34 protein-coding genes are annotated in these 44,064 nt (G+C 73.2%); 15 read left to right on the plus strand and 19 right to left on the minus strand.

Annotated elements, in window-relative coordinates; genetic code table 11:
- Window positions 1-348 precede the first annotated feature (348 nt).
- On the minus strand, window positions 349-1,356 hold the full coding sequence (locus ACIGXE_RS34995; protein ID WP_399754002.1) for a stage II sporulation protein M: 1,008 nt from the start codon (window positions 1,354-1,356) through the stop codon (window positions 349-351).
- A 120-nt stretch (window positions 1,357-1,476) separates the two neighbouring features.
- Between ACIGXE_RS34995 and ACIGXE_RS35000 the strand changes: the two genes are divergently transcribed.
- Window positions 1,477-2,520, plus strand: coding sequence for an RDD family protein (locus ACIGXE_RS35000; protein ID WP_399754004.1), 1,044 nt, complete (start codon window positions 1,477-1,479; stop codon window positions 2,518-2,520).
- A gap of 18 nt (window positions 2,521-2,538) precedes the next feature.
- Here the strand turns inward: ACIGXE_RS35000 and ACIGXE_RS35005 are convergent, their stop codons facing one another.
- A complete protein-coding gene (locus ACIGXE_RS35005; protein WP_399754006.1) occupies window positions 2,539-3,150 on the minus strand; it encodes a hypothetical protein in 612 nt (203 codons plus the stop codon).
- Between the two features lie 139 nt (window positions 3,151-3,289).
- Complete coding sequence (ahcY, locus tag ACIGXE_RS35010) at window positions 3,290-4,744, minus strand: adenosylhomocysteinase (RefSeq protein ID WP_399754008.1); 1,455 nt, start codon at window positions 4,742-4,744, stop codon at window positions 3,290-3,292.
- Between the two features lie 311 nt (window positions 4,745-5,055).
- Here ahcY and lepB point away from each other — a divergent pair, with 311 nt between their 5' ends.
- Window positions 5,056-5,745 (plus strand): signal peptidase I, encoded by a 690-nt coding sequence (gene lepB, locus ACIGXE_RS35015; protein WP_399754010.1) that lies wholly within the window; start codon window positions 5,056-5,058, stop codon window positions 5,743-5,745.
- A 255-nt stretch (window positions 5,746-6,000) separates the two neighbouring features.
- Here the strand turns inward: lepB and ACIGXE_RS35020 are convergent, their stop codons facing one another.
- The 6 genes from ACIGXE_RS35020 to ACIGXE_RS35045 all read right to left on the minus strand — a co-directional run bounded on the left by ACIGXE_RS35020 (window position 6,001) and on the right by ACIGXE_RS35045 (window position 13,216).
- Window positions 6,001-6,936, minus strand: coding sequence for a cation diffusion facilitator family transporter (locus ACIGXE_RS35020; protein ID WP_399754012.1), 936 nt, complete (start codon window positions 6,934-6,936; stop codon window positions 6,001-6,003).
- 107 nt (window positions 6,937-7,043) lie between these two features.
- Complete coding sequence (gene manA, locus ACIGXE_RS35025; protein ID WP_399754013.1) at window positions 7,044-8,195, minus strand: mannose-6-phosphate isomerase, class I; 1,152 nt, start codon at window positions 8,193-8,195, stop codon at window positions 7,044-7,046.
- A 431-nt stretch (window positions 8,196-8,626) separates the two neighbouring features.
- A complete protein-coding gene (locus ACIGXE_RS35030; RefSeq protein WP_399754014.1) occupies window positions 8,627-9,781 on the minus strand; it encodes an SIS domain-containing protein in 1,155 nt (384 codons plus the stop codon).
- 111 nt (window positions 9,782-9,892) lie between these two features.
- Window positions 9,893-10,075, minus strand: a complete 183-nt coding sequence (locus ACIGXE_RS35035) for a Trm112 family protein (protein ID WP_365350596.1) — start codon at window positions 10,073-10,075, stop codon at window positions 9,893-9,895.
- A 1,247-nt stretch (window positions 10,076-11,322) separates the two neighbouring features.
- On the minus strand, window positions 11,323-12,687 hold the full coding sequence (locus ACIGXE_RS35040) for a phosphomannomutase/phosphoglucomutase (RefSeq protein ID WP_399754016.1): 1,365 nt from the start codon (window positions 12,685-12,687) through the stop codon (window positions 11,323-11,325).
- A 97-nt stretch (window positions 12,688-12,784) separates the two neighbouring features.
- Window positions 12,785-13,216: a DUF3499 domain-containing protein gene (locus ACIGXE_RS35045; protein WP_132919336.1), complete on the minus strand. Its 432-nt coding sequence runs from the start codon at window positions 13,214-13,216 to the stop codon at window positions 12,785-12,787.
- A 305-nt stretch (window positions 13,217-13,521) separates the two neighbouring features.
- Between ACIGXE_RS35045 and ACIGXE_RS35050 the strand changes: the two genes are divergently transcribed.
- Entirely contained in the window at window positions 13,522-13,938 is a 417-nt protein-coding gene (locus ACIGXE_RS35050; protein WP_399754055.1) for a metallopeptidase family protein, read from the plus strand.
- 502 nt (window positions 13,939-14,440) lie between these two features.
- Here ACIGXE_RS35050 and ACIGXE_RS35055 read toward each other — a convergent pair.
- From ACIGXE_RS35055 to ACIGXE_RS35065, 3 genes are all read right to left on the minus strand, one after another.
- Window positions 14,441-15,973 carry a DUF5719 family protein gene (locus ACIGXE_RS35055; protein WP_399754018.1) on the minus strand — a complete coding sequence of 511 codons (1,533 nt, stop codon included), beginning with the start codon at window positions 15,971-15,973 and terminating at the stop codon, window positions 14,441-14,443.
- On the minus strand, window positions 15,970-19,686 hold the full coding sequence (locus ACIGXE_RS35060; RefSeq protein ID WP_399754020.1) for a glycosyltransferase: 3,717 nt from the start codon (window positions 19,684-19,686) through the stop codon (window positions 15,970-15,972). Before ACIGXE_RS35060 ends, ACIGXE_RS35055 begins: the two co-directional genes overlap by 4 nt.
- A gap of 264 nt (window positions 19,687-19,950) precedes the next feature.
- Complete coding sequence (locus tag ACIGXE_RS35065) at window positions 19,951-20,214, minus strand: WhiB family transcriptional regulator (protein WP_345487777.1); 264 nt, start codon at window positions 20,212-20,214, stop codon at window positions 19,951-19,953.
- A gap of 677 nt (window positions 20,215-20,891) precedes the next feature.
- Here ACIGXE_RS35065 and ACIGXE_RS35070 point away from each other — a divergent pair.
- From ACIGXE_RS35070 to ACIGXE_RS35080, 3 genes are read left to right on the plus strand one after another with little or no spacing between them, the layout of a single operon-like run.
- Window positions 20,892-21,425: a cysteine dioxygenase gene (locus ACIGXE_RS35070; protein WP_399754022.1), complete on the plus strand. Its 534-nt coding sequence runs from the start codon at window positions 20,892-20,894 to the stop codon at window positions 21,423-21,425.
- Window positions 21,426-21,438: 13 nt separating this feature from the next.
- A complete protein-coding gene (cofD, locus tag ACIGXE_RS35075) occupies window positions 21,439-22,395 on the plus strand; it encodes a 2-phospho-L-lactate transferase (RefSeq protein ID WP_399754024.1) in 957 nt (318 codons plus the stop codon).
- Complete coding sequence (locus ACIGXE_RS35080; protein ID WP_399754027.1) at window positions 22,392-23,861, plus strand: coenzyme F420-0:L-glutamate ligase; 1,470 nt, start codon at window positions 22,392-22,394, stop codon at window positions 23,859-23,861. Before cofD ends, ACIGXE_RS35080 begins: the two co-directional genes overlap by 4 nt.
- Window positions 23,862-24,103: 242 nt before the next feature.
- Here ACIGXE_RS35080 and ACIGXE_RS35085 read toward each other — a convergent pair whose 3' ends face one another.
- The 3 genes from ACIGXE_RS35085 to ACIGXE_RS35095 all read right to left on the minus strand — a co-directional run bounded on the left by ACIGXE_RS35085 (window position 24,104) and on the right by ACIGXE_RS35095 (window position 28,345).
- The gene (locus ACIGXE_RS35085) at window positions 24,104-25,282 is read right to left on the minus strand and encodes a DNA-3-methyladenine glycosylase family protein (protein WP_399754029.1); all 1,179 of its coding nucleotides are present in this window, start codon (window positions 25,280-25,282) and stop codon (window positions 24,104-24,106) included.
- A 391-nt stretch (window positions 25,283-25,673) separates the two neighbouring features.
- Window positions 25,674-26,756: a sugar phosphate nucleotidyltransferase gene (locus tag ACIGXE_RS35090; protein ID WP_399754031.1), complete on the minus strand. Its 1,083-nt coding sequence runs from the start codon at window positions 26,754-26,756 to the stop codon at window positions 25,674-25,676.
- 113 nt (window positions 26,757-26,869) lie between these two features.
- Window positions 26,870-28,345 (minus strand): peptidoglycan recognition protein, encoded by a 1,476-nt coding sequence (locus ACIGXE_RS35095; RefSeq protein ID WP_399754033.1) that lies wholly within the window; start codon window positions 28,343-28,345, stop codon window positions 26,870-26,872.
- A gap of 137 nt (window positions 28,346-28,482) precedes the next feature.
- Here ACIGXE_RS35095 and ACIGXE_RS35100 point away from each other — a divergent pair, with 137 nt between their 5' ends.
- The 4 genes from ACIGXE_RS35100 to ACIGXE_RS35115 all read left to right on the plus strand — a co-directional run bounded on the left by ACIGXE_RS35100 (window position 28,483) and on the right by ACIGXE_RS35115 (window position 34,466).
- On the plus strand, window positions 28,483-29,238 hold the full coding sequence (locus ACIGXE_RS35100; RefSeq protein ID WP_399754035.1) for a TIGR03089 family protein: 756 nt from the start codon (window positions 28,483-28,485) through the stop codon (window positions 29,236-29,238).
- Window positions 29,239-29,513: 275 nt separating this feature from the next.
- A complete protein-coding gene (locus ACIGXE_RS35105) occupies window positions 29,514-30,659 on the plus strand; it encodes an LCP family protein (protein ID WP_399754036.1) in 1,146 nt (381 codons plus the stop codon).
- A gap of 229 nt (window positions 30,660-30,888) precedes the next feature.
- Complete coding sequence (locus ACIGXE_RS35110) at window positions 30,889-32,664, plus strand: LCP family protein (protein ID WP_399754039.1); 1,776 nt, start codon at window positions 30,889-30,891, stop codon at window positions 32,662-32,664.
- Window positions 32,665-32,714: 50 nt separating this feature from the next.
- The gene (locus tag ACIGXE_RS35115; protein WP_399754041.1) at window positions 32,715-34,466 is read left to right on the plus strand and encodes an LCP family protein; all 1,752 of its coding nucleotides are present in this window, start codon (window positions 32,715-32,717) and stop codon (window positions 34,464-34,466) included.
- Between the two features lie 78 nt (window positions 34,467-34,544).
- Here the strand turns inward: ACIGXE_RS35115 and ACIGXE_RS35120 are convergent, their stop codons facing one another.
- On the minus strand, window positions 34,545-35,573 hold the full coding sequence (locus ACIGXE_RS35120) for a glycosyltransferase family 2 protein (protein ID WP_399754043.1): 1,029 nt from the start codon (window positions 35,571-35,573) through the stop codon (window positions 34,545-34,547).
- Between the two features lie 220 nt (window positions 35,574-35,793).
- Between ACIGXE_RS35120 and ACIGXE_RS35125 the strand changes: the two genes are divergently transcribed.
- Window positions 35,794-37,167, plus strand: a complete 1,374-nt coding sequence (locus ACIGXE_RS35125) for an LCP family protein (protein ID WP_399754044.1) — start codon at window positions 35,794-35,796, stop codon at window positions 37,165-37,167.
- Between the two features lie 113 nt (window positions 37,168-37,280).
- Here ACIGXE_RS35125 and ACIGXE_RS35130 read toward each other — a convergent pair whose 3' ends face one another.
- Window positions 37,281-37,814 carry an acyl-CoA thioesterase gene (locus ACIGXE_RS35130; RefSeq protein ID WP_399754045.1) on the minus strand — a complete coding sequence of 178 codons (534 nt, stop codon included), beginning with the start codon at window positions 37,812-37,814 and terminating at the stop codon, window positions 37,281-37,283.
- Between the two features lie 131 nt (window positions 37,815-37,945).
- Between ACIGXE_RS35130 and ACIGXE_RS35135 the strand changes: the two genes are divergently transcribed.
- Window positions 37,946-39,226 (plus strand): LCP family protein, encoded by a 1,281-nt coding sequence (locus tag ACIGXE_RS35135; RefSeq protein ID WP_399754047.1) that lies wholly within the window; start codon window positions 37,946-37,948, stop codon window positions 39,224-39,226.
- Window positions 39,227-39,359: 133 nt separating this feature from the next.
- Here ACIGXE_RS35135 and ACIGXE_RS35140 read toward each other — a convergent pair whose 3' ends face one another.
- The gene (locus tag ACIGXE_RS35140) at window positions 39,360-40,910 is read right to left on the minus strand and encodes a hypothetical protein (protein WP_399754049.1); all 1,551 of its coding nucleotides are present in this window, start codon (window positions 40,908-40,910) and stop codon (window positions 39,360-39,362) included.
- 215 nt (window positions 40,911-41,125) lie between these two features.
- Here ACIGXE_RS35140 and ACIGXE_RS35145 point away from each other — a divergent pair, with 215 nt between their 5' ends.
- Genes ACIGXE_RS35145 through ACIGXE_RS35155 form a run of 3 tightly spaced genes read left to right on the plus strand, consistent with a single transcriptional unit; the run spans window position 41,126 to window position 43,923 of the window.
- The gene (locus ACIGXE_RS35145) at window positions 41,126-41,575 is read left to right on the plus strand and encodes a hypothetical protein (protein ID WP_399754050.1); all 450 of its coding nucleotides are present in this window, start codon (window positions 41,126-41,128) and stop codon (window positions 41,573-41,575) included.
- 8 nt (window positions 41,576-41,583) lie between these two features.
- Complete coding sequence (locus ACIGXE_RS35150) at window positions 41,584-43,395, plus strand: alpha/beta hydrolase (protein ID WP_399754057.1); 1,812 nt, start codon at window positions 41,584-41,586, stop codon at window positions 43,393-43,395.
- A complete protein-coding gene (locus ACIGXE_RS35155) occupies window positions 43,396-43,923 on the plus strand; it encodes a hypothetical protein (protein ID WP_399754052.1) in 528 nt (175 codons plus the stop codon). It abuts the gene before it with no gap.
- A gap of 52 nt (window positions 43,924-43,975) precedes the next feature.
- Here ACIGXE_RS35155 and ACIGXE_RS35160 read toward each other — a convergent pair.
- Window positions 43,976-44,064 (minus strand): acyl-CoA dehydrogenase family protein (locus ACIGXE_RS35160; protein ID WP_157846636.1); only part of this gene is annotated, 89 nt, incomplete at its 5' end.

Below are 44,064 nucleotides of genomic sequence, written 5' to 3' on the forward strand. Positions count from 1 at the left end.
CTTTCCTCCGGGCGCTTCCTTCGTTTCCGACTCTATCAGATCTTTCCGATCCGATTTCCTCGGTGCTTTCCGGTCCCTTTTCGACTTTCGTCTTTTCGGGCCCTTCCGGCGGTTCCGACTTTATCAGATTCAATTCCGTCGGCCTAATCGGCGACTTCGTGATTCGGATAAGGAATCGGAGTGGCTCCCTGGTCGTCATTCCGACCGGAGCGAGGAAGAGTCTAACTTGTCCGCCGGGCGCTTGTCCAGCTCCCAGGCAACCGTTTGAATCTACCTCCCCACGCCACCCGTGTCAACGGGTTTTGCGGGCGAAGAGGAGACTAGCAGGTCAGCGGGGTGCTCTGCACATCAGGCCGCGGTGGGGAGCTCGGCCGTCCGGTCGGCCTCCTCGACGTCGCCCGTGTCGCCCGCCCGGGCCGCACGGCCGCCCAGGACATAGACGTACGCGAGGAATGCCAGTTCAGCCGCGATGCCGATGGTGATGCGGGCCCAGGTCGGGAGGCCGGAAGGGGTCACGAAGCCTTCGATCAGGCCGGAGACGAAGAGGACCAGGGCGAGGCCGATGGCCATGCCGATCGCCGAGCGGCCCTGCTGGGCGAGGGCCGCACGGCGGGTCATGGGACCCGGTTCGATGACCGTCCAGCCGAGGCGGAGGCCGGTTCCGGCGGCGACGAAGACGGCGGTCAGTTCCAGGAGGCCGTGCGGCAGGACCAGCCCGAGGAAGACGTCGAGGCGCCCTGCGGACGCCATGAGGCCGATGCCGACGCCGAGGTTCAGCATGTTCGCGAAGAGGACGAGCAGCACCGGGAGCCCGAGGAAGGCGCCGAGGACCAGGCACATGGCGGCGGCCTGGGCGTTGTTCGTCCACACCTGGGCCGCGAAGGAGGCCGCCGGGTGGCTGGAGTAGTAGGTCTCGTACTGGCCGCCGGGGCGGGTCATCTCGCGGAGCTCGGCCGGGGCCCCCATCGCCGACTGCACCTCGGGGTGCGTGCCGATCCACCAGCCGATGAGGGCCGCGAGGAGCGTGGAGAGGACGGCGGTCGGTATCCACCAGTGGCGCGAGCGGTAGACGGCGGCCGGGAAGCCGGCGGTCAGGAAGGCCACCGCGTCGCGCCAGGAGGCACGGCGGGTGCCGGTGACCGTGGCGCGGGCGCGGGCGACGAGCTGGGTCAGCCGGGCCGTGAGCATCGGGTCCGGGGCGCTCGACTGCAGAAGGGAGAGGTGGGTGGCCGTGCGCTGGTAGAGAGCGACGAGTTCGTCGGCCTCGGCGCCGGTGCGGCTCCGACCGCGGCGCAGCAGGTGGTCGAGGCGGTCCCACTCGGATCGGTGGGCGGTGACGAAGACGTCGAGGTCCATGATCGGCTGCTGCTCCAGGCACTGGGTGCGTACGGGTCCGTACTACTGCGGCGCGCTGCGGGTCAGCTTGGCAGACTGACGTTCGGACGGGGATCGGCAGGCCGACGAAGGGTGGGCGCGGTGAGCGGGGTCGTGACGGGGGATGCCGTCTATCTGGGACTGCAGCCGGCCCGGCTGCCGAGCCGGGCGCTCGCCGTGCTGATCGATCTCGTCGTGGTGTGGGCCGCGTATCTCCTGATCAGTCTGGGGATCGCGCTTGCCACGGCGTCGTTGGACGAGGCGGCGGTGATGGCGCTGTCCATCACGTCCTTCCTGCTGGTCCTGGTCGGTGGGCCGATAGCCGTGGAGACGCTGTCGCACGGGCGGTCGCTCGGGAAGATGGCGTGCGGCCTGCGGGTGGTGCGGGAGGACGGCGGGCCGATCCGGTTCCGGCACGCGTTGATGCGCGGGGCGATGGGGGTGGTGGAGATCCTCATGACGTTCGGCGTCGTCGCGTGCCTCGCCTCGCTGGTGTCGGAGCGGGGGCGGCGGATCGGGGACGTGTTCGCGGGGACCCTGGTCGTACGGGAGCGGGTGGCCTCGGCGTCCGTGATGGTGGTGCCGCCTCCGCCGCCGTGGCTCGTGGGGCGCTTCTCCGGTCTCGACCTGTCGGCCGTGCCCGACGCGCTGTGGCTGGAGGTACGGCAGTACCTGACACGGATGGGTCAGCTGGATCCGGCGATCGGGCGGCGGCTCGCGGAGCGCCTGGCCGACGAGCTGGTGACCAGGACCGGGACGCCTCCGCCGCCGGGCGTGCCCGCTGCCGCGTACCTCGCGGGTGTCGTGGCCGAGCGGCAGGCTCGGGATGCCCGGCGGGCGTTCGCCCCGGCGCCGACAGCGGCGGCGTGGGGTGGGACGCCGGCTCCGGCGACGGTTCCGGCACCCGGTCCGGCGGTCCCGGCACCCGGTCCGGCGGTTCCGGCGCCCGGGGCGTCGGCTTCTCCCTCTGCTCCGTTCGCGCCCGCCTCTTCCCCTTCCCTTTCCTCTCCCCCGTCGGCTCCCCTCGCGTCTGCCCCGTCTCCCGCGCCCGTCCATCGAACGGGGCCGGGCTCGGGGTCGGGGCCGGGCTCGGGGTCGGCGGAGGGTGAAGGACCGCGCGCGACCGGGTTCGCTCCTCCGGCCTGAGGGCCGCCCGGGCCCGGGTCAGAAGACGTTCGGCGGGGTGTCGAGCTCTTCGAGTTCGATGCCGGGGGCCGCGAGGACCACGTCGCCGGTGATGTGGACGGTGTGCCGCTCCCCCGTGTCGAGGGCGCTGACCTGGTACTCGTCCACGATCAGGGGGCCGTTGTCAGTGGCGTGCGCTTCACTCTTCACCAGGGCCCAGGACTGGTCGACCGTCAGGGGGGCGAGCACGGGATCCGTGAAGGCGACGAGCCGGACGCGGGTCTCCGGGGAATCGGGGGTGAGGCGCAGGAGTCGGGAGATCGCGACGAGGAACGCCGGGGACGTGCCGGTGAAGGCGTGGGCGCGCACATTGCCTTCGGTGGCGTGGGTTCCGGTGGGGTCGGTACGGACCCAGGTGACGCCGTCGAGGGCGGCGCCGCGGACCTGCCAGTCGGCGGCGTGCAGTTCGAGGCGGATGGGGCGGCCCAGGTCGTCGACGGCCAGGTCGACGGAGCCGCTCGGGTCGCCGGACGGGGTGGTGGTCCGTGCGACGTAGCGCCAGCCGGAGGGGCCGGGCGCGCAGTGGAAGTGCTCTTCGCCGAGGGGGGTGTGATCGTGCGGATCGTAGAGCGAATAGCGGCCGCGGGGCATGGGTCCTCGGGGTGCGTCCTGGGGCGGTAGTCGGGACGGGGCAGGCCCCCGGCACGGGGGTGCGGGGGCCTGCCTGTTCCGCTCCGGGTTTCCGTGACGGGCGGGTGCCGGTGTGTGCCGTCACCCGCCGGTCGTGGGATCAGTAGCGGTAGTGGTCCGGCTTGAACGGGCCCTCGACCTTGACGCCGATGTACTCGGCCTGCTCCGGGCGGAGGGTCGTCAGCTTGACGCCCAGGGAGTCGAGGTGGAGGCGGGCGACCTTCTCGTCGAGGTGCTTGGGGAGCACGTAGACGTCGGTCGGGTACTCCTCCGGCTTGGTGAAGAGCTCGATCTGGGCCAGGGTCTGGTCGGCGAAGGAGTTCGACATCACGAAGGACGGGTGGCCGGTGGCGTTGCCGAGGTTCAGCAGACGGCCCTCGGACAGGACGATGAGGACCTTGCCGTCCGGGAACGTCCAGGTGTGGACCTGCGGCTTGACCTCGTCCTTGACGATGCCCGGGATCTTCGCCAGGCCGGCCATGTCGATCTCGTTGTCGAAGTGGCCGATGTTGCCGACGATCGCCTGGTGCTTCATCTTGGCCATGTCGGCGGCCATGATGATGTCCTTGTTGCCGGTCGTGGTGATGAAGATGTCGGCCGTCTCGACGACCTCGTCGAGGGTCGTGACCTGGTAGCCGTCCATCGCCGCCTGCAGGGCGCAGATCGGGTCGATCTCCGTCACGATGACGCGGGCGCCCTGGCCGCGCAGGGACTCGGCGCAGCCCTTGCCGACGTCGCCGTAGCCGCAGACGACGGCGGTCTTGCCGCCGATGAGGACGTCGGTGGCGCGGTTGATGCCGTCGATGAGGGAGTGGCGGCAGCCGTACTTGTTGTCGAACTTCGACTTCGTCACGGCGTCGTTCACGTTGATCGCCGGGAACAGCAGCGTGCCGGCCTGCATCATCTCGTAGAGGCGGTGGACACCGGTGGTGGTCTCCTCCGTCACGCCGCGGATCTCGGACGCCAGCTGGGTCCACTTCTGCGGGCTCTCGGCGAGGGTCCGGTTGAGGAGCTGGAGGATGTAGCCGTACTCCTCGCTGTCCGCGGTGGACGGGTCCGGAGCGGAGCCGGCCTTCTCGAACTCGACGCCCTTGTGGACGAGGAGGGTGGCGTCACCACCGTCGTCGAGGATCATGTTCGGGCCACCGGTGGGGGTGTTCGGCCAGGTCAGCGCCTGCTCGGTGCACCACCAGTACTCCTCCAGGGTCTCGCCCTTCCAGGCGAAGACCGGGACGCCCTGCGGGTTCTCCGGGGTGCCGTTCGGGCCCACGGCGATGGCCGCGGCGGCGTGGTCCTGGGTGGAGAAGATGTTGCAGGAGGCCCAGCGGACCTCGGCGCCGAGGGCGACGAGCGTCTCGATGAGGACCGCGGTCTGCACGGTCATGTGCAGCGAGCCGGTGATCCGGGCGCCGGCCAGCGGCTGCGTCTCGGCGTACTCGCGGCGGATCGACATGAGGCCGGGCATCTCGTGCTCGGCGAGGGTGATCTCCTTGCGGCCGAACGCGGCCAGGGACAGGTCGGCGACCTTGAAGTCCTGCTTGGCGACAGTCGTCATGACTGGAGCTGCTCCTCGTGGATCGGTATCGAGGGTCGAGTGGGCACCTGGCACCGCGGCTGTGGGCGACGCGGGCATACGAATGCCCGAGTGCTCCCGCGTTGAATGCGCGGTGCAGTCGTCGGAGGCCCTCTCTCCCTCGGTCGGTCCATGCGCAGACCGCCCGACCGCCATCAGCAGCGACGTCTGGCTGGTCACGAATCTACACCGATCGGCGCAGCGACCCACAGTCCGCCCGGCGCCCCGGCCGACCGGCACGCCTATAGGGTGCGGGCCGAGATCGTGTCGGGAGGGGCTGAAGGATGAGTTCGGTGAGTACGGGTGGACCGGGGCGAAGACTGCGGATCGCGGGGTGGATCCTGCTGCCGCTGGGCGTGCTGATCATGGTCGGTGCCGTGGTGGTGGGTGACCGTTTCTTCGGCGGGCACAGGCTCGGCTCCGACGGCATGGAGCCGACGTACCGCCAGGGGGACACCGTCTTCACGAGGAAGATCGGGGGCGACGAGGTCCGGCGCGGGGACGTGGTCTTCTCCTACCTCCCTGGCCGTTACTCGGACACGGACCTCGCCGTGCAGCGCGTCATCGGCGTCGGCGGCGACCGGGTGAGCAGCCACGGGCGGCAGGTCTACCTGAACGGGAAGCCGCTGGCGGAGGACTACCTCGCGGGCGGCGATCCCGTGGCCGGCAACGGTGGGGACTTCGACGTGAAGGTGCCGGAGGGCCGGCTCTTCGTCATGGGTGACAACCGGGCCGTGTCCCGGGACTCCCGCTTCTTCGTCGAGGACGGGTTCGGCGGGACGATCCCCGCGGACGCCGTCCGTGAGCGGGCGGAGGGGAACGCCCTTCCCCTCCTCATCGCCGTCGGGGGCCTGGGCGGCGGCTTCCTCGTCGCGCTGGCCGGCTTCGGCTGCGGGCTGGCCGGGTGGCTCGTCGGGCGCGCGGCACGGCGGTCCGCGAGGCGGCCCGCGGGCTCGCCGCACGAGGCGTACGTGCCGCGGTGACGTGACGCGCGGGAAGCCGTACGCGAAGGCGCGTGAGGAGCGGTACGCCAGGGCACGCGCCGGTCACCAGGGAACTGGCCGGGGACGCCCGGAACATGCGCTGGTGGCGTGTGAGCCGTGCCTTCGGCGGTGACGTGACGCGCGGGAGTACATGAGGCGGGCGGGAGTACGCGAGGGCGCGTGCGACGTCGCGCGGAGACGGCGAAGGCCCCGGACCTGGGGAGCAGGTGCGGGGCCTTCGGCGTACGGGTGGTCTCAGGCGTTGTTCGCCCGGGCCGCCTTCTCGCTGTAGATGTCGGGCTCCAGGTAGATGACCCGGGCGATCGGGACCGCGTCGCGGATGCGGGCCTCGGCGGCGTCGATGGCGGTGGCGACCTCGGCGGCGGTGTCGTCGTGCCGGACGGCGATCTTGGCGGCGACGAGCAGCTCCTCCGGGCCGAGGTGGAGCGTGCGCATGTGGATGAGGCGGGTGACGGTCTCGCCGTCGACGATCGCCTCCTCGATCTTCTTCACCTGCTCGATGCCGGCGGCCTCGCCGAGCAGCAGCGACTTGGTCTCGGCGGCGAGCACGATCGCGATGACGATGAGCAGGACACCGATGCAGACGGTGCCGATGCCGTCCCAGACGCCGTCGCCGGTCAGCAGGGCCAGGCCGACGCCGCCGAGCGCGAGGACGAGACCGACGAGGGCGCCGAAGTCCTCCAGGAGGACGACCGGCAGCTCGGGGGCCTTCGCCCGGCGCACGAACTCCTTCCAGGACAGGCTGCCGCGCAGCTCGTTCGACTCCTTGATCGCGGTGCGGAAGGAGAAGCCCTCCGCGATGATCGCGAAGACGAGGACGCCGACCGGCCAGTACCAGGCCTCGATCTCGTGCGGGTGCTTGATCTTCTCGTAGCCCTCGTAGACGGCGAACATGCCGCCGACCGAGAAGAGGACGATCGAGACGAGGAAGGCGTAGATGTACCGCTCGCGGCCGTAGCCGAAGGGGTGCTGCGGGGTGGCCTCGCGCTGGGCCCGCTTGCCGCCGAGGAGGAGCAGGCCCTGGTTGCCGGAGTCGGCGAGGGAGTGCACGGCCTCCGCGAGCATCGAGGACGAACCGCTGAAGACGAACGCCACGAACTTGGCTGCGGCAATCGCGAGATTGGCGGCCAGCGCCGCCACGATCGCCTTGGTTCCGCCTGACGCGCTCATGGGTGTGTCTGTTCCCTTCGTCGGTGTCCGGCCCGTGCTCTGCTCCGGCCCTGTCGACGGCAGCTTATTGCCGTTCCTTTGCCGTCGTTCGGCCGGTCATTCTCGCATCAGGCGACGACCGTGGCGCGGAAGACCGTTCCCGTACCGGACAGTTCGGCCTTTTCGCCCGCCGGTACGAACACGGACTCGCCGGGTGCGAGGGTCTCGCCGCCCGTGCCGAGGCGGCCGGCGACGGCGAGCAGGATCTGCGGCGTGGCGGCGGTGACGTCGGTCGGGGCGGCGCCCTCGGGGCGGACGAGACGGGAGAGCCGGAACTCGTCGATCGGGGTGTCGTAGACCTCCTCGCCCGACGGCGAGGCCTCGGGGCGCAGCACGCCCGGCTCCCTCGGCTCGAAGCGGACGACCCGCAGGAGTTCGGGAACGTCGACGTGCTTGGGGGTGAGGCCGCAGCGCAGCACGTTGTCGGAGTTGGCCATGATCTCGACGCCGAGACCGTCGAGGTAGGCGTGCGGGACGCCGGCCCCGAGGAAGAGGGCCTCGCCGGGCTGCAGCGTGACCGGGTTGAGCAGTATGGCGGCGAGCACGCCGGGGTCGGTCGGGTAGTGGTGGGCGATCTGCGCGTACGGGGCGTGGGCACCGCCCAGGCGGGCGGCGGCGTGCGCGGCCTCGGCGACGGTGTGCGCCATCTCCGTGCGGTCGGCGGTGAGCAGCGCGGTCAGGACCTCGCGCAGGGCGTCCTCTTCGGGATGGGCGTGGAGGAGGTCGACGTACGGCTTGAGGGAGTTCACGCCGAGCGCGTCCATCGTGTCGGCGGCCTCGACGGGGTCGCGGAACCCGCACAGGCCGTGGAACGGGGTGACGGCGCAGATCAGTTCGGGCTTGTGGTTGGCGTCCTTGTAGTTGCGCCGCGGATCGTCGAGCGGGATGCCGGCGGCCTCCTCGGCGGCGAACCCGGCGCGCGCCTGGGCGAGATCGGGGTGGACCTGGAGCGAGAGCGGGGCGCCGGCGGCGAGCAGCTTGAGCAGGAAGGGCAGCCGGGGCCCGAACTTGTCCACGGCGGCCGCGCCGAGTTCGCGTACGGGGTCGGCGGCGACGACCTCGTTGAGGGGACCGCGGGCGGTACGGGACGGGGCGCCGGGGTGGGCGCCCATCCACATCTCGGCCTGCGGCTCGCCGGTGGGGGCGACGCCGAGCAGCTCCGGGATGGCCGTCGTGGATCCCCAGGCGTAGGGGCGGACGGTGTTGACGAGGCGGTCCATGGGGGCTTCCAGCTCTTTTCAGTGCGGTGGGTGCGGTGATGGACGTGGGGGCGGCGGTGGGGGCGTCGGGGTCGGGGCTTCGTCCGGGGTCGGCCGGGGGGCGGCGGGGGCGGTCCCGGGGGACCCGGGGCCGTGGGCCGGTCCCTGGGGCATTCCTGGGGGGGCAGTCCCCGGGGCAGGGCCCGGGGTCGGGCCTGGGCCGCCGTTCCGGGGGGCCGGTCCCGGGGGGGGCGGCCCTGGAGTGGCCGCCGGTCCGGGGGGCGGGCCGAGGGCCGGTCCCGGGGTCGGTTCTCGGGAAGCTTGGTCGGGGCGGGGTCGGTCGGGGGGCGGCCCGAGTGCGTGCGGTGGGAGCGTCGGCGGGCCGGGTGGGGGCTGGGGCTGGGGACGGGGACGGGGGCTGTACGGGCGGCGCCCCCTGAGGGGGCGGGTGGTCAGGCGGTCGTCCGGCCGGCGGAGGCCAGTGCGAGGTACACGGCGGCGAAGTCGGTGACGGCGATGAGCTCCGCGAGGTTCTCGAGCGCCGTGCCCTCCTCCGGCTCCAGTTCGCTGATGGCCGTGCCGTGGCCGAGGGCGAGTTCGCGGGCGGACGGGGCGGCGCTCAGGTGGTTGTCCTCGGCGGGGCGGTCGCGGAGGAGGACGACCCGGGCGCGCAGTGCCTGCTGCTCCTCGACCCGGTCGCGGAAGAAGTTGTCGGGGTCGGCGCCGGCCGCGTAGTCCCCGGCGAGCAGCATGCCGTGGGCGGGCAGCGCCTCCGGGAGTTCGGCGGCGAGCGCGGGGAGCCCGGCCAGTTCGGCGAGGACCGCGGCGAAGCGACGGCCGGCCGGGCCGGCCGCCTCGCCCTCGGTCCACACGAGCGGCAGGGAGTCGGCGAGCTCGGCGGCGAGGGTCTTGGCCGGGTTGCTGTACGTGGCGATGGCCGGGCCGCAGCGTTCCGCCGTATGGTCCAGGCGGTCGGCGACCTGCTCCAGCGCCTCCGGCGGGGCCTCGACCAGGCCGACGCGGTCCAGGAGGGCGAGCAGCGGCGTGAACAGCGCCCACAGCGCGCCCGGGCTCGCGGCCAGGGTCTCCTCGTACTCCTCGGCGGTCTCGTGCGGAGCCATCGCCATCGGTACGAGCAGCCCGTGCGCGCTGCTCACCGACTCGAACAGCGGGGAGGCCTTCGGGGCGACGGCGACCACGGTGACACCGCGGCGGTACGCCTGCTGCGCGAGGAGCGCGAGGCCCGGCTCGGAGCCGTCCGTCGTCGGGATGAGCAGCAGGTCCACCGAGCCGGCCCAGCCGGGCAGCGCCCAGCGGAGCGCGCCCGCGGCGGGGGCCACGCCGGTGGGCTGCAGGCGGATCACCGGGGACGACGCCCCCGCGAGGGCGCCGACCAGGTCGGCGACGCCGGCGGCGGCGGTGCCGGGACCCGCGACGAGGACGGCGCGGGGGCGGCCGTCGGGGCTGAGCTCCGCGATGCCGGCCTCGGCGGCGTGCCGGGCGGCGGTCCGTACCCGGGCCCCCGCCTCGGCGGCGCCGCGGAGCAGGCCGCGGTGGTCGGCGAGGGCGAGGGCGTCCGGTGCGTCGAGGAGCGTCTCGTCGAGCATGTGGCGGGCCTCCGGTCGTCGGAGCGGGGCCGGCCGTCGCGGGCGTCGCGGGCCGGCGGGGTCATCCTCCGGGGGCCGCCCCCGGAGGGCCTCCCCCCTGGGTCGGTCGGGCTACTCGGGGCGGCGCGCCTCGTCGACCAGCAGGACCGGGATGCCGTCGCGGACCGGGTAGGCGAGGCCGCAGTCGGCGGAGGTGCAGACGAGCTCCGGGGTGTCGTCCGCCGTCCGGTCGTTCAGCGGGGCGTGACAGGCCGGGCAGGCCAGGATCTCCAGGAGGCCGGCTTCGAGCGGCATGGGCGGTCCCTTCGGGCGGGGCGGACGGTCTCGGGCCAGGTCAGCCTACCGCCGGGGCGCGGGTGGCGCGCCCGGCGTGGGGTGGGGCGGGGGTTACGTTGCGGGGTGGGGGTGGCGGGTGGGGGAACGGGGGGTGGTGGTGGGGTGACGGGGGTGGGGCGGCCGGGTCGGACGGGCCGTGCTTCTGCCCGGGGCCGACGCGGCCGGGCTTCTGTCCCGGGCCTGCGGGCCCGTGCCCGGGCCCGGGCCTCGGCTCTGGACCCGGCCTCGGCTGGGCGGCCCGTCTTGTGCTCTAGGCCCGGTGGAGCAGGTCCGCGGGGTTCACGGTCCCGGGGGTGCGGCGTCCGTGGGGCGTGGCGTACGTAAAGGGAGCCTGGGCCCGGCAAGGGGCTGCGTCCCGTGTGCCCACCCGTCCCGCCCCAGCGGGACGAATGCCCACACGGAGTGCCACTAGGCCCTCGCTGGCGGGCGCGAGCAGGGCGGCGGCCCCCTCCCGAGGCGGCAGAACGCTCAGGTCCCAGGGATGGGGGCGAGCGAGGTAGGCGCTTCGCGCCCCGCAAAGCAGGCACGCGCGGTGGGCGGGTGCGGGCGGCGACCCGCGCCTGCCGCGCCTGCCGTGGCGGCCAGAAGCAAGCGGGCGGCACCGCAGGGGCGGGCAGCGCGGTGGGGGCGTGGGGGTGGAGTCCCGCGCCCCGCAAAGCAGGCACGCGCGGTGGGCGGGTGCGGGCGGCGACCCGCGCCTGCCGCGCCTGCCCGTGGCGGCCAGAAGCAAGCGGGCGGCACCGCAGGGGCGGGCAGCGCGGTGGGGGCGTGCGGGTGGAGTCCCACGCCCCGCAAAGCAGGCACGCGCGGTGGGCGAGGGCGGGCGAAGACCGCGCCCGCACGTGACGCACAGGGCGCGCAGGGCCCGGCGGGGCGGCACCGCGCAGGGGCAGGCGCACGGAGCGGGCGCCTGCGGGAAGGGCCCCGCATGGCGGGCAGGAGGGCAGGCTCTTCGGGCAAGCGCGGCAGGCGGGGCGCTTGCCCGTATCCACCGGTGACGGGCAGCGCGGCGGGTCCGCCGCCGCGAGGCGGGCAGGGGTGGGCACTTCCTGGGGGCAAGCGCGGTAGACCCGGGCAGGGGCCCTTCCCCGCACGTGACGGGCAAGGCGGGCCGCAGCGGCCGCCGTGGGGCGGGCGGGAAAGACCGGCGCCCCCGCGCGGGCCCGGGGTGGGCGGGGCGGGGGCGGGCGGTTGGGTGGTGGGGGTCAGGCGCGGATGAGGGTGAGGACCTCGTCGCGGAGGGTCTGCATGGTGGGTTCGTCGCGGGCTTCGACGTTCAGGCGGAGGAGCGGCTCCGTGTTGGAGGCGCGGAGGTTGAACCACCAGTCGGGAGAGGTGACCGTCAGGCCGTCGAGGGTGTCCAGGGTGACGTTCTCGCGCGACTCGTACGCGGCCCTCACGGCGGCCAGGCGGGCGTTCTGGTCGGCGACCGTGGAGTTGATCTCGCCGGAGGACGCGTAGCGGTCGTAGGAGGCGACCAGGGAGGACAGCGGGCCGTCCTGGCCGCCCAGCGCCGCGAGGACGTGGAGCGCGGCGAGCATGCCGGTGTCCGCGTTCCAGAAATCCTTGAAGTAGTAGTGCGCGGAGTGCTCGCCGCCGAAGATCGCGCCGGTCCGCGCCATCTCCTCCTTGATGAAGGAGTGGCCCACGCGGGTGCGCACGGGCGTGCCGCCGTTCTCGCGGACGACCTCGGGGACGGTCCAGGAGGTGATCAGGTTGTGGATGATCGTGCCGCTGCCGCCGTGCTTCGCCAGCTCGCGGGCCGCGACGAGCGCGGTGATCGCGGACGGGGAGACCGGGTCGCCGTTCTCGTCGACGACGAAGCAGCGGTCGGCGTCGCCGTCGAAGGCGAGGCCCAGGTCGGCGCCCTCGGCGCGGACGCGCGCCTGGAGGTCGACGATGTTCTTCGGGTCGAGCGGGTTCGCCTCGTGGTTCGGGAAGGTGCCGTCCAGTTCGAAGTACATGGGCACGACGTCCAGCGGCAGTCCCTCGAACACCGTCGGGACGGTGTGGCCGCCCATGCCGTTGCCCGCGTCCACGACGACCTTCAGCGGGCGGATCGCCGTCAGGTCCACGAGCGAGAGGAGGTGGGCCGCGTAGTCCTTCAGCGTGTCGCGCTCCGTCACCCGGCCCTGCGTCGCCGCCGCCTCCGGTGCGCCCTCCTCCGTCCAGCGCTCGACGAGCTCGCGGATCTGCGACAGGCCGGTGTCCTGGCCGACCGGGGCGGCACCCGCGCGGCACATCTTGATGCCGTTGTACTGGGCCGGGTTGTGCGAGGCGGTGAACATCGCGCCGGGCAGGCCCAGCGCCCCGGAGGCGTAGTACAGCTGGTCGGTCGAGCAGAGACCGATCAGCGTCACGTCGGCCCCGAGGCGGGCGGCGCCCCGGGCGAAGGCGGCGGCGAGGCCCGGCGAGGAGGGGCGCATGTCGTGGCCGATGACGATCGCGTCGGCGTCCACGACCCGCACGAAGGCCGCGCCGAACAGCTCGGCGAGCGCCTCGTCCCACTGATCCGGCACCACCCCGCGGACGTCGTACGCCTTCACGATCTGCGACAGATCAGCAGTCACGGATCAATCCTCCTGAGGTCCCTGAAGTCTCGGCTGCGGGTACGCGCGGCTACGGCGCGCGTACGGAACGCCCAAACTACCCGGGATGGGACCTTGATCAGTTTTCGGGGGAGCGGAGCACCCTGAGGTGTCCCCGGCGCCCGACCTCCATCGGGTCGCCGCCGCGTCCGCCGCCCTTGCCGCCGGCCTCGGCCGCGCGCTCCTGGGGGCGGGCCGCCTCCCGTACCGCGTTGGCGAGGGCTTCGAGGTCGTCGCCGCTGGGCCGGGCGGGGGCGCTTCCGTCGGAGAGCCGCACGACCTCCCAGCCGCGCGGGGCGGTCAGGCGCTCGCTGTGCTCGGCGCACAGGTCGTAGCAGTGGGGCTCGGCGTAGGTGGCGAGCGGGCCGAGGACCGCAGTCGAGTCGGCATAGACGTACGTCAGTGTCGCGACGGCAGGGCGGCCGCACGCGGTGCGCGAACAGCGACGTACAGGGCTCACGACGTTGGACGGTACCGCACTCTTGAGCGGGCCGCGACGACTCTCCCCCAGGTCACTCCACCGTGTCGCGGTGTGACGTCCGCCACGGACCGGGTCCGGTCGCCCGTTCTGACCTGCGGGAGCCGTGCGGCACGGGCGCGGGGGCGGTATGCGATCCGGACAGCGGTGGGGAGAAATCCGGTCAACGACCGCCAGATGGCCGATCCCGGAGGTCTCGGAAATCGAGCTCTTGCCTGGCCGGAACGGTCGACTTCCGACAGGCGGGTCTGCCGCGCACCGGTTCCGGCGGCATCCCGGACCGGTCCCGGACCACCGGAGAGAGTTACGCTGCGTCAGTGACCGACACCACCGAGAGCATGGAGAGTCCCGCACCGCGGGTACGGCGGCGTGACCGGCACGGCCGGGGCATGCGGGGGCCGGTCGCCCCACCGCAGGTACCGCTGTCCACGAGCCGGGCGGACACCTTCCGCGATCTCGTCCTGGACTCGGTGGAGCGCCTGGAACGGCGCTGGCCGCAGCTGGCGGACGTGGAGTTCATGGTGATGGAGGTCCCGCCGTCGGTGGCGGGCGAGCCGGTGGTGCCGCTGGGCGGCTCCACCCCGGCGGAGAAGAACGAGCCCGCCCGGGTCGTCGTCTACCGCCGGCCGGTCGAGATCCGGTCGAAGAGCCGCGACGAGCGGGCGCTGCTGGTCCACGAGGTCGTCGTCGAGCAGGTCGCCGACCTCCTCGGCCTCTCCCCCGAGTCCGTCGACCCGCGATACGGGCAGGACTGACCGACTCGGGATACGGGCCGGACTGACCGACTCCCTCCTACGCCGGCATGCCAGGCCCTGCCGGCGTACCCGCCCATCGGTGTATCGGCGTACCCGCGCTTAGCCATGCCAGCGCGTCGGCGTACCCGCACCTCGGCGCACAGGCGTACCGGCGCGTCGGCGCGTCGGCGTACCCGCACATCGGCGCATAGGCATCGGCCCGTCCGCGTACCCGCGCACCGACGTCGGCCCGTCGGCGTACCCGCACATCGGCAGACCGGCGTCGGCCCATCGACGTACCCGCGTACCGGCGCCCCGGCATCGGCCCACGGGCGCACCCCCGTACCGGCCCCTCGGCGTACCCCCGTACCGGCGCCCCCGTACCCGCGCCCCCACACCGGCGCGCCGCCAACCACCCGTACGGGCGCACCCGCCCCCCGTACGGGAAGGTACCGAGCCGCCCGGTCGGGCTTCGTGTGACGTCGGAGCCGCCCGGCCGGGCTTGTGTGACGGCGGGCCGGCGTCAGTCGTCCAGGACCGAGAGGTCCTGGCGGGCCTTCGGGACCTCGACGGTGCCCCGGTCGTCCGCCACGGTCTGGATCGTGAACATCGGGATCCCGTCCTGCGGCAGCTCCAGCATCCGTGCGACGTGCACGGGGCCGCCCGACAGGTGCTCGACGGTCAGCGCGTAGGAGCCCTTCAGGCCGCCGGGGACCGGGGCCGGGAGGGAGAGCGTCGTGCCCGCCTTCACGGTGACCGTCTTGGTGACCTGGGTGCCGCCCTGTGAGCCCGCCGAGGCCGTGACGCGCACCTCCGCGGTGGCGCCGGGCGCCGTCAGGGTGAGCGTGGAGCCCTTCGCGCGGTTGTCGGCGACGGTGCCGCGGGTCTCGACGGCGGCGGTCGCCGGGATGAACGCGACCTCCTGCTGCTCGCCCTTGCCGCGGACCACGCGCAGCCCGGCCACCACCGGCGTGGCCTTCTTCGGGTCGACCGGGGTGAGGAGCAGCGAGCCGGGCTCGCCGCGGGTGAGGTCGGGCAGGTCGACGGCGGCGGTCATGCCGGACTTCACGTGCAGGGCGCCGGCGCTGGCCGGGACGATCGTGCCGGTCGGCGTGACCAGCTGGATCTTGAGGTCGGCGTCGTCGTCGCCGGGCGCGTAGGCCACGAGCCGCACGGAGGTGGCGTCGGCGGGGATGCCGGGCAGGACGGCGGTGCCGGCCGGATCGGCGGAGGCCGGCAGCCAGTCGCTGCCCAGCTTCTCGTCGGCCGAGCCGACGACGGCGCCGACGCGGCCGCTGCGGGTGGTGACGTGGACGGTGACGTCCTGCTGGGCGGGGTCGGTGGTGAGGGTGGGGAGCAGGACCCGCGCGCTGGAGTGGGCGGGGACCGGGATGCCCTCGGTGATCTGGGTCTTGAGCGCGCCCTCCGGGCCGTACAGCTCGATGTCGGCGACGGCGGCGGTGTCGTCCGGGTTGGTGAGGTGGACGTAGTCCTGGCGCTGCTTGGCGGTGGACGCGGCCGGGAACCAGAAGTCGGTGTCCGGGGCGGAGCAGCTGAGGCCGAGCAGGCCGCGCGCCCCGCCGGCGGGGACGACGGTGGTCTGCTGGACCGTCCAGCCGGGGGCGAGCGCGCCGTTGGCCGAGCCGGCCAGGGCGGGCGCGGTGGGGCCGTTCGCCTCGGCGGTGACGGGGGTGCCGGCCTGGGTGACGGTCGCGGGGGCCTTGGGCGGCTTGGCGTTCTTGGGCGGCGTCTCACCGGGGGCGACGGCCGCCGCGGCGGGCGTCAGCTGGGCCTTCGCGTCGCCGCGGGACTCGCCGCCGGCCTTGGCGGTGCCCTGCGCGGGCGTCCCCTTCGGGGTGTACGAGGTGTACGCGGTCTCGGCGAGCTCCGAGGTGCTGGGCGCCGGGCACAGCAGGCTGGAGCGCTCGACCGGGAGCGGCACGGCGGCGCCGGTGGTCCGGGGCGTGGTGCCGTCGGGGGCGGTCAGGGCGGCGACGCCGGTGACGGCGGCGAGGGTGGTGGCGACCGCGATCAGGGAGAGGGTGGTGCGCTTCACTGGTTGCTGCTCCCGTCGGGACGCTGCTGCTGCTCGTAGCCGTACGGGTCGTAGGTCTGCTGCCCGTACCCGTCGTCGTAGCCGTTGCCTTCGTGGCCGTGGGCGGAGTAGCCGGTGACGCCCTGGCCGTTCGCGTCGTAGCCCGCGGCTTCCTGTCCGTTCGTGTCGTAGCGGGCGACTTCCTGGCCGTTCACGTCGTAGCCGGCGACTTCCTGGCCGTTCGCGTCGTAGCCGTTCGGCTCGTAGCCGTTCTGGCCGCCGTACGGGTCGTACTGCTGCTGCGCGTACTGCTGGGGGTCGTACGCGTACTGCTCCTGGTAGTAGCCCTGCTGTTGTCCGGCGTACTGGCCGTCCCACTCCGGCTGCTGCTCGTAGGCCGGCTGCTCCGGTACGGGTACGGGAGCGGGCTCGGCGGGCTGCCGCGGCTCGGGCGCCGCGGCGGCCTGCTCGGCCGCGGCCTCCGCCTCGGCGGCGGCGCGGAGCCGGCGGGCGCGGCGGCCGTCGCCCTCCATGGCCTGGGCGGGGATGGCGACCTCCTCGTCGGGCAGGTCGTCGTCGATGTCGCGGCGGCGGCCGGGCAGGGCGAGGACGAGCAGGACGACGCCGAGGAAGACCTGCGTCCAGATCCACACGGTGTGGGTGAACGGCTCCTCGAAGGTGAGGTCGAGGCGGCCGGCTTCGGCGGGCAGGGTGAAGCCCTGGGCCCAGCCGTCGACGGTGGTCGGTTCGAGCTTCCGGCCGTCGAGGGTGGCGGTCCAGCCGGCGTCGGCGCGGTCGGCGACGCGCAGCACGCGGCCGGCGGGTCCGGCCGGGATGTCGGCGTGGGCCTCGACGGGGCCGGCGGCGACGGTGACGGGCTTGCCGTCGGCGGCCGCGGTGTTCTTGCCGGCGCCCGGCACGATCGTGACGCGGGCGACCTCGCGGTCGACCCGCCACAGGGCGCTGCCGTCGAGCTGGCTGAGCCGGGAGAGGCCCGGGGTGGCGTCGAGGACGCGGCTCATCGAGCGCGGCGCGCCGTCCCGGACGAGGACGTAGCGGATCGCGAAGCCGCTGAGCTCCTGGGTCTGGTCGGCGCCGGAGCCGGCCACGAGGTGGGCGACGACCTGGTCGAGGCGGGGGTCGCTGCCGCCGGTGACGGCGAGTTCGGCGTCACCGAGGCGGCCGCCGGAGCCGCGGACCAGGGTGTAGGAGACCTCGCCGGGCGAGCTGCCGCCCAGGACGAGGGTGCGGGCCTGGTCGCGGGTGCCGCTCTCCTCGGCGACGAAGGCGGGGACCTGGACCGGGTCGCGACGGGTGACCGGGCCGTCGGCGCCGGCGATCATCCAGCTCGCGGCGGCGACGACGGGGCCGAGGGCGCAGGCGAGCGCGACGAGCGCGGCGACGGGCTGGCGCCAGCCGAAGCCGTGGGCGGCGACGCGGGTGCGGCCGCCCTCGGCGCCGATCATGCCGGCGGCGAGCAGGGCGGCGCCGTAGACGAGGGTGGCGGGGCCGGCCCAGCCGGTGCCGCCGGCGCCGTTGGTGAGGACCGCGAAGAGGAGTCCGGCGAGGGCGGCGGCCCAGGCGGCGCGGACGGCGAGGACGCGCTCCTCGCGCAGCAGGCCGGCGAGTCCGGCGAGGACGAGGCCGATCAGGACGAGCCCGCCGGCGGCGCCGGGGCCGCCGGGGCTGGTGCCGAGCAGGTCGAGCGCGGAGGCCGTGCCCGTGCGGATGTCGAGGCCGGCCTCGCGCAGCAGCGCGGAGGGGCTGGTCAGCAGGGACAGCGACCAGGGCGCCAGGACGAGCAGCGGGGTGCCGACGGCGGCGACGAAGCGCAGCCCGTACGCGGTGATGTCGTCCCGGCGCAGCGCGAGGACGCCGATGCCGAGGACCACGGCGAGCGGCCAGACGACCGGGGTGAACGCCGTCGCGAAGGTGAGCAGGAAGGTGTACGCCCAGGTGGCGCGCCAGCTGCCGCGTTCGCCGGCGGGCCGGTCGAGGCCGTGGGCGGCGACGGCCGCGCGGGCGAGGAGCGGCAGCAGGATCGCGAGGACGGCGGTGCCGAGCCGGCCGGTGGCGAGGGCGCCGGTGGCGGCGGGCAGGAAGGCGTAGGCGATGGCGGCCCAGGCGCGCAGGAGCCGGGACTCGACGATGCCGCGGGAGGCGAGGTACGCCGTGAAGCCGGCCAGCGGGACCGAGCAGACGAGCAGCAGGGTCAGCGCGAAGGAGGTCGAGCCGAGGAAGAGCGCGGAGAGCGCGGCCAGGACGGCGAGGTAGGGCGGGGCGGTCTGGGTGCCGCCGCTGCCGATGGCGTGCCAGCCGTCGGCGTACCGCGACCAGAGCTCGGAGACGGTGTCGGGGGCGGGCAGCAGGGCGCCGCCGGCGAGGGAGCCGCCGCCGAAGAGGTTGCGGCAGGCGACGACGGAGACGACGAGCAGGAGCGCGAAGAGGACGGGCCCGGGCTTGCGGGCGATCTTCTTCAGGCGCGCGAACTGCTCGATCTCCAGGTAGTCGGCGTCGTCGCCGCCGGGGCCGGACTCGACGGCGCCGTGCCGGGAGCCGGCGTCGGCGTCGGAGCCGCCGAAGTGGGAGGCGAACTGTTCGGCGGTGGCGCGGATCGTGGCGCCGGGCGCCGGGAAGAGCGGGCGGAGTTCGCTCGCGGGGACGGCCGGGTTCCGCCGCCGCCTGCGGGCGGCGAGGATCTTCTCGGGCCGCAGCAGGGTGGCGAGCAGACCCATGATCTCGTCGACGGCCTGGCCGGGCGCCTTGCCGACGAGATAGCCGAGGGTGCGCAGGACGGTGCCGACGACGAGCCGGAGGAAGACGTAGGGCAGCGCGCGGCCGCGGGTGTTGGCGAGCAGCGTGTAGACGGCGCCGGCCTTGTCGACGCGGTGCGGGTTGGCGGCGGAGCGGCCGGCGCAGTCGACGGTGCGGCGCTCGCGGGCGGAGGCCTCGGCGTGGCGCAGCACGGCGTCGGGGGCGACGAGGACGCGATGGCCGGCGGCGTGGGCGCGCCAGCACAGGTCGACGTCGTCGCGCATGAGGGGCAGCCTGCGGTCGAAGCCGCCGAGCTCCTCGAAGACGTCGCGGCGGACGAGCATGCCGGCGCTGGAGACGGAGAGCACGGAGCGGATCTGGTCGTGCTGGCCCTGGTCCTGCTCTCGGCGGTCGAGCCCGGTCCAGCGGCGGCCGCTGCGGGCGATGGAGACACCGGCTTCGAGGAGCTGCTTCCGGTCGTACCAGCCGCGCAGCTTGGGGCCGACGACGGCGGCGTACGCGTCGGAGTCGGCGACGCGCAGGAGTTCGGCGAGCGCGCCGGGCTCGGGGGCGCAGTCGTCGTGGAGCAGCCAGAGCCACTGGACGGGCTCGCCGTGCGGGAGTTCGGGCAGGTCGTAGTTCTCGTCCTGCCAGGTGCGGGTGACCGGGTCCCAGCCGCTGGGCCGCTTCAGGTACGGCAGTTCCTCGGGTCCGAGGACCGGCGCGGTGCGCGCGGCCTCCTCGACGGCGGCGCCGAATCCGGTGCGGCGGGCGAGGTGGAGGACGCGGTCGGGCCCGATCGCGTCGGCGAGCAGCCGCGCGGAGTCGTCCGCGCTGCCGGTGTCGGCGGCGACCACGTTCTGCACGGGGCGCTCCTGGGCGAGCAGCCCGGCGAGCGCGTCCGGCAGCCAGCGGGCGCCGTCGTGGGCGACGAGCACGGCGGTGACGACGTGTCGCGGAAACTCAGGAGTTGAGGACATCGAGCTACGGGCCCTCCGGCCGGGGGGTCGCCCCGCGAGGGGCGTGGGTGCGTCTCGGACGGAGGCCCACACTAACGTCAGACAAGAGGGGGCGGTGCGCAGTGCCTCGATGAGGGGCGGTGGCCGGGCGACGGGCGGGAACGCAGACGGTCCGCCGCCTGTGGATGGAGCACAGGGTGCGGACCGTTCGTCGTATGCGGGTGTGCGCGGTTCGGCGCGGGGTCGAGCGGGTGGGTCCGGCGGGTGGCCGGATTCTTTCGTCCGTCAGACGGCGGCCTTCTTGAGGCGGCGGCGCTCACGCTCGGACAGTCCGCCCCAGATTCCGAAGCGCTCGTCGTTCTGCAGCGCGTATTCGAGGCACTCGGAGCGGACCTCGCAGGCGAGGCAGACCTTTTTCGCCTCGCGGGTCGAGCCGCCCTTCTCGGGGAAGAAGGACTCGGGGTCGGTCTGGGCGCACAGTGCGCGCTCCTGCCAGCCGAGTTCCTCGCCCGCGTCCTCGACCAGCAGTTCCTGGAACAACTCGGTCATGTGCGCCCCTCGTCCGTCTTTTTTGCGTCCCCGTGGTCTGCCGTTGCCGATTCCGGATCGTCCCGGCCGAACGACACGAGTGAAATTACAAGTTCGTGCTCTGTGCGAGTCAAGCCGAGATCTGCTATTGGGCCTCGTATTCACTCTGCGGAACCAAGCGTATGCGGAAAGTGTTCAAATCACCAAAAAACGTGACACATGCCATCGGCCTGAGCGCTCCGGCACGTCCCACCAAGAAGGACGTCCGAAACATCGATCTTGTTGCGATCCAGCCACGGAAGCGATCCGGATCACAGTCTGATCACAGGGCCTCCGCCACGTTTACGACGGCGACTGCTGCGCCATGTGTCCTGGCCGACCCCTGCACAAACCTTTCTCCGCGCGCCGCAACCGGATGAGGTGAAACATTGCCCCCAAATCGGGCATTGAGTTGACAGTCGGGTGTCTCTCCCGCCACTTTGGTGGCATGCCAGCGACCGCAGCGCCCTCCGCGACCCACGCCCGTGGGCTCCGCCGCGCTGCCGAGAACCGCTGTCGCTGTTGCTGTCCCAGCTGTTGACGCGCGCCTTCCTCCCAGCGCTCCGGCACCCCCCGCGCGGCCGTCCCGCCGCCGCACCCCCTCGTTCCACCGCTTGCTCTGCGACCCCCAGCACTTCTGCCGAGGAACCACCGCACCCATGAACATGGACAGCGACCTTCAGATCGCCGGCGACATCCTTGAGGTCCCGCACCTCCTGCAGCCCGCCCGCGAGCACCCGACCACCGTGGCCGAGTTCGTCGGCCTCGCCCGCGAGATCGCGGCCGACCGCGCCCAGTGGGCCCCGTACGTCGAGTACGACGCCACCACCCGCTGGTACCACCGGCTGCGCACCGGCCCCGGCTACGAGGTCTGGCTGCTCTCCTGGCTGCCCGGACAGGGCAGCGGCCTCCACGACCACGGCCCCTCCTCCGGCGTGCTGACGCTGCTGGAAGGCGAACTGACGGAGCGTACGGAGCGCGGAGCGGGGAAGCTGCGAGCCGGTGGGCAGCGGGTCTTCGCGCCCGGGTACGCGCACGAGGTCGTCAACGACTCCCTCGAACCGGCCGTCAGCCTGCACGTCTACCACCCCGGCCTCACCGAGATGCCGATGCACGAGTCGCTGCGTGCCCAGTGCACCCCCGCTCCGCCGGCCCCTTCCGCCCCGGCGGCCCCGGGAGCCGTACCCGCCTGACAGACTGCTGTGCATGCGCATTGTGGTTCTGGCCGGTGGCATCGGTGGTGCCCGCTTCCTTCGCGGCCTCAAGCAGGCCGCGCCCGACGCGGAGATCACGGTCATCGGCAACACCGGTGACGACATCCATCTCTTCGGCCTCAAGGTCTGCCCCGACCTCGACACCGTGATGTACACCCTCGGCGGTGGCATCAACGAGGAGCAGGGCTGGGGCCGTGAGGACGAGTCCTTCACGGTCAAGGAGGAGCTCGCGGCGTACGGGGTCGGGCCCGAGTGGTTCGGCCTCGGCGACCGCGACTTCGCCACCCATATCGTCCGCACCCAGATGCTGGGGGCCGGCTATCCGCTGAGCGCGGTCACCGAGGCGCTGTGCGCCCGCTGGCAGCCCGGCGTGCGGCTGCTGCCGATGTCCGACGACCGCGTCGAGACGCACGTGGCCATCGAGGTGGACGGCGAGCAGCGGGCCGTGCACTTCCAGGAGTACTGGGTGAAGCTGCGCGCCTCCGTGGACGCCAAGGCCGTCGTGCCGGTCGGCGCCGAGCAGGCGAAGCCCGCGCCCGGCGTCCTGGAGGCCCTCGCCGAAGCGGACGTCATCCTCTTCCCGCCGTCCAACCCCGTCGTGTCCGTCGGCACCATCCTGGCCGTCCCCGGCGTCCGCGAGGCGGTCGCCACCGCGTCGGCGCCGGTGGTCGGCCTCTCCCCCATCGTCGGCGACGCGCCCGTGCGGGGCATGGCCGACAAGGTGCTCGCGGCGGTGGGCGTGGAGTCCACGGCGGCGGCCGTGGCCCGGCACTACGGCGCCGGGCTGCTCGACGGCTGGCTCGTCGACACCGTCGACGCGGACGCCGTCCCGGACGTCGAGGCGGCGGGCATCCGCTGCCGCGCGGTGCCGCTGATGATGACCGACCTGGACGCCACGGCACAGATGGCCCGCGAGGCACTGGCCCTCGCCGCGGAGGTCGCGGGATGACGGCCGAGCCGGGCGTCGGCGGGCCGGGTGGCGGCTTGCGGGGTGGTGCCGTGCCGGTCGACGCGGCGCGGAGTGACGGCGAGCCGGGCGTCGACGCGCCCGGTGACGTCGTACCGGGCGTCACCGAGCGGGGCTTCGCCGCAGCGGGCGGGGACGGGCGGGGTGGCGGCGCGGTGCGGTTCGAGGTCTGGGCGGTCGGCGGGATGCCCGAGGTCGGCCCCGGCGACGACCTCGCCGGGCTGATCGCCTCGGCGGCGCCCGACCTCGCCGACGGGGACGTGCTGCTCGTCACCTCGAAGATCGTCAGCAAGGCGGAGGGGCGGGTGATCGCCGCCGACGACCGCGAGCAGGCGATCGACGCCGAGACGGTACGGGTCGTGGCGCGGCGCGGGGCGCTGCGGATCGTGGAGAACCGGCAGGGCCTCGTCATGGCCGCCGCCGGGGTCGACGCCTCCAACACCCCCGCCGGGACCGTGCTGCTGCTGCCCGAGGACCCGGACGCCTCGGCCCGCCGGATCCGCGAGGGCCTGCGCGCGGCGCTCGGCGTCGAGGTCGGCGTCGTCCTCACCGACACCTTCGGGCGGCCCTGGCGCAACGGCCTCACCGACGTGGCCATCGGCGCGGCCGGGGTGCGGGTCCTGGACGACCTGCGGGGCGGCACCGACTCCCACGGCAACGAGCTGAACGTGACCGTCGTCGCCCACGCCGACGAACTCGCCGCCGCCGGCGACCTGGTGAAGGGCAAGGCGGCCGGCCGGCCCGTCGCCGTCGTCCGCGGCCTCGGGCATCTCGTGGGCGGCGACACGGAGCCCGGCGCCCGGGCGCTGGTGCGCGACCCGGCCGACGACATGTTCCGCCTGGGCACCTCGGAGGCCGTACGGGAGGCGGTGACGCTGCGCCGTACCGTACGGGAGTTCACCGACGACCCGGTCGACCCGGGCGCGGTGCGGCGGGCCGTCGCCGCGGCCGTCACGGCGCCCGCCCCGCACCACACGACGCCGTGGCGCTTCGTGCTCCTGGAGTCGGCGGACGCGCGGCTGAAGCTGCTGGACGCGATGCGGGACGCCTGGATCGCGGACCTGCGCACGGACGGCAGGTCCGAGGAGTCGATCGCCAGGCGGATCCGCCGCGGCGACGTGCTGCGCAACGCGCCGTACCTGATCGTGCCCTGCCTGGTCATGGACGGCTCCCACCACTACGGCGACCCGCGCCGGGACGCCGCCGAACGCGAGATGTTCGTGGTCGCGGCGGGCGCCGGGGTGCAGAACCTGCTGGTCGCGCTGGCCGGGGAGCGGCTGGGCTCGGCGTGGGTGTCGTCGACGATGTTCTGCCGTGACGTCGTACGGGAGGTCCTCGGGCTGCCCGTCGACTGGGACCCGATGGGCGCGGTGGCGGTCGGCCGGCCGGCGGGGGCGCCGAAGGAGCGGGCGGCGCGGGAGGCCGAACGGTTCATCGAGGTGCGCTGACCGCGGCCGGGGGCGGGGGCGGGGGCTGGGGCCGCCGTGGGCCTGCGGGCCCGGGAGCTGCTGCCCGCCGCGGGCCTGCGAGCTTGGGGACCCCGGGCCGCCGCGGAACGGCGGGTCCAGGGAGACCGCCGCAGAACGGCCGGTCCGGGGAGCGGGGACCGCCGCGGAACCGCGGGTCCGGGGAACCACGGCCCGCCGCCGAACCGAAGGCCCGGGAGCTGCGGGCCCGGGAGGCGTGGGTCTTACAGGCCCGTGATGTCGTTGGGTGCCAGCCGGGGCGCGCGGCGCGGTGGGACCCGGCCGCTGAGCAGGATCAGGCGGGCGGCACGGTGCCGCTGGCCCTCGTAGGGGGCGAGCAGCTCCAGCATGGCCGCGTCGTCCGCCGTGCGGTCGCCCGCGAGGGCCCAGCCGACGATCCCGGGGAGGTGGAGGTCGCCGGTGGTGACCTCGTCCGGGGCGCCGTTGCTGCGCTGAATCGTCTCCGCGGAGGTCCACGGGCCGATGCCGGGGATCAGCTCCAGGCGCTTGCGGGCCTCGGCGGGGGGCATCCGGGCGGCCTCCTCCATGCGGTGCGCGACGCGCGCGGCGCGCACGATGGTGGCGGAGCGCTTGCCGTCGACGTTCGCGCGGTGCCACTCCCAGGACGGGATCATCGCCCAGGTGCGGGCGTCGGGCATCACGTACATGCCCTCGGGGGCCGGGCCGGGGGCGGGCTCGCCGTACTTGCGTACGAGCACCCGCCAGGCGCCGTACGCCTCGTGCGTCGTGACCTTCTGCTCCAGGATCGACGGGATCAGCGACTCCATCACCAGGCCGGTGCGGGTCAGGCGCAGGCCGCGGCGGGCGCGGTGGGTGACGGCGAGCAGCTTGTGGCGGGGGACGAAGGCGGTGGGATCGTCCTCGGCGCCCAGCAGCGCGGGCAGCCCGTCGAGCAGCCAGCGCCCGCCCGGCCCCCACGCCTCCGCGCGGACCGCTCCGCCGCGGATCCGCACCCGGAGCGTGCCGGCGCCGGCCGGCGTCCGACTGGCCCGCCAGACGGAACCGTCGGGGGTGACACGGAAGGTGGGGTCGGCGGGGCCGCGGCGGAGGGGGCCGAGGGTGAGGCCGAGGTCGAGGTCGGTGAGGGCGGCGAGGTCGGGGGCGGGCTGGGGGGCGCTGTCTGGGGCGGCTTCGCGGCCCATGGCAGCGTCGACGCGGTCGGCGTCGGGGGCGGGGCGGTCGGCGGCCGGGGCGGCGTCCCGGCCAGGGTCGATCCCGAGGTCGAGGTCAAGGTCGAGGTCGTGCCCCGGGATCGCGTCCGGGTCCTGCGCCGGCTCTCCGAGCGGGGGGCGGGACTCGGTCCGGGGCTGGGGTACGGGGACCTCGCCGCCGCGCATCGTGGTGCGGGTGGTGGGGGGTCGGGGGGCGAAGCGGCCGGCCATGACACGAGCCTAACGGCGACCGGCCGCGCCACCGATCCCACAGCGCCCGCCGGCGCGCGACCGGCGCCCGCTGCATGTGCGAGGCCCACACAGGGGCCGTGGGGCGCCCACGACCCCTGTGTGGGCCTCCGCCTCTCAGCGTGGCCCGCCCCCTGCACCTACGCCCACCCCGACGGCGCCGCGCCCTGTGGCGGACGTCACAGCGCAGGGAGCCTGGGCGCGGCAAGGCGCGATGTTCCGTTGTGCCCACCCGTTCCGCCCTGGGGTCCCCCCCGGACGAAGTCTGGGGGAGGAACGACTGCCCACAACGGGGACGGCGGGCGCCGGGCGCGGCCCGCTGCGGGGCGGGTGTAGGGCGCGAGGGCGGTTGGGGGGCGGGGACGGGCGGGGGTTACTGGTCGGAGGAGAAGCGGATGGTGGAGGGGGGGAGGGTGGCGTCGCACCAGATGCGGACGCCCTCGCGGAGTTCGTTGTCCGGGCCGACGTCCGCCCCGTCCCCGATGACCGCCCCGGTGAGCACACTGCGCGCGCCGACGCGCGCGCCGGCGCCGACGAGGGAGTCGGTGACGACGGCTCCGGGTTCCACGACGGCGTTCGCGAGAACCGTGGAGCCGTTGATCCGCGCGCCGGAGCCGACGACCGCGCCGGGGCCGATGACCGTGCCTCCGGTCAGCTTCGCGTCCGGGGCGACGCTCGCCGTGTCCAGGACCAGGCGGTCCCCGCAGCGGCCCGGCACCGCCGGGGACGGGGCGCGGCCGAGGACGAGGTCGGCGGAGCCGCGGACGAAGGCCTGCGGGGTGCCGAGGTCGAGCCAGTACGTGGAGTCGACCATGCCCTGGAGGTGGGCGCCGGAGGCGAGGAGTTCGGGGAACGTCTCGCGTTCCACCGAGACCGGGCGGCCGGTGGGGATCGAGTCGATGACCGAGCGGCGGAAGACGTACGCGCCCGCGTTGATCTGGTCGGTGACGATCTCCTCGGGCGTCTGCGGCTTCTCCAGGAAGGCCGTGACGCGTCCGGTGGCGTCGGTGGGCACGAGCCCGAAGGCGCGCGGGTCCTCGACCCGGGTGAGGTGGAGGGAGACGTCCGCGCCGGACGACTCGTGGGTGGCGACGAGGGCGCGGATGTCCAGGCCGGTGAGGATGTCGCCGTTGAAGATGAGGACCGGGTCCTCGGGTCCCGAGCGGAGCCGCGAGGCGACGTTGCGGATCGCGCCGCCGGTGCCGAGCGGCTCCTCCTCGGTGACGTACTCGATGCTGAGCCCGAGCGCCGAACCGTCACCGAAGTGCGGTTCGAAGACCTCGGCGAGGTACGAGGTGGCGAGGACGATGTGGTCCACGCCGGCCGCCCGGGCCCGCGCCAGCTGATGCGTCAGGAAGGGGACGCCGGCCGCCGGGACCATCGGCTTGGGCGTGTTGACCGTCAGGGGACGCAGCCGGGTGCCTTTGCCCCCGACCAGAAGAATCGCTTCGGTCACCTGTCGTCTCTGCTTCCTGTTCGGGTCCGGTCTCATCGCCCGGGGCAGCGCCTTTCGGCCGTCCGTACGATATGACCGGTCAGTTTATGCAGATGGTTGAGTCCATGACCCCATCAGCGCCTGCCCTGGTACTTCGCGGAGGCCGAACGGGCGGTGCCGAGCTTGTTGTAGAGCCGTCCGCCCGGGCACTCGGTCGCGAAGCCGTCACGGTGCCCGGCGATCACGTTGAACCTCACCTTCCTGCCCTTCTTGTAGAGGTTTCCGCCACCTGAGGTGAGATACGTCTTGGCCTTCGGATTCACCCCGTGCAGCCCCAGCTTCCACGCGGTCAGCCGTGCGATGGCGGTCAGGGCGGCGGCCGGCGGGCTGGTGGTGCCGTAGGTGCCGAGGACGGCGATGCCCATGCTGTCGGTGTTGAAGCCGAGCGTGTGGGCGCCCATGACCGGCTTGGCCACGCCGCCGGCCCGGCCCTCGTAGATGTTTCCGCACTTGTCGACGGCGAAGTTGTAGCCGAGGTCCCGCCAGCCGCTGCTCTTCACGTGGTAGCGGTAGATGCTGCGCAGCACGGAGGGGGCCTGCTTGCAGGTGTAGCGGTTGCCGGTGGCGCTGTGGTGGACGAAGACGGCCTTGATGGTCTTCGTGTAGACGAAGCCCTTCTCGCGCATCTTCTCGTCGGCGCCCCAGCCCTTGCGGGTGATGATCTTCGGGCGCGGGCCGATGTACGGCTTCGCGGCGACGGCGCGGGTCGTGGTGGCCCCGGCGCCCGCCCGGAGCTCGGCGAGGGTCTGATCCCTGGTCAGGGCCGGGATCACGGCGGCGCCGAGGGGGGCGAGCCCGGCGTTCGCACGGGCGGCCTCGGCCTGTTCGGGGGCGGCCGGGGCCGCCTGGGCCGCCTGTGGGCTCCAGGCCACCGCGGTGGCCCGCCTTCCCGGAGCGCCCCACGCCCCCGGCGCGCCCGGCGCCGGTTCCGGGCCCGGGTCGACCAGCTCCAGGCGCAGGCCCGACGGAAGCGGGGCGTCGGTGCCCTCGTGCCGCTCGGGGCGTACGCGGACCTCGACGCCGTCGGAGTCGCCGACCCACAGCGGGGCGGTGGAGCCGTGCAGCGCGCGCGAACGGGCCTCCGCCGAACCGGGGTCGGCGCCGTGCTCGTCGTTGTGGGTCTCCACGTCCTGCCAGTCGGACCAGGCCCCGTCCGCGGCGGACCGGGTGCGGACCTCGACGGTGCCGTGCAGCGGGGCGCGGGCGTCGTCCCACACCACGCCGAGCAGCGAGAACGGTCTGACGTCCCGTCGGCCGAGGCCTTGCGCGGCCGCCGACCCGGCGGCCGCGAAGGACCGACCCCACGGGCGGTCCGGACCGAGGGGTTCGAGCGGCAGCGACTGGGTCGATCCGGCGACGGCGCTGTCGGGCACGGCCGCCGGCGCGGCGGCGGTTTCGGGCGCGGCGGCCGGTGCGGCGACGACGGCCGGCTCGGCGGCGGGTGCGGCGACGCCCGGGCCCGCACCCGCGGCCTGGGTCGCGACGGTGAGCGGCAGGGCGAGTGCCGCCGCGCAGGTGACGGCGATCGAGGAGACGAGATAGGCACGCATGGGCTGATCGTCCGCACCCCGCGCGCGTTCCGCTCGGCGGGAACGGGCACGGAAACTGACGCCCCGTCGGGCCGACCGGTGGACGGGGTCACCGGTACGGCGGACCGCGCGCGCGGCCCCCGCGTACCCTTGCCCGCGTGAACGCCAGCGACCGCACCCCCGTCGACCTGCTGCGATCCGCGCTCGCCGCGGACCCGGCCCGCCCCTTGGTCACTTTCTACGACGACGCCACCGGTGAACGCGTGGAATTGTCGGTGGCCACCTTCGCCAATTGGGTGGCCAAGACGGCCAATCTGCTCCAGGGCGAGCTGTCCGCCTCGCCGGGCGACCGGCTCGCGCTGCTGCTGCCCGCGCACTGGCAGACGGCGGTCTGGCTGCTCGCCTGTTCCTCCGTCGGGGTCACCGCGGAGCTGGGCGGCGACCCGGCCGGCGCCGACTACGTCGTCGCGGGCCCGGACGGCCTGGAGGCGGGGCTCGCCTGCTCCGGAGACCGGATCGCGCTGTCCCTCGCCCCGCTCGGGCGCCGCTTCCCCACGCCGCCCGCCGGGTACGCGGACTACGCGGTGGAAGTGCCGAGCCAGGGCGACCGGTTCGCCCCGTTCATCCCGGTCGATCCGGACGCGCCCGCTCTCGTGGTCGACGGTACGGAACTGACGGGCGCACAGCTCGTCGAGCGCGCCCGCGCGGACGCCGCCGAGCTGGGGCTCGCGGCCGGCGCGCGGTTGCTCTCCGGGCGCTCGTACGACACCTGGGCCGGGGTCTCGGCCGGGCTGTACGCGCCGCTGGCGGCCGGCGGCTCGGTCGTGCTGTGCCGTCACCTCGACCGGCTCGACGCGGAGGGCCTGGCCACGCGGGTGGACAGCGAGCGGGTCACCGTCACCCTCGCGGACTGACCCGGGGACGGGTGGGTGCGACCGCACGGCCACGCACCCACCGGGCCCCGCCCGCCCGGCGACACGCCGGTCCGCACTCCGCACGTGCGCGCTCCCACCCGTACGGCCCATCGACGCGCCGCGTAACCCGGCTCCGGACGGCGACTCCGGTACATGATCGGCCGGGGGCTACCGATGCCTTCCGCAGAACCGAGCGCCGGGATCGACCGTCTACGTCACCGAGACGACGGCCACCGGTGTCCCGCAGACGCCATCGAGGACGGACGGATCCAGCCGTGACGGACAGCTCAGACACGCCCACGGAGCCCGGAGCCGGTGGCGAGGGCGCCCGCAAGCGGCACTGGCTGCGCTGGACGGCGCTCGGCGCGGCGGTCGTGGTGCTCGCGGCCGCGGGAACCGGCTGGTGGCTCTACCGCAAGCTGGACTCCAACATCACCACGGACACGACGGCCGCGGAGGAGCTGCTCAAGTACGAGCGGGAGCGCCCGTCGCCGTCGGTCAAGGCGGCCCGGAACATCCTGCTCATCGGTTCCGACACGCGCGCGGGCGCGGGGAACCGCAAGTACGGCCACGACGGGGGCGGCCAGCGGTCCGACACGACGATCCTGCTGCACATCTCCGCCAACGGGGCGAGCGCGACGGCGGTCTCCATCCCACGCGACCTGATGGTGCGGATCCCCAGCTGCGCGAGGAAGGACCGGACGCGCACCGTCGAACAGTTCGCCCAGTTCAACTGGGCCTTCGAGTTCGGCGGTACGGCCTGCACGATCCGCACGCTGGAGAAGCTGACCGGCATCCGGATCGACCACCACATGGTGATCGACTTCCGGGGGTTCAAGAAGATGGTGGACGCCGTGGACGGGGTCGAGATCTGCCTGAAGGAGCCGATCGACGACGCCGACGCCCATCTGCGGCTGCCCGCGGGCCGGCAGGTCCTGCGCGGCGAGCAGGCGCTCGGCTTCGTACGGGCCCGCAAGTCGCTCGGCAACGGCAGCGACACCGAGCGGATGGACCGGCAGCAGCAGTTCCTCGGCGCCCTCGTCAACAAGGTGCAGAGCGACGGCGTGCTGCTCAACCCGACCAGGCTCTACCCGGTCCTGGACGCGGCCACGAAGTCCATCACGACCGACCCGGGGCTCGACTCGCTGCGCGACCTGTACGACCTGGCGCGCTCGATGCGGGCCGTGCCGACCGAGAAGGTCCAGTTCCTGACGGTGCCGCGGCGCCCGTACACCTACAACGCGAACCGGGACGAACTGGTGCAGCCCGCGGCGAATCAGCTCTTCGCGCGGCTGCGCGCCGACCAGCCGGTGATCATCCGACCCGGTGGCAACGGGGAGCCGGAGAGCACGGGGGACGGCCCGAGCTCCGCCGCGACCCCCTCCTTCGCGGGGCGCAACGCGGCGACGGCGAGCTGCTGACGGGTAAAGGCGGAGCCAAGGGGAGGACGGCACTGGATGAGGTTTGGGCAAATTGCCCAGTTGTAAGGGGCGTGGAATTTGTCACGGACGTCGCCCCACGCTGAACTGGGCGGATAGTGTGACGCGATCCGGTGCACCCGACCGCGTGGTCGCGCACTCAACGGATCGACCGACCGAGCGCCCGAGGGGGAGGCGCCTCGCGTGGCACCGACGGAGGACTCAAGGAACCGTGGACGCGCACAGCCGTGGACGGGCGGACGAGATCGACCCCGCCGACCAGTGGGTGCTCAACCCGCAGACCGGCCATTACGAACTGCGACTGGACCACTCCGCTGGGCAGTCGCAGCGGCCCGCCCCCTCCCACCAGCGCCCCCGCACCACCCCCGGTGCCACCCCGTCGGGCCGGAGAACCCAGGCTCCGTACGGAGCGGCCGAACCCGGCGGGCGTGACCGCGCCACCGAGACCGCCCCCCCCGTCCCCGGACAGCGCCGCCGGCGCGCCGCCGAGCCGGGCGACCGGCCGGGCGCCGCGGGCCGTCGCAAGCGCAGGCCGGAGAAGAAGTCCCGCAAGAAGAAGGTCCTGATGTGGACCGGCGGGACGATGGCCTTCGTCCTCGTGGGCGGCGCCGCCGGCGCGTACGCGCTCTACAAGCACTTCGACAACAACATCAGCACCATCGACGTGGCCGGCGGCAGCACCGGCGGCTTCAAGACGGACGCCGCCTTCAACATCCTGCTCATCGGCACCGACAAGCGGACCGGCGAGGGCAACGGCGGCTACGGCGACAAGAACAGCCCCGGCCACGCCGACACCACGATCCTCTTCCACGTCTCCAAGGACCGGACGAACGCCACGGCGATGTCGATCCCCCGGGACCTGGTCATCGACATCCCCGAGTGCGAGACCAAGCTGCCCGGCGGCAAGGTCAAGACGATCCCCGGCCAGACGGACACCCGGTTCAACGTGAGCCTCGGCCAGTCCGACCGCGACCCCGGCTGCACCATGCGCACGGTCAAGGAGCTCACGGGCCTGACCGTCGACCACTTCATGATGGCGGACTTCAACGCCGTCAAGGAGATGACCACGGCCGTCGGCGGCGTGAAGGTCTGCCTGGCCAAGCCGGTCAACGACTCGAAGTCCCACCTCAAGCTGCCCAAGGGCGAGTCGATCATCCAGGGCGAGCAGGCCCTCGCCTTCGTCCGCACCCGGCACAGCTTCGGCAACGAGAGCGACCTGGACCGCATCAAGGTCCAGCAGCAGTTCCTCAGCTCGATGATCCGTCAGATGAAGTCGGACGACACGCTCACGTCCCCGACCAAGCTGTACGACCTCGCCGACGCGGCCACCAAGGCGCTCACCGTCGACACGGGCATAGGGAGCATCTCCAAGCTCAAGTCCCTCGCGGGCGAGCTGGCGAAGATCGACCCCAAGAACATCACCTTCACCACGCTGCCGGTCATCGACAACCCGGCCGAGCCCCGCCCGATCACGGTCGTCCCCGACCCGGTGAAGGCGCCGCGGCTCTTCACGATGATGCAGTCCGACACCTCGCTCACCGAGGTGAAGCAGAAGGAGCAGGACGCCAAGAACGCCCAGGCGCAGGCCCAGGCGAAGCTCCTGCAGGGTGAGCGGTCCACCGCCCGCGAGGTCCGCGTCGACGTCTACAACGGCAGCGGCGTGACCGGCGCGGCGCAGAAGACGATCGACTGGCTCCAGAACGAGCACGGCGTGACGCGGTCCAGCAACAAGAGCAACGCCCCCGAGAAGGCGGCCACGACCACGCTCACCTACGCACCGAACCAGGCCGACCAGGCCCGCAAGCTCGCGGACCTGATGGGCCTGCCCGCCACGGCCCTCAGGCCGGGCACGCAGGACGCCGGGGAGCGCGAGCCCATGACGCTCGTCCTCGGCGCGGACTTCAAGGGCGCGGGGGTGCCCCTCACCGGTCCGGCGAAGGCGCCGGAGGGTGCGCAGACGGCAGACAAGCAGGTGTGCGCCAAGTGACCCGGATCGACCGGGCCCTGGGCCGCACCTGAAGGACGAGGAGACCTGGGGTGGGACAGAGCAGCGTGCGGGGGGAGGGGGCGCGGGAACGCGCCTCGCGCGCCCGTGAATTGGGTTGGGACGAGAGTCTCTACGAGGACGGGACCGGGTCCGGTTCCGTCGGTACCGACGCGCGTCCGGGCGGCACCGTGCCGCGCTCGCGGCGTGCGGGCGGCGGCTCCGGCGACGGCGGGGACGGCCCGGGACGGCAGGGCCACCGGCGGGGCGGCGCGCCGCGCCGGCGTGCCAGGAAGGCCGGCAAACGCCGGATACTGCGCTGGGTGGCCGTCACCCTGTCGTTGCTGATACTCGGCACGGCCGGCGCCGGATACCTGTACTACGAGCACCTCAACGGCAACATCCGCAGCGGTGGGCGCGCGGGCGGCGAGAGCGGCGTCAAGAAGGGCGCTCCCAACGCGCTCGGCGACACCCCGCTCAACATCCTGCTGATCGGTTCGGACGACCGCTCCGACCCCAAGAACGTGGCCCTCGGCGGCGGCAAGGACGACCGGAACCGCCCGCCGCTCGCCGATGTGCAGATGCTGCTGCACGTCTCGGCGGACCGGAAGAACGCCTCGATCGTCTCCATACCGCGCGACACGATCGTCCACATCCCCAAGTGCCGTGGCGAGGACGGCAAGGAGTACCCCGCCACCGACACCAGTCCCATCAACGAGACGCTGGCGCGCGGCGGCGCCGGCTGCACGCTCACCACCTGGGAGAGCATCACCGGGGTCTACATCGACCACTGGATGATGATCGACTTCACGGGTGTGGTGTCGATGGCCGACGAGGTCGGCGGCGTCCCGGTGTGCGTGAAGACCGGCGTGTGGGACAAGCCGACCAGGCGGGTCAAGGGCGGTTCCGGCCTCCAGCTCCCCGAGGGCACCCACGAGGTCCAGGGCGAGCAGGCCCTGCAGTGGCTGCGCACCCGGCACGCCTGGGGCAACGACCAGGGCCGCGCCAAGGCCCAGCACATGTACATGAACGGCCTGATGAAGAAGCTGCAGGGGCAGAACGCCTGGACCGACACCGGGCGCCTCCTGGGCCTCGCCGAGGTCGCGGTCAAGGCCTTTCAGGTCTCCGACGAGATCGGCACCGTGAAGAAGCTCTTCGACCTGTCGATGCAGCTGAAGAACGTGAAGCTGGACCGGCTGACCACGGCGACCGTCCCGACCGTCGAGTGGTCGCAGGACAAGGACAAGCTCGTCATGGTCCAGAAGTCCGCCGACAAGATGTGGTCGATGCTCCGCGACGACGTCGCCTTCGACAAGAACGGCGAACCCGCCAAGCCGAAGCCGGCCGCCACCGCCTCGGCGAAGCCGACCACGCCCGCCGAGGAGCCCGGCTCCTTCAAGGTCACGGTCGTCAACGGCACCGGCAGCGACGAGCAGGCCCCGGTCAAGGGCCGGGCCGGCGCCCTCGCCGAGGAGCTCCGCGGCAAGGGCTTCACGCAGGCCGATTCCTCCCGGGACGCCCAGCCGCGCAGGGACAGCGTGGTGCTCTACCCGAAGTCCGCCGGTGAGCAGGGCAAGGCGAACGCCCAGTCCGTGGCCGCCTCGCTCGGCCTGCCCGCCACGGCGGTCCGCGCGGACGCCTCGGCGGAGGACGTCACCCTCGTGGTCGGCGCCGACTGGCGCGAGGGCGCCACCTACAAGAAGCCGCAGGTGGAGGCGGGTGACCTGCCCGAGGGCGCCAACGACAAGGTGGACTGCATGGACGTCTACTCGGTCTACCGGTGGGACGGGAAGAGCACGAACTGACCATCCCCGCACGTACGGCGACGGCCGGGCCCCGTTCAGGGGGCCGGCCGTCGCCGTACGTGCAGTAGAGGGCAGACCTCAGACGGTCTCGGCCGCCTCGTCGGCCTTCACCGCCGGGCGCTTGCTGGCGATGACCTTCCTCGCAAGCGAGCGGGGGCTGGTGAGGAAGCCGAAGCCCCAGGACATGTGCATGGTGGCCAGGGCCACCGGGATCTGCAGCCGCGCCTTCAGCGACAGGCCCTTGCCGGCCGGCACGGAGCCCGCGGTGATCGCGGCCAGGTAGCCGGCCGGGATCACGAAGCCCAGCGGCGTGACGAAGGCGCCCACGACGAGGCCCGCGGCGATCGCGCAGACGGCGGTCGGCGGGGCGAGGTAGCGCAGGTTGATGGAGCCGGCGTGGTAGCGGGCCACCACGTGCCGCCACTTGCCGTAGTCCTTGTACTGCTTCGCGAGCGCGCGGACCGACGGCCGTGGGCGGTACTGGACGCGCAGGTCCGGCGAGAACCAGATCAGGCCGCCCGCCTCGCGGATGCGGAAGTTCAGCTCCCAGTCCTGGGCGCGGATGAACTCCACGTTGTAGCCGCCCTGCCGCTCCAGCGCCTCGCGCCGGAACACGCCCAGGTAGACGGTCTCGGCGGGGCCGGCCGCGCCACCGGTGTGGAAGGCCGCGTTGCCGACGCCGATCTTCGAGGTCATGGCGGCCGCGACCGCTTCCTCCCAGGCGTTCTCGCCCTCGGCGTGCATGATGCCGCCGACGTTCTGCGCGCCCGTCTCCTCCAGGAGGCGGACGGCGGTGTCGATGTAGTTCGGCGAGAGCATGCCGTGGCCGTCGCAGCGGACCACGATCGGGTGGCGGGAGGCCTTGATCGCCGCGTTGAGGGCGGCCGGGGTGCGGCCGGTGGGGTTCGGCACGGTGTGGACGCGGGGGTCTTCGCGGACGAGCTCGGCGGCGATCTCGTCGGTGCGGTCCGTGGACGGGCCGAGCGCGATCACCACCTCCATCTCGCCGTCGTACTCCTGCTCCAGGATGTGACGGACCGCGTTGCGCAGATGCCGCTCCTCGTTGAGGACCGGCATGATCACGGAGACGGGGGGCTTGGCGTTCATCGCGTGCCACGTTACCGCGAACGGGGGACACGGTCGCGCGCCGTCGGCGGCACAGGGCCCTTGCGATCGTCGTATGGGCCTACGGTGCTCACGGTCCTTCCTGTCGCACCCGCGGAGGTGTCCCCCGGTGCCCACACCGCCCCGCACGCCCCGTCCCCGGCCCGCCGCCCGCCCCGCACCGGTCCGCAGGCGGCGCCGCCCGAGACGGACGCGGTGGGGGATGCGGATGGCGACCACGCTCTCGGTGGGCGTCCTGGCCGCCGGGGGGATCGGGCACGCGGTGGTCACGAGCCTGGACACCGGCATCGACCGGATCGACCCCTTCAAGGACATGAAGAACCGCCCGCAGGCCGGGCACGGGCTGAACATCCTGCTCGTGGGCACCGACGGCCGCGACAGGATCACCGAGGAGGAGCGCCGCAGGTACCGGCTGGGCGGCGCGCCCTGCCACTGCACGGACACGGTGATGCTCGTCCACCTCTCCGCGAACCGGGAGCGGGCGAGCGTGGTGTCGCTGCCCCGGGACTCGTACGCCGAGATGCCGGAGCACACCGACCTCACCACCGGCCGCCGGCACCACGCGCACCCGGTGAAGCTGAACGCGGCGTACGCGGAGGGCGGGCCGGGGCTCACCGTACGGACGGTCGAGTCGATGACCGGGGTGAAGATCGACCACTACCTGGAGGTCGACTTCACCAGCTTCATGAAGACCGTCGACGCGGTCGGCGGGGTGCAGATCTGCACCCCCAAGCCGCTGAAGGACTCCTACACCGGGCTCGACCTGCCGGCCGGCCCGCACGAGCTCGACGGCGGCCAGGCCCTGCAGTACGTGCGCGCCCGCCATGTCGACGGGGCCTCCGACCTCGGGCGCATGCAGCGGCAGCAGAAGTTCCTCGCCGCGCTGATCGACCAGGTCACCAGCGGCGGGGTGCTGCTGAACCCGGTGCGGTTCCGGCAGGTCGCGACGACCATGCTGAGCTCGGTGCGGGCGGACCAGGGCTTCGGTACGGAGCAGATGCTGACCCTCGCGAAGGCGATGCAGGGCTTCGGCCCGGCCTCGTCGGAGTTCGTGTCCGTGCCGCTCGGCGACATGAGCTTCCCCGTGAAGGGGATCGGCTCGACGGTGAAGTGGGACGCGGCGAAGGCGCAGCGGCTCTTCCAGTCGCTGCGCGAGGACCGCCCGCTCTCCCCCGCCCGGCCGGCCGCCCCGAAGGGTCCGCGGCCGGTCGACGTGGACGTCGCGCCGAAGACGATCCGGGTCCAGGTCTACAACGGGACCCGCACGGACGGGCTCGGCGGCCGGGTCGACGCGGCACTGCGCGGGGCGGGCTTCGACACGACCCGGCAGCCGCGGACGGGTACGGGGCCGGAGACCGCGCGCACCGTCGTCTCCTACGACCCGCGCTGGGACCGCTCGGCGAAGTCCCTCGCGGCGGCCCTGCCGGGCGCGCAGCTGAAGGCCGTACCGGGCCAGGGCGGGACCCTGCAGGTGACGGTGGGCTCCGACTACAAGGGGGTCGCGCCGGTGCGGGAGCGGGAGCAGCAGACGGGCCAGTTCGAGGCGGTCCGAGGGGACCAGGTGGTGTGCCCGTAGGGCACGGCCGAGGGCGCGGGGTCCGCGGGTGGGCCGTAGGGCACGGCCGGGGGCGCGGGTCCGCGGGTGGGCCGTAGGGCAACGGCCGAGGGCGCGGGTCCGCCGGACGGGTCCTAGTCCTCGTAGCCCTCGGCGGCGCGGCGCTCGCGGAGCTCCCTGATCGCGCGGCGGCGGGCCAGGCGGTGGGTGCGGCGGATCTGGGCTTCCTGGTAGCGGCGCTTGTCGCGCTCGGTCTCGGGGATGACCGGCGGGACCGCGCGGGGCTTGCCGTCGGCGTCGACGGCCGCGAAGACGAGATAGGCGGAGCCGACCTGGGTGGCGGGCGTGGACTCGTTCCAGCGCTCGGCCATGACCCGGACGCCGACCTCCATCGAGGACCGGCCGGTCCAGTTGACCTGGGCCTTCACGTGCAGCAGGTCGCCGACCCGGACCGGCTCCAGGAACGCCATCTCGTCCATGGAGGCGGTGACCGCGGGGCCGCCCGAGTGCCGGCCCGCGACCGCGCCCGCGGCGTCGTCCACCAGCTTCATGATCACGCCGCCGTGCACCGTGCCGAGGAGGTTGGTGTCGTGGCTGGTCATGATGTGGCTCAGCGTGGTGCGGGACGCCGAGGTGGGCTTGCCCGGGATGTCGCCCTGATCTGTCATGCCCTCTACCTTATGCCCGGCCTCGCCACCGGTCCCCGCCCGGTCCGGTTTGCATCAGCTTGGCAACAGCGCCGACCCGATTCGCCACCCGCCCTGTCGGCCCCGGCGGGCCGGACGGCACACTGGTCCGCATGAATGACTGGCCAGACGCCCAGCCCGAGGGACCTCGCCGGATGCGCCATGTGCAGCGCCCGCAGGTCCCCCCGCAGCAGCCGCAGCAGCCGTACCAGCGGCAGCGGCAGCAGCAGTACGGCCAGGGCCAGGGTCAGGACTACGACCAGGGCTACGACCCAAGCTTCACGCAGGCCCAGGGCAGCGGCTACGACTCCGGCTACAGCAGCGGCCAGGTCTACGGCGGCCCGCAGGGCGGTGGCCGGGGGACCGTGCCCCCGCAGTACGACCCCCGCCCGGCGAGCGGTGGCCGGCCCGCGCCCGACTGGCGCCGCCGGATCAAGATCGGTTCGATCGTGCTGCTCGTCGCCGTGGTCGGCTGGGGCGCCGGCACGTACGCCTGGGCCAGCTCCCGGATGCGCAACGAGGTCGACCTCTCCAAGGTGATCGAGCGTCCGTCCGAGGGCGACTGCACCACGTATCTGATCGTCGGTTCCGACAGCCGCGAGGGCATGTCGGACGAGGAGAAGAAGAAGCTGCACACCGGCTCGGCCGAGGGCAAGCGGACCGACTCGATGATGATCCTCGCGGCCTGCTCCAGCGGGAACACGATGGTCTCGCTGCCCCGTGACTCCTGGGTGACGATCCCGTCCTTCGTGGGCTCGGAGTCCGGCAAGAAGTACGCGGCCCGGGGCGGCTCCAAGCTGAACGCCGCCTACGCGATGGACGGCCCCGAGCTGCTCGTCCGCACGGTCGAGTTCAACACCGGCCTGCGCATCGACCACTACGCGGAGATCGGCTTCGCCGGCTTCGCGAACATCGTGGACGCGCTCGGCGGTGTCGAGATGAACATCGAGAAGGGCTTCAAGGACAAGAACTCCGGCGCGAACTTCCAGGCCGGCACCCAGACGCTGAACGGCGAGCAGGCCCTGGCCTTCGTGCGGACCCGCTACGCCTTCGCCGAGTCGGACCTGGCGCGGACCAAGAACCAGCAGAAGTTCCTGTCCGCCCTGGCCAACCAGGCGGCGACGCCGGGCACGATCCTCAACCCCTTCAAGCTGTACCCGACCCTCGGCGCGGGTCTGGACACGCTGATCGTGGACAAGGACATGTCGCTCTACGACCTCGGGAAGATGTTCTTCGCGATGAAGGGCATCAGCGGCGGCGACGGCAGGTCGATGAACATGCCGATCAACGGCACCGCGCCGCAGAACTCCCTGAAGTGGGACATGCCGAAGGTGAAGCAGCTGGTCGAGCAGATCCGCAACGACCAGCCGGTCACGGTCACCTCGGACCGCTGACGGATCCGGCCGCGAAGGGCCCGCCCGCCGACGGACCGCACGGCCGACGGGCCACCCACGGACCGTACGGCCGACGGACCGACAGCGGACCGCACCGCCGTCGGGCCGCACCGCCGGCGGACCGCCGGCGGGGTCACCCCGCGTCGAGCACCTCGTAGAGCACCCGGCCGTCCGGTCCCTTCCGCACCTCGCGCAGGGCCGGGTCCCCGGCCGGGAGCCCGCCCCGCGACGGCCGCTGGAGCACCCACTTCACGTCGTACTTGCGCAGCAGCGCGAGGCGCTCCGCGCGCGGGGTGCCCGGGGCGAAGTAGCGGGCGGTGTCGGCGGCGCGCTGCTTCTCGTCGGGCAGGAAGAAGTCCGGGTAGCCGGCCTCGACCGTGTAGCCGCCGTAACCGGGCAGGGTGCGGGCGGCGCCCAGGTCTCCGGTCATGAAGACGTCCCCGTACGCCGTGTAGCGGGTCGTCCAGGCCGGGGTCTGCCAGACCTTCCACGCGTCCCGGGTGACGGCCTTCGGCAGGGCGTCCGCCCGCATGACGAAGGTCAGGGCGTCCCGCTGCACCCACAGGCCCGCCGCGAGGGCCCCCGCGAGCACCACGGCGAAGGCGGCGCGCAGCCGGCGGGCGCCGCCGTCCAGGACGCAGAGGGCGGCGGCGAGCTGCGCGGGCATGACGACCGCGGGCTCGGTCCGGCCCAGCGACCACTTGTCGAGGACCGCGCCGGCGCCGACCGTCACCAGGCCCAGCAGGAACCACACCACGAGCGGGTCCCGGCGGTCGCGGCGGAAGCGTACGGCGAGGGCGAGCACCCCGAGCGGGACCAGGGTGAAGAGCGCCCACGGCGCCCGGTAGAGCGGCTGGTGGATCTCCTCGAGGCCGCCCGCGCCGAGCAGGGCGAAGAAGGAGTAGTACGGCCACACGGCGAGGGCCGTGAGGCCCACGGCGAGGGCGGCGGCGAGCCGCGGCGCGACGGCGCGGGCGGGCCGGCCGGGGGCGGCGACGAGGACGCCGAGGGCACCGAAGGTGAAGACGACGCCCGTGAACTGGTGACTCAGCATCAGCAGGGCCCACAGCAGCCCCAGTCCCGCGTACCCGGCGTACGAGGAGAGGCCCGTCCCGTCCGGCCGGCGGTGGGCCTGGGTGAGCAGGGCGAGGAGGTGGAAGCCGAGGCCGGTGGCGAAGGTGCTCGGGTACGAGGCGTTCGCCGAGAGGGACGTCAGGCCGAGGAAACCGCTCCATATGAACGGGCGGACGCCCCACAGGAGCAGCAGGCACAGTACGGCGAGCAGCGGCGCGGCCGGGTGCGGGCTCAGCGTGCGGACGAACCGCCGCACGCCGGTGGCCAGGACGATCAGGCCGACGACGGCGGCGCAGCGCAGCACGTCGAAGGTGTCGAGGCCGGTCGCCTTGGCGAACAGGGCCAGGCAGACCGTCCACGGCGAGTAGTAGGGGCTGTCCGTCGGCGAGTCCACCATCGGGTTGCCCGGGTGGAACAGGTCGTGCCGCAGGCGCTCGACGGTGGCGGCGTGCACGCCCATGTCGCCGATCCACGGCAGCCGCACGATCATCAGGACCGCGCCGGCGGCGAGCAGCAGGACCGCCCCGCGCAGGGCGGTGAGGAGCCGGCCGGACTCGAAGAGGCCGAGCGGGCGGGCTGGGGCGCGGAGCGTGGCGGACTCGCCGGTCATCGGTGGTGGCCTTACTGCGGGTTGGGCGGACACGGGTGCGGCCGTCCCGGAACGCCCGGGCCGACGGACCGTGACACACCGTACCGCCGAGGGGTTTTGCCCGGACGACCCGACCGCGCGTTCGCAGGGCGTTTGATTTCCCGCGCGGTCGCCGGGGAGTATGGCGACTCGGCCCGGGGGGCGCCCGGGGGAACGGGGACAGCGGAGGTTTCGCAATGCCGTGGGACGAATGGGAGCAACTCAAGACCGAGGCGGCGCAGCGCCAGTCGACCTCGATGCGGCTGAACCAGCTGGCGCCGGAACCGGGCGGCGGGGGCGTGTCCGAGGACCTGAAGACGGACAAGCGGGCCTGGGTGACGGCCGGTGAGGGCGTCACGGGGCTGAAGGACGGCGTCGCCAAGGCGCTGACGGCGCTGGACTCCGGTCAGGCGGGCCTCGGTGACGACAAGGGGATCCAGAGCGCCGCGGCCCAGAAGGAGCTGTACGACTCCTGGAAGAAGTACGTCGGCGACGTGAACGGTCGCTGTGACGCACTGGGCGGCCTCCTGCGGACGTCCGGTCACGATCTGACGAAGCCCGACGAGTCGCTCGTCGGGGAGATCGCCGCCCTCGCGGCGAAGTACGCGGACACCGAGGCCGTCGGCGGCCAGCCGAAGGAGAAGTGACCGCGACCATGGACCTGGAGACCCTGAAGGCCTTCAAGCAGGCCGAGTACGAGGAGGCCGCGGACGGCTTCCGGAACGTCGGCGAGGCGGCGAGCGCGGCCAAGGACACGATCGACACCAAGATCTCCGCAGGCATCCGCGCCCAGTTGCAGGGCAAGGCGGCCGAGGCCGCCCTGGGCGAGCTCAAGGAGCTGTCGAAGAACTTCCACTACGCGCAGACCGAGTGCGGTCTGGTGAGCACCGCGCTGAACGCCTTCGCCTTCGACCTGGGGGCGGCCAAGCGCAAGCTGGACGCGGCGATCGCCGACGCCCACGCCGCCGGCTGCACGGTGAACCCGAACGGCTCGGTCAGCTTCCCGCCCGGCCAGAAGCCCGGCGCCGAGAAGGTCGAGGACGGCGGCACGGTGACCGGCAGCGCCGGGATGGACGACCCCACGGCGAACGCCCTGGAGCGCCAGGCCATCAACATCCACCCGAACCCGAACTACGGCAAGGCGATCGGCTTCGCGAACCGGATCGCCGACGCGCTGAAGGAAGCGACGGAGGCCGACGCCAAGTGGGCGCCGAAGCTGCGCGCCCTGAAGGCCGACGACGACCTGAAGGTCACCGACCGGGACTGGGCGGACGCGCAGTCGGACATGGGCGGGGTGAGCGACGCGGGCAAGACCTTTCTCGACTCCCTGCCGCAACCGCCGAAGGACGGCAGCCCGAAGGACAACGCGAACTGGTGGAAGGGGCTCACCCCGGAGCAGCAGGAGGCCTGGGCGGCCCTGCGGCCCGCGACCGTGGGAGGGCTCGACGGACTGCCGTCCACGGTCCGCGACGAGGCGAACCGGGTCGTCCTCGCGGAGAAGCACGGCCAGTACCAGATGGAGCTGGACTCCATCCCGAAGCCGCCCGCCAACGAGTGGACGTGGATCACCGCCGGTATGTACCCGTCGAAGGTGCACACCGACGAGTGGATGGAGTGGCACAACAAGTACGGGGACCGGTACGAGCAGCTCAACAAGTCGCTGAAGGGCATGAACGCCATTCAGGCGCGGTTCGACAGGACCGGTGAGCGAGGCCTGCCCGAGGCGTATCTGCTCGGTTTCAACCCCGAGAAGAACGGCCGGGCGATCGTCGCCAACGGCAACCCGGACACGGCGGACCACCAGGCGATCTACGTGCCGGGCACCACGTCGAACCTGGGCAGCATCGGCGGCGACATCGGCCGTATGGAGAACGTGTGGCGCGTGGCCGCCGGCGCGAACAACGGCTCCGTCTCCACGATCACCTGGCTCGGTTACGACGCCCCGCAGGACATCGTCAAGGACTCGCCGTTCAGCCACTACGCCAATGACGGCGCTCCGGCGTACAACCGCTTCCTCGACGGCCTCGACGCCTCGCGTACGGTCGACACCGACCCGCACCGTACGGCGATCGGGCACTCGTACGGCACGACCCTCATCGGGTCGGCGGCCCGGCAGGGTCACCTGAACGTGGACGACGTGGTCCTCGCGGGCAGCCCCGGCGTGCAGGTTCCCAAGGCGGAGCAGATGGACGTCCCCAAGGGCCACGTCTGGAACGAGGAGGCCGACGGGGACATCGTCCCGGACGTCGGCCGGTTCGGGCACGGTGGTACCGACTGGGACGGCCCGTGGACGGTTCCCAGCGACGAGCGCTTCGGCGCCAACCAGATGACCACGGACACCGAAGGTCACAGTGACTACTGGAAGGAAGGCACCAAGAGCCTCGAGAACCAGGGCCTGGTCGTCGCGGGCAAGCCCGACCAGGTGTCGCTGAAGCCGCCGCCGAACCCCACGCCAGGAGTGCGCTAGATGAAACTCAAGGTGGGAGCACCCGCGCTCCTCGTGTCCCTCGCCCTCACGACCCTGACCGGATGCAGCATGACTGACGACAACAACTCCGGAGACCTCCCCGACGCGGGCACCAGCACGACGGCCCACGCGTCGGACGCCGCCGAGAAGGTCTCCAGCGAGATCTACGACCTGATCGGTGTCAAGGGGAAGGCGACCGAACCCGGGCCCGGTGTCACGGGGTGCTCGGGCAAGGATCCCGAGAAGTACTTCCAGGTCTTCCACGCGTGGACCTTCACCCCGGCGTCGCCCGACGCGCTCGACGGCGTGATGGAACGACTCAAGGCGGACCTGCCCAAGAACGGCTGGAAGGTCGTCGATTTCGGGCGGGACACCAGCAAGAACAAGAACGTGACCCTCACGGCCGACAACGACGCGAAGAAACACAGCGTCAAGATCACCCACTGGGCCACGGAGAACCCGCCGCAGCTGAACATGATGGTGGTCTCCGGCTGCTACCAGGTGCCGGACGGCGAGAAGGTCCGGTAGACATGGACAGCCCCCGGCGTCCTGCCGGGGGCTGTCCGATCCCGTGGGGGGATTACGGGAGGTTGCGGGCCATGACGATGCGCTGGACCTGGTTGGTGCCCTCGTAGATCTGGGTGATCTTGGCGTCGCGCATCATGCGCT

Origin of the sequence: Streptomyces sp. NPDC053431 (assembly GCF_044544925.1) — a bacterium.
GTDB lineage: Bacteria > Actinomycetota > Actinomycetes > Streptomycetales > Streptomycetaceae > Streptomyces.

What these genes read in the sequence shown, in the direction of transcription:
- ACIGXE_RS35060 (WP_399754020.1), bottom strand. Translation starts at nt 19,686, where the DNA reads ATGTCCTCAACTCCTGAGTTTCCGCGACACGTCGTCACCGCCGTGCTC.
- cofD (WP_399754024.1), top strand. Translation starts at nt 21,439, where the DNA reads ATGCGCATTGTGGTTCTGGCCGGTGGCATCGGTGGTGCCCGCTTCCTT.
- ACIGXE_RS35080 (WP_399754027.1), top strand. Translation starts at nt 22,392, where the DNA reads ATGACGGCCGAGCCGGGCGTCGGCGGGCCGGGTGGCGGCTTGCGGGGT.
- ahcY (WP_399754008.1), bottom strand. Translation starts at nt 4,744, where the DNA reads ATGACGACTGTCGCCAAGCAGGACTTCAAGGTCGCCGACCTGTCCCTG.
- ACIGXE_RS34995 (WP_399754002.1), bottom strand. Translation starts at nt 1,356, where the DNA reads ATGGACCTCGACGTCTTCGTCACCGCCCACCGATCCGAGTGGGACCGC.
- ACIGXE_RS35095 (WP_399754033.1), bottom strand. Translation starts at nt 28,345, where the DNA reads ATGCGTGCCTATCTCGTCTCCTCGATCGCCGTCACCTGCGCGGCGGCA.
- ACIGXE_RS35030 (WP_399754014.1), bottom strand. Translation starts at nt 9,781, where the DNA reads ATGCTCGACGAGACGCTCCTCGACGCACCGGACGCCCTCGCCCTCGCC.
- ACIGXE_RS35065 (WP_345487777.1), bottom strand. Translation starts at nt 20,214, where the DNA reads ATGACCGAGTTGTTCCAGGAACTGCTGGTCGAGGACGCGGGCGAGGAA.
- ACIGXE_RS35125 (WP_399754044.1), top strand. Translation starts at nt 35,794, where the DNA reads ATGCGGATGGCGACCACGCTCTCGGTGGGCGTCCTGGCCGCCGGGGGG.
- manA (WP_399754013.1), bottom strand. Translation starts at nt 8,195, where the DNA reads ATGGACCGCCTCGTCAACACCGTCCGCCCCTACGCCTGGGGATCCACG.
- ACIGXE_RS35085 (WP_399754029.1), bottom strand. Translation starts at nt 25,282, where the DNA reads ATGGCCGGCCGCTTCGCCCCCCGACCCCCCACCACCCGCACCACGATG.
- ACIGXE_RS35005 (WP_399754006.1), bottom strand. Translation starts at nt 3,150, where the DNA reads ATGCCCCGCGGCCGCTATTCGCTCTACGATCCGCACGATCACACCCCC.
- ACIGXE_RS35035 (WP_365350596.1), bottom strand. Translation starts at nt 10,075, where the DNA reads ATGCCGCTCGAAGCCGGCCTCCTGGAGATCCTGGCCTGCCCGGCCTGT.
- ACIGXE_RS35020 (WP_399754012.1), bottom strand. Translation starts at nt 6,936, where the DNA reads ATGAGCGCGTCAGGCGGAACCAAGGCGATCGTGGCGGCGCTGGCCGCC.
- ACIGXE_RS35140 (WP_399754049.1), bottom strand. Translation starts at nt 40,910, where the DNA reads ATGACCGGCGAGTCCGCCACGCTCCGCGCCCCAGCCCGCCCGCTCGGC.
- ACIGXE_RS35150 (WP_399754057.1), top strand. Translation starts at nt 41,584, where the DNA reads ATGGACCTGGAGACCCTGAAGGCCTTCAAGCAGGCCGAGTACGAGGAG.
- ACIGXE_RS35145 (WP_399754050.1), top strand. Translation starts at nt 41,126, where the DNA reads ATGCCGTGGGACGAATGGGAGCAACTCAAGACCGAGGCGGCGCAGCGC.
- ACIGXE_RS35130 (WP_399754045.1), bottom strand. Translation starts at nt 37,814, where the DNA reads ATGACAGATCAGGGCGACATCCCGGGCAAGCCCACCTCGGCGTCCCGC.
- ACIGXE_RS35050 (WP_399754055.1), top strand. Translation starts at nt 13,522, where the DNA reads ATGGAGAGTCCCGCACCGCGGGTACGGCGGCGTGACCGGCACGGCCGG.
- ACIGXE_RS35070 (WP_399754022.1), top strand. Translation starts at nt 20,892, where the DNA reads ATGAACATGGACAGCGACCTTCAGATCGCCGGCGACATCCTTGAGGTC.
- ACIGXE_RS35155 (WP_399754052.1), top strand. Translation starts at nt 43,396, where the DNA reads ATGAAACTCAAGGTGGGAGCACCCGCGCTCCTCGTGTCCCTCGCCCTC.
- ACIGXE_RS35120 (WP_399754043.1), bottom strand. Translation starts at nt 35,573, where the DNA reads ATGAACGCCAAGCCCCCCGTCTCCGTGATCATGCCGGTCCTCAACGAG.
- ACIGXE_RS35135 (WP_399754047.1), top strand. Translation starts at nt 37,946, where the DNA reads ATGAATGACTGGCCAGACGCCCAGCCCGAGGGACCTCGCCGGATGCGC.